Below are 57671 nucleotides of genomic sequence, written 5' to 3' on the forward strand. Positions count from 1 at the left end.
CAGGCCAACAACCCCGGATCACTCCTGCACTGGACCCGCAAAATGATCGAGATCCGGCAACGCCACCCCGTCTTCGGCGTCGGCTCCTACGTCGAACTGTCCGCCTCCAACCCATCCGTCCTCGCCTTCACCCGCGAGATCACGGAGGAGGAGAGCCCGTGGGGCGAAATGGACACGATCCTGTGCGTCAGCAACCTGTCGCGCTTCCCGCAGCCGGTCGAGCTCGACATGAGGCGCTTCGAGGGGTACTCCCCCGTCGAGTGCATGGGCGGCGTCCAGTTCCCCGCCATCGGCGAGCTGCCGTACCTGATGACGCTTCCCGCGCACGGGTTCTTCTGGTTCCAGCTGATTCCCCCGGACGACGGCGACACCGTCCCGGCCGCGATCCCGGGCACGGCCACCGGCGCGGCCGGGGATCCGGTCCCGGGCGCGGGCACGGGAAGGACCGTCTGACCGTGCTGCCACCTGAACCGGCCCTCACGCGCGACCTCGCGGAGTGGCTGCCACGCCAGCGGTGGTTCGGCGGCAAGGACGGTCCCATCGACGAGGTGTCCATCGGCACCGCCACCGAACTGCGCACCGGCGACCCCGCCCTGCACCACCTCGTCCTCGACGTCGCGCAGAACGGCGTCACCGACCACTACCAACTGCTCCTCGGCGTCCGCCGCCACCTGCCCGACCGGCTCCTGCACGTCGAGATCGGCGGGACGTCAGGCGGCCCGGACGGCCGTGAGGCGCACCTGTACGACGCCGCCCACGACCCGGACCTGACCCGGATCCTGCTGGACGGCCTGGCCGCCGAGGCGTCCGTCGGCCCGCTGCGCTTCCGGCACACCGCCGGCGCCGGCATCCGGACGGACCTGACGAGCCTGCCCATCACCGCCGAGCAGAGCAACACCTCGCTGCTGTTCGGCGACGCCTACATCTGCAAGCTGTTCCGGCGGCTCAGCACCGGCGTCAACCTCGACCTGGAGGTCAACCTCGCGCTGACCCGGGGCGGCTGCACGCACGTCCCCGCCGTCCTCGGGTGGATCGAGCTGGAGCCGGGACGGGGCGCACGGGCGGGCGGGAACGGGGAACCTGTCACGCTCGCCCTGCTGTCGGACTACCTGCACACCGGCGCGGACGGCTGGAGCCTGGCGATCGCGAGCGTCCGGGACTGGTTCGCGCACACGCCGCCGGCGGGCGACGACGAATGGGCGGAGCTGGACGCGAGCGCCGCCGGCGGCGACTTCGCGGCCGAGGCGGAACGGCTGGGGGCCGCGACCGCCGAGGTGCACCGGGCGCTCGCGGAGGCGTTCGGCGTGACGACGCTCCCGGCCGCGAAGGTGCACGCGATGGCGGCGCGGATGAACGCCGAGCTGACCGGCACCTGCCGCACCGTGCCCGGCCTGGCCCCGCACGCGAAGGCGCTCACGGGGGCGTTCCTCGACCTGGCCGCGCAGGCGGAGCCGCTGCCCGTCCAGCGCGTCCACGGCGACTACCACCTCGGCCAGGTCCTGCGCACCGAGAGCGGCTGGACGCTCCTGGACTTCGAGGGCGAGCCCGCGCGGACGCAGCACGAGCGCCGGGCCCTCGCGCACCCGCTGCGCGACGTCGCCGGGATGCTGCGCTCCTTCGAGTACGCGGCCCGTTTCCTCATCGCCAAGTCCGGCACCGTGCCGCCCGAGGCGGGGGGCCGCCTGGAGACGCGTGCGCACGCCTGGGCGGCGCGCAACAGGGCCGCGTTCTGCCGCGGCTACGCGGCCGGCGGCGGCGCCGACCCGGCGGCGCATTCGGTGCTCATCCGCGCCTTCGAATTCGAGAAGGCGATCTACGAGGTGCGGTACGAGGCACAGAACCGGCCGGCCTGGCTTCCGGTTCCGCTCACCTCGCTGGCCCATCTGGCCACATGATCAAAGACACCAAAGAGCGCCACTAATTCCGCGTCATGATCATGTAAAATCGGCGGGCTCTCCCAATTCCGGCACGATCAACGGGGTACCCGGACTCTCGGCGGGGTGCTGATCACCCGGCCTCGCGGAAATCTCGCGGCACATCCGGCAATGGAACGGGGAGCAGAGGAATGTCCGTCGCACGCCATCCACTCACACGCCGCACAATCACACGCGGCACACTCACACGGGGAATACGGGGAGACGACGCCGGGAGCGGGGCAATCGGCGGCCACACCGGCCGCGACCGGGCGGGCGCCCGAAAACAGGGAATGCTCCGGGCCGCCGTCACCGTGACGGCGACCGGGCTCGCGCTGGCGGTCCCGCTGAGTTCCCAGGCCTGGGCGAACCTCAATCCCGCCGTGCTGAAGAGCATGCATCTGGACTCCGCCACGCTGAAGAAGGTCAAGGCGTACGACAAGTACCGGACGCGTGAGGCGGACCAGCGCGACAGCGCGAAGAAGGCCATCAAGTTCGCCCGCAAGCAGATCGGCAAGCCCTACCGGTGGGGCGCGGAGGGACCGGGCGGCTACGACTGCTCCGGGCTCGCGATGGCCGCGTGGCGCAAGGCGGGCGTCAAGCTTCCCCGCGTCACCCACGCGCAGTACCGGAAGGTCGATCGGAAGGTGAAGCTGAAGGACCTCAAGCCCGGGGACCTCATCTTCTTCCGGGGCCGCCGACATGTCGGAATATATGTGGGTGACGGTAAGTATCTCCATGCGCCGCGCACCGGGGAGAAGGTGCGGATCGACAAGCTCACCAAACGGCGCAGGAAACAGTTCGCCGGAGCGGTCCGGCCCGGCGCGCCGGAGTACAAGAAGTGGTCGCCGTCGGTGAAGGAGCTCGTCGAGAAGATCGACCGGATGAGCACACAGAAGAGAGCGGACCAGAAACCGCCTGATAAGCAGCGGACCCCCCAGATTCCGCCACCTACCGACACACTTCCCAAGAACGACGCCAAGCAGGATGCACCCGCCAACCCCCCGATGAACGCCCCCGGACACACCCCGGCGGAAGAGGCGGTGCCACCCGGCCCCGCCCCGAAGCCGGACGATTCCGCGGTCCAGGGACCGCGAAGCGACGCACCGTCGGACAAGACGAAGCCCGAACCGCGGCCGAGGTACGTGACCGGACAGCCCGCGGCATCGCAGCAGCAGGGGCCGTTCCGGAACCGCTCGGAGTTCCGCCCATGGGCCAAGTACGTGGGCTCCGGCCCGTTCAGCGACCTGACCGCACCCGGTCACACCGCGGACTGACGCGGTCAGACCGCGAACAGACCCGGGCCGACGCGGACCGCCGATGAGACCGTCCGCCGGCGGGACCGCTGAACGAGGGCGTTGAGCCCGGCGGGCACGTCCGGGAGCGGCTGGGGCCGTTCCCGGACGTGCCTGTTTCACGGCGTCGGCACGGCGGCGCCCCGCGCGCGATGATCCCGGGGCCGGCGATGATGCCGGAGTTACGCGTCCGGGCGGAGATGGCCGTCCACGAGCCCGTCGAAGCTCAGCCGGACCAGCGTCTCCCCCAGGGACGACATTTCGCGCAACGTCTCCGTCAGGCAGGCCAGTTCCTGGAACGCGCGGCCATAGGCGCGCTGGCGTTCGAGCGACAGCCGGGGGATGCGGGTGCGGCGCAGGTCCATGCGGCTCGATCCGGCGCCGGCGCGGGTGTGCGCGAAGGTCAGGAAACCGGCGAGGAACCGCGCGTCGAGGCGTCCGGCGTCCGGGCGGTAGAGGGTGAGGTAGGGGCCGAGCGCGGCGCCGGGCTCGGTGATCACCCGGGCGGAGCCGGCGGCGGTGGAGACGACGTCGCCGGGTTCGAGCATGATGAGGCCCGGACCGGCGGCCGACGCCCCGGACGGGCCCGTCCCGGCGCTCACGTCGTCCACGGTGAGGACGGGCACGTCGCCGCCGGACGGCAGCCGCGCGGGCGCGTGGCTGATTGCGACGACCCCGGCCTTGGCCAGTTCCGACAGCGTCGTGAACGGCAGCGGACGCCGATCCGGCAGCAGTTGCAGCGCGGGCGGGGCGGGCGCGGCGGCGGCCAGCCGGTCCAGCGCGTCGGTGAAGCGGCGGCCGAACGCTTCGCCGCTCTGCCGTGGACGGTGCCGGGACGGGCTGACGTCGACCTCGTCGTCGAGCAGGTCGATGACCGGCACGGAGAACTCGCCGTCCGGATGCCGTTCCCATTCGTGCTCGGCCCGCGCGAGGTCGCCCTCGGCGTCCAGCAGCAGGACGGCGGCGGGCGGCCGCTCGCCGGGCTTCGGGCGGTGCAGGAGCCACAGGTCGGGGCCGCCGGGCGCCAGCGTCACCACGGCGCGCAGCGCGCCCGACCGCAGCAGGTTGCCGCGGACGCGGCGGCCGGGGCGGCGGCTCGCCGCCGCCGACGGCATCAGCACGGCGGCGCATCCGCCCGGCCGCACGTGGGCGAGGCAGTGCTGGGCCCAGGCCAGCTCGGACTCGCCGCGCGGCGGCAGCCCGTGCTCCCAGCGCGGATCGCCGGCGAGGTCCTCGTGGCCCCAGGCGCGATCGCCGAACGGCGGGTTGCAGACGACGGCGTCGGCGACCTCGCCGGGAAAGCCGTCGCGCCGCAGGGAGTCGCCGGGGACGATCTCGGCGGGCGTCCCGGCCAGCAGCAGCCGGACCGCGGTGATCCGGGCGGCGGAGGCGTTGCTGTCCTGGCCGAGCGCGACCCGCGCACCGGGGACCGCCAGTAGCAGCGTGCCGAGCCCGCACGCCGGGTCGAGGACGACGTCGCCGTCCCGGCAGGCGAGGCGCGTCATCAGGCGCGCCACATCCCCGCGCGTGACGACGAGCCGCCGCGAGTGGGCCTGGACGTAGCGCTGGACCAGCAGGTCGAACGCGGCGGCGTGGCCGTGCTCGGCGGCGAGGTCGGCGAGCAGGCGAGGCAGGTCGGGGTCGTCGGGTTCGATGGCGGGCGGCGGCGTCCCGGGCGTCAGCGGTGTCCCGGGCGTCCCGGGGGCGTCGCCGCGGAGTTCGAGGAGGCGCAGGCCGGCCCAGCCGACGAGGTCGGCGAGCTGGAAGTCGTCGCCGGACGCGCGGAGCCGCTGCCAGAGCCGGTCGGCCGACGACACCTCGAACGGCTTGCCGTTGCGGCTCAGCCAGCCCTCGACGTCGGCGAGCGAGAACAGCGGGCTGGTCGCCGTGCCGCCGACCGGGCGCGGGAAGTCGTCGTGGCGGCGCCGCCAGTTGCTGACCGTCGCGCGCCCCACGCCCGCCAGCCGGGCGATGTCGCCGGCGGTCACACCCGGATCGGCGCTCATGCCGTCACCATACTTGATCTTTGCAACATCGATCGGCTCGAAGAATGACTGTGAACTGAGTCAATTTACCAGTTGATGACCGGGTCGGCCGTGCACCGCAGCCCGGGCCGCGGACGACGCGGTCAGGGTCATGGACGGGGTCGCGGTCGCGGTCAGGGTCACGGGCGCGGTCACGGGCGGCGGAGCCGGCGGCCCAGCCGGGCGAGCAGTCCGGGGTCCTCGGCCGCGCCGAGCGTCAGCGGCTCCTGCCGAGGGGCGATCGAGGGTGCGATGACGTCCGCGACGACGCAGGTGATGTTGTCCTGCCCGCCGGCCTCGTTGGCGAGTTCGATGAGGCGCGCGACGGCGTCGGCCGGGCTCGCCGCTCGCGCCATCGTCTCGCGTATCTCCTCCGGCGCGACGAACCCGGAGAGCCCGTCGGAGCACAGCAGGTAGCGGTCGCCGGGCCTGGCGTTCTGCTGGAACACGTCGGGCTCGGCGCTGCTCCCGGTCTGCAGCGCCTTGATCAGCGCCGATCCCCGCGGATGACGCGCGGCCTCCTCCTTGGTGAGCTGCCCGCCGTCCACGAGCGACTGGACCATCGTGTGGTCGCGGGTCAACTGGATCAGGTCCCCGGCGCGCAGGACGTAGGCGCGGGAGTCGCCTATGTGCGCCACCGCGAAGCGGACGCCGTCCCAGGCCATCGCGGTCAGGGTCGTGCCCATCCCGGCCAGTTCGGGGTCCTCCCGAACCAGGTCGTCCAGCCGGTCGGCGATCTCGGCGACACCGGCGGCGAGTCCGGCCGCCGGGTCGTCGGTGAGCGGCAGGCCGACGATGACCTCGATCGCGGTCCGGCTCGCGACGTCGCCGTGCGGATGGCCGCCCATCCCGTCGGCGACCGCGAGCAGCCGCGGACCGGCGAACGCCGAGTCCTCGTTCACCTTCCGCCGCTGGCCGACATCCGTCCCGGCGGCGAATCGAAGTGCATGGTGAGCCATGCATCCTATTGAACCACGTTAAAACTCAATTCACAAGCATCCGAATCAGGGATTCGGCTCGCGTCGGCGCCTTGCCGCACCTCCGACGGATCGTGCTAGGTTCAGTAATGAAAACCGTTTTCATTCCCCCGGGAGTTCTTCCATGACCTCTGTTCAGCGTGCCCGTGGTCAGCGTGCCCATGGTCAGCGTGCCCGTGGTGGGCGTGCCCGCCTGCTCGGTGCGGGCGGCGTGCTCGCCGCCTCGGCACTGGCGGCCGCCGCCTGCGGCTCGTCCTCCGACGCCGGTGCGGTGACCTCGGGCGGCGACACCGTCTCCGTCGTGGCCTCGACGAACGTCTACGGCGACATCGCGCGGCAGATCGGCGGCGACAAGGTGGAGGTGACGTCGTTCATCAGCGACCCCGCGCAGGACCCGCACTCCTTCGAGGCCGGGACGCGCACCCGCCTCGCCGTGTCCAAGGCCGCGGTGGTGATCGAGAACGGGGGCGGCTATGACGACTTCGTGGGCACGCTGCTGAAGGGCTCCGGGTCCAAGGCCGAGGTGCTCAACGCCGTCCGGATCTCCGGCAAGACCGCGCCGGAGGGCGAGGAACTCAACGAGCACGTCTGGTACGACCTGCCGTCCGCCGCGCTGCTGGCAGACCGGCTCTCCGCCGCTCTCGCCAAGGCCGACCCCGGCGACGCGGGAACGTACTCGGCGAACGCCGCCGCGTTCAAGACCAGGCTGAAGGCCCTCGAAGGGAAGGTGGCGGCGCTCAAGACCGCGCACTCCGGCGACGGCGTCGCGATCACCGAGCCCGTCCCCGTCTACCTCCTGGAGGCCGCCGGGCTGCGGAACCGGACGCCCGGCGCGTTCAGCGAGGCGATCGAGGAGGGCGGCGACGTGCCGCCGAGGGCGCTCCAGGAGACGCTCGCGCTGCTGAAGGAGAAGAAGGTCGAGGCGCTGGTCTTCAACGCGCAGACCAGCGGACCGCAGACCGAGCGGCTCAAGAAGGCCGCGGAGGACGCCGGCGTGCCCGTCGTGCCGGTCACCGAGACCCTCCCGGAGGGCCAGGACTACATCACCTGGATGGACGGCACCATCGCCGCCCTCCAGAAGGCGCTGTCGTGATCTCATTGCGCGACGCCGCCCTGGCGTACGGGGACCGGACGCTGTGGCGCGGACTCGATCTCGACGTCGCGGCCGGCGAGTTCCTGGTCGTGCTCGGTCCGAACGGGTCCGGGAAGACCAGCCTGCTGAAGGTGCTGCTCGGGCTGCGGCGTCTCACCGCCGGGACGGTCACGGTGAACGGACGGCCGCCACGGCGCGGGAGCGACCTCATCGGGTACGTCCCGCAGACCAAGTCCGTCGCACCGCACACCCCGCTGCGCGCCCGTGACCTGGTGCGGCTCGGGATCGACGGGCACCGGTGGGGACCGCGGCGGCCGCGCCCGGAGACGCGCCGCCGCGTCGAGACCGTCCTGCGCGACGTCGGCGCCGCGCCGTTCGCCGACGTCCCGCTCGACCTGCTGTCGGGCGGCGAGCTGCAGCGCGTGCGGGTCGCGCAGGCCCTCGCGGCAGACCCCAGCATCCTGCTGTGCGACGAGCCGCTGCTGTCGCTGGACGTCGAGCACCAGCGGATCGTCGCCGACCTCGCCGGACGGCGGTGCCGCGAGCACGGCACCGCCGTCGTGTTCGTCACGCACGAGGCCGAGCCGGTCCTCCCGCTGGCGGACCGCGTGCTCGACTTCGGCGGCGTGCGGGGCGGTGCGGAGGTCGGGGCCGCATGAGCTGGCACGAGGTCTGGGGTGAGATCTTCAACTTCGAGGACTACGGCGCGCTGCTCGGCCTGGTCCGCAACTCGCTGATCGCCGGGGCGGTGCTCGGCCTGGTGGGCGGGCTCGCCGGGACGTTCGTCGTCATGCGCGACCTCGCGTTCGCCGTGCACGGCATCGCCGAGCTGTCGTTCGCGGGCGCCGCCGCGGCGCTGCTGATCGGGGCGAGCGTCGCGGGCGGATCGATCGCGGGCGCCCTGGCGGCCGCCGCGCTCATCGGCGTGCTCGGGTCCCGGGCGCGCGACCGCGGGTCGGTCATCGGGGTGCTGATGCCGTTCGGGCTCGGGCTCGGCGTGCTGTTCCTGTCGCTCTACAAGGGCCGGTCGGCCAACAAGTTCGGCCTGCTCACCGGGCAGATCGTCGCGATCGACACGCCGCGGCTGTCGTGGCTGCTGGTGACGTCGGCGATCGTGCTGGCGTGCCTCGCGGTCATGTGGCGTCCGCTGTCGTTCGCGAGCCTCGACCCGGACGCGGCGGCGGCGCGGGGCGTGCCGGTGCGGGCGCTGTCACCGGTCTTCATGCTGGTGCTCGGCCTCGCGGTCGCCGTGTCGGTGCAGATCGTCGGGGCGCTGCTGGTGCTCGCGCTGCTGTGCACGCCGGCCGCGGCGGCCGTGCGGGTCACCGCGTCGCCGGTCCTCGTCCCGGTGCTGAGCACCGTCTTCGCGACCGTGTCGGTGGTGGGCGGCATCCTGCTGTCGCTCGGGTCGAGCATCCCGATCAGCCCGTACGTCACGACGATCTCGTTCGCGCTGTACGGGGTGTGCCGCGCGGCCGGGGCCGTCCGGTCGCGGCGCGGCTGGACGGCCCGGCGCGGCGCGTCACGACCGGGCACCGTCGCCGCTTGAACACCGCGCTCTTCTCACACCGCGCTCTCCCAACACCGTCACAACATGATCTCTTGGTGCCCGCCCGGAGTTCCCGGCCGGGCGGGCCCGGCGTGCCGGTCGGCGTTCCGGACATGCCGGACCCGTGTTCGTCAGGACGTTGCGATTCGCTTACCCGCGCGTGGGCATCGCCGCGGGACGCGAGGGCATCAACAGGGCTCTCGGGATTTTCGGGGCGATTGGGGGACGCGATGTGGGATTTCGCGGGCCGTGACACCGCTATCGACATGGGCAGCGCGACCGTGCGGATGCATCTCAAGGACCGCGGGGTCGTCTGCCGGGAACCGTCGCTGCTCGCCCGCTGCCGGCGCACCGGACGCATCCTCGCGCTCGGCGGCCCGGCGCAGGAGATGGCGGGACGCAACCCGGACGTGACGCTCGTCCGGCCGGTCCGCGGCGGTGCGCCGACCGAGACCGACGCGGCCGAGTACATGATGCGGGCGCTGGTCCGCCGCCACCACAAGCGCCACTACACGGCCCGCCCCCGGCTGGTCGTGACGGTGCCGAGCGGGCTGAGCTCCGTCCACTACCGGGCGCTGCGGTTCTCCGCCTACCAGGCCGGCGCGCGGCGCCTCACGCTCGTGCCGACGCCGATCGCCGCCGCCATCGGGATGGGCATGACCTCGACCCTGCGGTCGGAGATCACCGTCGTCGCCGACATCGGCGCGGACGTCACCGACGTCGGCGTCATCGCGTTCGGCGGCCTCGTCACGTCCCACACCGCGCCCATCGGCGGGTCGGCCCTGGACCGCGCGATCGTCGACCTCGTCCGGCGCGAGCACCAGGTGTCGCTGTCGCGGTCCGCCGCGGAGGCCGCGAAGCTGGAGGTCGGGGCGGTGCCGCCGCTCGGGCGGCGGCCGGTGCGGCAGACCGTGGTGCACGGACGCGACATCCTGACGGGCATGCCCCGGGAACTCGTCCTCACCACCGTGGACGTCGGCCGGGCGATCGCCGGCCCGGTCGCCGAGATCGTCGACGCCATCGGCGCCGGCGTCACCGGCTGCTCCCCCGAGATCTCCGGCGAGCTGCTCAGCGTCGGCGTCACCCTCACCGGGGGGTCCGCCCAGCTGCCCGGCCTGGAGCGGCTGATCCGCGACCGGACGGGGCTGGCCGCGCGGATCGGGGACGCGACCGGCGACGCGGCCGTCCTCGGCGCCGGCGAGGTGCTGCGCGCGGCCCGCTCGGCGGAGCCGCCCGCCCGCGACAGCTCACCGAACCCGCATCTGATGACAACCCTGCCCGAGTTCGAGTACTGACCGTTCAACACCGGCCCGTTCGAATCCCGGCCCGTCGGTCGTTTCCACGGCGCGGGACGCGGCGGCACGTCACGATGGACGCATGTCCTTCGAAGGGATGCCGGGGCACGACCTGATCAACGTCGTCAGGGACCTGGAACCCGTGGCGGCCGTCCGCGACCAGGAGGCCGCCGAGCGGCGGCGGGCCTACCCCGAGATCGTCGGCGTCGGCCCGCCGGAGTTCGGCTGCGCCGAGCAGGCCGGCGGCGCGTGGCGGATCCTGTCGCTCGGCGCTCTGGAACCCTACGAGGCCCGCATCGACCTGTCGGTGCACCTCCGCGACATCGCCGGCGACCATGAGCCGGCGGTCCGCGAGGACATGCTGCGCCTCGCGGACGCGCTCGAACAGGGAGCCCTCGAACAGGGCGGGCTCGAACGGGCGGCACGTGAACGGGCGGACCGCAACGAGTGCGCCGCCGGGCCGCTGCGGTTCCGGATCGTCCGCGTGCTGGGCTTCGCCCGCTTCGGCGACGACGGGCCCGAGCCCGCCCGCGTCACCGACGGCGAGGACGGGCCGCTGCGCGAGTTCGCCATCGACCCCGCGGCCCCCGTCGGCCCGGCCGACGCGGCGCTCAGGCTGGAGCTGCTCGGCCTGGTGCCGGCCGAGGGCACCGTCCCGGACGAGTTGCGCCGCGAGGCCCTCAGCGCGGTCAAGGCGCATCCCGGCGTCGTGCTGCTGCCCCCGGAGTTCACCGTCCTGGAGGACCGCGACGGGCAGTGGCGGCCGGTCACCGGCGGGATCGGCCCGCAGGACGCCCGCGACTCCCTCGCGCACTACTTCCGCGTGCTGCTGCCGAAGGCCGGGCCGGAGGACTGCGGGCCACCGCCGAGCCCCGGTGAGCTCGCCGAGTACGCGGAGGCCGCCGACCGCATCGACGCGGACGGCGGCGTCGAGTTCGTGGCGTGCGGGCGGCGCTTCCGGATCGTCCACGTCATCCGGATGATCCGGGTCGGGCCGGACGGTCCCGAACCGGCGCGTCCCTCCGACGACGACCCCTGACCGCGCGGCGCCCGCGGGCCCGGCGCGACGGCAACCCGGCGCAGCCGCGAATAGAACTCGGCGCAGCCGCAGATGGAACTCGGCGCAGCCGCAGATGGAACTCGGCGCAGCCGCAATAGGATGCCGTCACATGAGCGACGCACCCGACCGCGATGGTCCCGGAACACCGCGCCTGGAAGAGGTCTCGGACGGGGTGTTCGCCTACGTCCAGCCGGACGGCACCTGGTGGATCAACAACACCGGCTTCCTCGTCGGCGAGCGCGGCGTGACCAGCGTGGACTCCTGTTCGACCGAGCGCAGGACCCGTGCCTACCTGGAGTCGATCCGGTCGGTCACCGACCGGCCCGTCCGGACGCTGGTCAACACCCACCACCACGGCGACCACACGTTCGGGAACTACCTGTTCTCCGGCGCGACGGTCGTCGGCCATGAGCAGACGCGCGAGAACGCGCTCTCCTGGGGCAAGCCCTTCGACGAGCCGATCTGGACGAAGGTGGACTGGGGCGACGTCGAGCTGGAGCCGCCGTTCCTCACCTACACCGAAGGCGTGACCCTGTGGGTGGACGAGCTGCGGTGCGAGGTGCGGCACGTCGGGACGCCCGCGCACACCACCAACGACTCGATCGTGTGGATCCCGGAGCGGCGGGTGCTGTTCTGCGGCGACCTGCTGTTCAACGGCGGCACGCCGTTCCTGCTGCAGGGGTCGGTCTCCGGCGCCGTCAAGGTGCTGGAGGAGGTCATCGCGCCGCTGGGCGCGGAGACGATCGTGCCGGGGCACGGCCCGGTGGGCGGTCCGGAGCTGATCGACCGCGTGGTCGGCTATGCCCGGTTCGTACAGGCGACGGCCGCTGCGGCGAAACCGGCCGGGCTGACGCCGCTGGAGGCGGCCCGCGAGGCCGACCTCGGCCCGTTCGCCGAGCTGACCGACGCCGAGCGGCTCGTCGGCAACCTGCACCGCGCCTACGCGGAGCTGGACGGGCTCGAACCCGGCGGGCAGATCGACGTGGTCGCCGCCATCGGCGACATGGTCGCCTTCAACGGCGGCCGCCCCCTGACCTGCCGGGCCTGACCGCCCGCCCCGCGACGCGCGCCGGCGCGTGCGCCTCAACCGGCGGCGTGCATGTCCTTTTCGACGGCTTCGGCGGCCTTGCGGGCGGCGATCAGGACCGGGTCCCAGGCGGGTGAGAACGGCGGCGCGTAGCCGAGGTCGAGGCCGGTCATCTCCTCGGCCGTCATCCGGTTCCACAGCGCGATGGCCAGGCCGTCGACGCGTTTGCCGGCGTTCTCCTCGCCGACGATCTGCGCGCCGAGGACCCGGCCGGAGCGGCGCTCCACGATCATCTTCGTCTTCATCCAGGTGGCGCCCGGGTGGTAGCCGGCCCGGGTGGTGGAGTCCACGACCACGCTGAGCGTCTCGAACCCCGCGGCGGCCGCCTCGCGTTCGTTCAGGCCCGTCCGCGCGACCTCCACCTGGCAGATCTTGGAGATGGCGGTGCCGACGACGCCGGGGAACGTGGCGTAGCCGCCGCCGAGGTTGATGCCCGCGACGCGTCCCTGCTTGTTGGCGTGCGTGCCGAGCGAGATCGCGACCGGCCCGCCGGAGACCAGGTGGCGGGTCTCGACGCAGTCCCCGGCCGCCCAGACCCGTTCGGTGCGGGTGCGCATCCGGCGGTCGGTGACGATGCCGCCGGTCGGGCCGGTCTCGATCCCGGCGGCGCGGGCGAGGCCGGAGCCCGGCCGCACGCCGAGCCCGAGGACGACCAGGTCGGCGGGCAGGGTGCGGTTCGCGGTGCGGACGGCCGTGACGTGCCCGTCCGGGGAGGTGTCGAAGCCCTCGACCGGCTCCCCGAGATGCAGCTTCACGCCGATGCCGCGCATCGCGTCCGCGATGACCGCGCCCATGTCCTCGTCGAGGGTCCGCATCGGCTGGTCGGCGAGGTCCACGAGGGTCACCTCCAGGCCCCGCATCACCATCGCCTCGGCCATCTCCAGGCCGATGTAGCCGCCGCCCACCACGACAGCGCGGCGCGCCCCCTCCTGTTCGACGGCGCGCCGGATGGCGATCCCGTCACCGAGGATCTGGACGCCGTGCACGCCCTCCGCGTCCGCGCCGGGCAGGTCCGGCCGCACCGGGACGGCTCCGGTCGCGACCATGAGGTCGTCGTAGGACTCCCAGCGCTCGCCGCCGCCCTCCGCGTCGCGGACGCGGACGCGGCCGCCGTCCACGTCGATCTCGACGGCCTCGGTGCGCAGCCGCACGTCGATGTCGCGGTCGCGGAACTGGCCGGGCGTGCGGGCGATGAGCTTGTCGAGCTCCTCGACCACGCCGCCCACGAAGTACGGAATGCCGCACGCCGAATACGACACGTGGTCCCCGCGCTCTACGACGAGGATGTCCAGGTCGTCCGCCGCGCGCCGCCTGCGGGCCTGGGACGCTGCGCTCATCCCCGCCGCGTCGCCCCCGATCACGAGCAGCCGTTCACGTGCGGCCATGCCGGTCTCCTTGTGCAAAGTCGTGGTGCCTGTGTCGTGTGTTCAGATTCCGTACACGCGGCGGGCGTTGCCCGACGCGATCAGCCCGGCGACGCGCCCGGCGTCGCGGGCCGTCCAGGCGCCGTCGTCCACTCCCCCGGCGAGGAGGCCCGCCAGGCCGCGCCGGAACAGCAGCGCCCCCAGGTGGTAAAGCTCGGCGAGCCCGAACGCATCCGACGAGTAAAGCACCTTCCCGAACGGTGCCAGCTCAAGCAGCTCGGCGATCAGCGCGGGTGCCCGGTGCCCGAGGTTGTGGGTGGCCAGGCCCGCGTCGGCGTACACGTTCGGGAGCACCTGCGCGAGGTAGCCCGCGTGCCGGTGGAACGGGTAGTTGTGCAGCAGCATCGCGGGGACGGGGTCCATGGCGCGCAGCAGCTCGATGAGCAGCAGCGGGTCGCCGCGGCGCAGGTCGGCGTCCACGTCCCCGTAACCGACGTGGAACTGCACCGGCAGCCCGGCGTCGACCGCGCACCAGACGAGGAACCGGTGCAGGACCTCGTCGCACACGCGGGGCCGCTCCCGCCCCATGAGCCGGCCGGCCGCGGCCGTCACCTGCGCGGCGGAGGGCCGCTCACCCGACAGCTCCAGCCCGTGGCGGTACGCGGCGATGGACTTGGCGCCGACGGCGCCCCGTGCGGTGATTCGGGAGCGCACCTCGTCCGCGAACCGCGCCGCGTCGACGCCGTCTCCCGCGACCTGCTCGGCGACGGTCTCCAGCCGGACGATCTCGTGGGCCCTCGCCCCGGCGAGACGTCCCAGGTCCGGTGGATCGAGCATCGCCCGCGGCGTGTACCCGGTGTCCACGCACAGGGCGTCCAGCCCGGCCGCCTCCAGGAACCGCCGGTTGACCTCGGCGGCGCCCAGTTCGGCGCGGCGGGCGAGGTAGGCGTCCGGCTCCGCGTGGGCCTCCAGGTCCAGGACGGGCGGGCACCAGCGCCGCAGCGCGAACCCGACCTGCGTGTCGAACATGCTCACGCCCGGCGGGCCCGGCGTCTCCGCCTCCGTGAGCATCTCCTCGAACTCCGCGCGGCCGAGATCGCGGCCGAGGACGCCGTGGCAGTGGTGGTCGACCAGCGGCAGCGACTCCAGGTACTCCAGCACCGCGCCCCGCCTCCTCCCTGAAACAGACCTCCGATCTTCCTACGATGCCCTTACGTACATCGCGCACATTCACCGGCACCGCATTCACCGCACAGCGTTCACCGAAACTCCGACCGGGAGCCAGCACCGTGGAACAGATCCCCGAACCCGTCACCGCCGGGACCGTGCTCAACGCGCGCACACGCGCGCGGCTCGGCGCCCGCGCCGCCGAGACGGCGCGATGGCTGACCGGGCAGGGCGTCGTCGCCGTCGCGCTGACGTGGGTGGACGTCAGCGGGATCACGCGCACCAAGACGGTCCCGGTGGAACGGCTGGAGCACGCCGCGGCGTGGGGCGTCGGGATGTCCCCGGTGTTCGACGTCTTCCTGCTGGACGACTCGATCGTGTCCGGGCGGCACGTCGGCGGCCCGGTCGGGGACCTGCGGCTCCACCCGGACCTGGACCGCCTCGTCCCGATGGCGGCGCTGCCGGGCTGGGCGCACGCGCCGGCGCACCGGTACGCGCAGGACGGAACCGTCCATCCGCTGGACACGCGCGCCCTGCTGCGCCGCGAAACGGACCGGCTCGCGGGGCACGGCTGGTCGGTGAAGGCGGCGTTCGAGATCGAGTGGGCGGTGTCAAAGGGTGACGGGGCGATGGGTGACGGGGAGGGCTTCTCCCCCGCCTGCCGCGGGCCCGCGTACGGGATGACGCGGGTCACCGAGCTGGCCGGCTACCTGCGGGACGTCCTGACGGCGCTGAAGGAGAGCGGCGTCACGGTCGTCCAGCTGCATCCGGAGTACGCGGCCGGGCAGTACGAGGTGTCGGTGGCCGTCGAGGACCCGCTCGGCGCGGCCGACACCGCCGTCCTGGTGAAGGAGACGATCAGGGCGGTGTCGATGGAGCACGGCATGGCCGCCTCGTTCTCCCCGAAGGTCGAGGCGGACTCGGTCGGCAACGGCGCCCACGTCCACCTCAGCCTGTGGCGGGCGAACGCGGACGGTCCGGTGAACGCGATGTCGGGCGGTGACGGCCCGTGCGGGATGACGGCGGGCGGGGAGGCGTTCGCCGCGGGGATCCTGCACCGGCTGCCCGCGCTGCTGGCGGTCGGGGCGCCGACGGTGGCCAGCTACCTGCGGCTGGTCCCGTCGCACTGGGCGGGCGCGTTCGCCTGCTGGGGGCTGGAGAACCGGGAGGCGGCGCTGCGGTTCGTCACCGGCGCCGACGGCGAGCAGGCGACCGCGGCGAACCTGGAGGTCAAATGCGTGGACGCCGCCGCCAACCCGTACCTGCTGCTGGCGGCGCTGCTGGCTGCCGGGCGGGACGGGCTCGACGCCGACCGCAGGCTGCCGGAGCCGGTCGGCGTCGACCCGGCCGGTCTAGCGGAGGACGAGCGCGCCGCCCGCTCCATCGGCCCGCTGCCGGCGTCGCTGGCCGAGTCGCTCGCGGCGTTCGAGGCCGACACCGTCCTGCGGGACGCGCTCGGCGAGGCCGTCACCGACACCGTGTCGGCCGTCCGGCGCGGCGAGATCGAACTGCTGGACGGCGCGACCCCGCAGCAGGTGGCCGCCGTCACCCGCTGGCGCCACTAGGGCCGGTCCGGTGCGGGGACGTCACCGCGCCGGGCGGCCACGACCGCGCCGGACTCGAACCGCTGCACGCGCACCTGCACCCCGCCGCAGGCGCAGCGGGTGTAGCTCACCACGCCCTCCGACGTCAGATGGCGCGAGAGCACCTCGTACACCTGCGACTCGGGCCAGCCACAGCGTGGACATTCCTCCACCGCGCATCCCCAGGGAAGTGTGAGCGTCAAGATGTAAGGGTTATAACTAAGATGATGTTTACAGCATGACATGTCAGCGGAGGCCATGGCAATGCGGATGATGCGGATGATGCGGACAGGGCACTGCGGATGACCGGGTACAAGAGCCACGGCGTGGCCGCCGCGGCGGCACTGGTGAACGCCGTCACCGGCGCGGACGGCGACGACTCCCCGGACGGGCTGCGCCGGATCCTGCGCGAGAACGAGTTCTTCTGGCGCGAGTTCGAGGACGCCGACGCCGCCGACTTCCGGCGCTGGGGCCGGATCCTGCGGCCGTTCTTCGAGGCCGCCCGCGTCGAGGACGCGATGGCGCTGCTGAACGGGCTCATGCTGGAGATCCCCATGCACCCGCATCTCGCCGACCACAAGCCGCACGGCCTGCACATGCACTACGCGCCGCCCTCGTCCCGGCTCCCGGACCGCTTCCGCGCGACCACGCTGATGAACCTCGCCGAGCTGATCGTCGACCACGGCCTCGGCCGGACGGGCGTCTGCGCGGCGGACGGCTGCGACCGCGTGTACGCCGACACGTCCCGGGCGGGGCGGCGCCGCTTCTGTTCCGAGGCGTGCGCGAACCGCACGAACGTCGCCGCCTTCCGCGCCCGCCGCCGCACCTGAGCCGGCGCGGACCCATCCGGATCCGGGTTTTGCCGCGATATTGCCCGAGCGCGGGAAGGACCCCGGGATGGCACCTGCGTTCTTCCGCCGCCGCGACCGTCCAGGCCGGGCCGGCCGGCGCGACCGGGCCGGCCGGTCGCCGCTGCACGTGGCGACGGAGGTGCAGTCCGCCGTCTTCCGCATCGCCCGGCTGACGATCACCGCCACCGTGTCCTTCGTGCTGGCCCTGGCGATCCTGCCGCCGGGCGGCCCGAAGCCGCTGCTGTCGCCGCTGACCGCGCTGCTGGTCGTCCAGTTCTCCGTCTACCAGACGATCAGGGCGAGCATCCTGCGGGTCGCGGCGGTCACCTCCGGGGTGCTGGTCGCGGTGCTGGCGTCGAGCACCATCGGTTTCTCCTGGTGGACGCTCGGGCTGACCATCCTCGCCGCGCTCGTCATCGGGCACGTGCTGCGGCTGCGCGAGCACGTGCTGGAGGCGCCGATCAGCGCGATGCTGATCTTCGCGCTGGGGGCGGCCAGCGAGGCCGGCGCCACCACCCGCGTCCTGGAGACGCTGATCGGCGCGGCCACCGGGCTGGCGGCGACGCTGCTGGCGCCGTCGGTGCGCGTCCGCCCCGCCGAGGAGGCCGTCCAGGACGTCACCGAGAAGCTGCGGCGGCTGATCGAGGAGATCGCCGACGGGCTGCGGGGCGAACCCGCCGAGGACGAGGCGGCCCGCTGGCAGGACGCGGCCGAGCAGCTCGCCCGCGAGATCGGCCGCACCGACCGGGAGCTCAGCGCGGCGGAGGAGAGCGTCGCGCTCAACCCGCGGACGCGGGCGCGGCGGCTCATCGACGCCGGGGTCGCGCTGCGCAACGCCATGGAGACGATCGAGCACTTCACCCTCTCGCTGCGCGGCCTGACCCGGTCGCTGGCCGACGACGAGCGGTTCGGCGAGCACGGGCGGCTGCTGACCGACCCGGCGGTCCGCCGCGAACTCGGCGACGCCCTGGCCGGGATCGCCGCGAGCGTCGCCGCCTACGGCCGGCTCGCCCGCTCCGACCTGGCCCGCGACGCCCGGCCGTTCCTGGCCGAGCACGATCTCGAAACGCGGGTCGACGTCGCCCGCGAGCGCCGCGCCCGGCTCGCCCGCAGGCTGCACGAGCGGGCCGCGTCCGGGGACCTGTGGCCGCTGTACGGCGAGGTGTCCATGGACGTCGACCGCCTCGTCGAGCACCTGCGGGTCGAGCACCGGGCCCGCGCCCGGGAGCACTGGCGGCGGCACCGCGGCCCGTCCCGGCATCTGCCCCCGCGGCCCGTCCGCGTCGTCCAGCAGGCCGGTCACCAGCTGCGCAGGGCCGCCGAGTCGGCCGTCGCCGCGGCCGAGCGGAGCGCCAGGGAGTCCGACGACCCCGACCAGCCGCCCTGACCGCGCGGCTCAGCGGAAGGTCGGCTCCAGGACGTCGATGCCGCGGTTGTTGTCGGCGACGTAGACGTACCTGCCGTGCCAGTACGGCTGCCAGGACGAGGCGTCGGCCGGACGGTAGTAGGCGACCTGCCTCGGGTTCGTGGGGTCGCGGACGTCCAGGAACCGGGTGCCCTGCGCGTAGAACGACTGCACGACCACGCCGTCGCGGACGTCGAAGTAGTGGGCCGAGCAGTCCGTGCTCTCAGGGTCGCTGCCCTCCTTGCCCGCGACGCCCCATGTGCCGATGGTGCGCAGGCGGAACGGGTCGTCCGGCGTGGACCGCCAGCCCTCACCGTCGTAGGAGCCCTTCAGCGACGCGATGACGAGCAGGCCGTCGTTGGCGCAGCCCTCGCTGAACGTCTCCTCGGTGACGTACAGCAGCTTGCCGTTGCCCCACCTGCGCGGGTCGGCGGCCTGGTTCCGCGTGCGGCCGACCGCGCGGTAGCTGTTGTGCATGAACGCGGAGTTGGTGGTGGCCTCGTCCAGGCCGCCGCCCGCGTAGGGGACGGGGTCGTAGGCGGTGGCCCTGCGCCACCTCTTCTCCACCGGGTCGTAGTGCCGGCCCCTGGTGTGGTAGCCGCGCACGCCGCCGCGTCCGGACGCCCACGCGATCCCGCTGGAGTCGACCTGGATGTCGTGGGTGTAGTCGGTCTTGCCGTCGTTGCGGCCCGTGTCGATCGGCTTCTCGAAGACCTTCGGCTCGGCGGGGTCGCGGACGTCGGTGACCCAGACGGGCCGTCCGCCCCAGTCCTCCGGCATCCAGTCCGCCTTGGCGGGACCGCCCGTCCACAGATACCTGCAGTCGTTCACGCAGGTGGTGGTGTGGCCGGCGGGGACCTTCACGTAGGTGATCTGCCGCAGGCTCTCCGGCTTGGAGGCGTCCACGACGTAGATGCCCGACTCGCCGGTCCGGGTGTCGCCGCCGAACGCGCGCGGGTCCCGGGACAGGTAGATGATCTTGCGTTCGGGGTCGAAGTCGGTGTCCTCGGTCTCCCACATGCCCGGCATGCTGAGCTGCCCGACGAGCTTGGGGACGCGGGGGTCGGCGGTGACGTCGAAGGCCTTCAGCCCGTACGTGCCGGTCGCGTACATGATCGTGCGCTTGTGCCGGCCGTGGCCGTAGTCCATGAACATCAGCGAGATCGTGCCCTCGACGCCGGACACCCCGCCGACGCGGCGCACGCCCTTGATCGCCTCGGACTTCGCGGCGGCCGCGTCCGCCCGGTGGTAGTGCCCGGCGTGGCGGGCGCCGGTGCCCTCGCCTTCGGCGGCGGTGATCTGCTTGTCGTTGCCCTGGGGATCTCCGGGCGGGCACGCCCAGGCGGTCCCGGCCATCAGCGCCAGGGACGCCGCGACCGCGCCGCCGCCCTGGAGCAGGCGCTTGGCGGTGTCGCCGGCGGGAGTACGAGTGGTGCCGACGGCGGAATGAGATGTGCGGGGGAGCATCACGCCTCCACGGGAGGGGATTTCGCAAGCGCCAGTGTGAACGGCGCCGCACGCTTGATCAACAGCCGGTCGGGTCACGAAATGGACTCAGGACCGTAAGGACTGGTCGGACCTGTCGCGCTGCCGTACGCTCCTCGGCGTCCGCCCCCTCCGGCTCCCAGGAGAGGCCGATGAAGAGCTCCACGCGCACCGCGGCCCTGGTCACCGGGGCCGTCGTGGTGCTGCTGGCCCCGGTCGCGGCCCTGAAGGCGTGGAGCGAACCGGCCGACCCGCGGATCTCGGTCGGCGCGCCCGCCCCCGCGACGCTGCTGCCCGGCGACGTCCGCGACACCGCCGGCCGGATGATCGCGAACGCGGTGTGGACGGGCCTGGTCTCCTACGACCCGCGCACCGGCGCTCCCGCGAACGCCGCCGCCGCGTCGATCACCAGCCCGGACCGGCGGGTCTGGACGATCAGGCTGCGTCCCGGCGCGACGTTCCAGGACGGCTCGCGCGTCACGTCCCGCTCCTTCGCCGGCGCCTGGACGGCCGTCGTGCGCGAAGGCTGGGCCGGGGCGCGGCTGCTCACCGAGGTCGCGCACGTCAAGGGCGCCCGGCGCGGCGCGGACGAGGTACCCGGCATCGAGGTCGAGGACGAGCTGACCTTCGAGGTGACGCTCGACCGTCCGCTGAACGGCTTTCCCGCCCTGCTCGGCGACCCCGCGTTCTTCCCGGTCCCCGAGAGCGTCCTGGAGTCGCGGGACTGGGCGTCCTACGGGCGGAAACCGGTGGGCAACGGCCCGTTCCGCGTCGCGTCCCGGAACGCGCGGGAGATCGTCCTCGAGCGCCGCTCCGGGGACGGCCGTCCGGTGGTCGTCAAGGCGATGCCGGACGCGCTCGCGCAGTACCGCGCCGCGGCGGCCGGTGAGCTGGACGTCGCCACGCGGGTGCCGCCCGCCCGCCACGAGTCGATGGAGGCCGAGTTCGGCGACCGCCACCTCACCGTCCCCGGGCGGGAGGTGACCCACCTGGCGTTCCCCGGCTGGGAGGAGCGCCTCGCCTCCCCCACCCTCCGGCACGCGCTGTCGATGGCGATCGACCGTTCCGCGGTGACGGAGGGGCCGCTCGGTCACCAGTACTCCCCCGCCGACGCGCTGGTCGCGCCCGGCATCCGGCCCGGCAGCCGCGAGGGCCAGTGCCGCCACTGCGTCCACGACACCAAGGCCGCCGTCGCCGCGCTCGCCGACGCGGGCGGGCTGACCGGGCCGCTGAACCTCTGGTACGAGGCGGACCGGGGCGACGACGCCTGGGTGAAGGCCGTCGCCGCACAGCTCCGCGGGGAGCTCAAGCTCGACGCGCGGCCCCATCCGGTCACCGGCCTCCGCAAGGCCCTGGACGACCGGGAGGTGGACGGGCCGTTCGTCGTCCACACGACCGCCGCCTACCCCGCCCCCGTCGCCGCCCTCGCCCCGCTGCTGGAGGCCGGGACCGGCTTCGACGGCGAGGACGCCCGCGGGCTCGTCGCGGAGGCGGAGGGCGCCGGGGACCCCGGCGAAGGCGTGATCCCGGCGCGGCTCGCGGAGAGCGACATGCTGCGCGCCATGCCGCTCATGCCGCTGTGGTCCCATCATGATCATTTGGTCTGGTCGGAGCGGGTGCGGGGCGTCACCGCGGACGCCTTCACCGGCCTCCGCCTCGACGCCTTGAACGTCGAGGACTGACCCGGCGCGGGGGCCCCAACTTTCGGTGGAACCTTCGAGATCTCTATGCTTCGGACATGCAACAGGACGAGGATTCCGGCCGGGTGACCCTGGCCCAGGTGGCCGATCAGGCCGGTGTCTCCGTTTCGACCGTCTCGAAAGTTTTGAACGGGCGCGAGGACGTGGCGCGCAAGACCCGCCTGCGGGTCGAGCGGCTGCTGGAGCACCACGGCTACCAGCGGGGCGTGCGGTCGGCCCCCGACGCCCCGCTCATCGAGATCGTCCTGCACGAGATCGAGAGCCTGTGGACGATGGAGCTGATCCGCGGGGTGGAGAGCGTCGCCAAGGCCAACGACGCGAGCGTGGTGCTGACCGAGAGCGGCACCCGGCACTCCCCCGGCCCCGAGTGGATCAGCGGGGTGCTGCGCCGCCGCCCCCTCGGCGTCGTGCTGCTGTTCTCCAGCCTCGCGCCGGAGTACAAGAAGCGGCTGCGGTCCCGCTCGATCCCGTTCGTCATCATCGACCCGGCCGGGGACCCCGAGCCGGACGTCCCCTCGGTCGGGTCGGCCAACTGGTCCGGCGGCCTGGCGGCTACCCGGCATCTCATCGACCAGGGCCACCGACGCATCGCGATCATCACCGGGCCCGAGGACATGCTGTGCTCCATCGCGCGGCTGGACGGGTTCCGCTCGGCGATGAGCATGGCGGGACTGGACGTCGATCCGTCCCTGGTCGCCTACGGCGACTTCCACGTGCAGGGCGGGTTCGAGCGGGCGATGGAACAGCTCGGGCGGCCCGACCGGCCGACGGCGATCTTCGCCGGGAGCGACCTTCAGGCGCTCGGGGTGCTGGAGGCAGCGCGCGTGCACGGGCTGCGCGTCCCGGACGATCTGTCGGTGGTGGGGTACGACGACGTCGCGGTCGCCCCGTGGGCCAGCCCCGCCCTGACGACCGTCCACCAGCCGCTGCGGCAGATGGCGGAGTCCGCCACCCAGATCCTTCTCGGCATCCGGGCCGGAGAGGCCGTCGCCACCCGCCTGGAGCTGTCCACCAGCCTCGTGGTCCGCAAGAGCACCGCCCCGCCGCCCGTCACGGAGTGAGGCCCCGGCGACGGCGACGGCGACCGCCTTCCCGCGGCCGGGGCCTGGCCGCGGGAAGGCGTGCCTGCGGGGGGCGGGCGGTTCGGGTCTTGCGCGGGTCAGGTCATGCGGTCCGGCAGGAGACCGACGGCCAGTTCCAGTTGCCGTGGTGCATGATCGTGAAGCCGAAGGAGTTGCCGGCGCCGTTCGGCCTCATCGTCATCACGTTCCCGCTGGAGTCCCAGGTGGGCGACCCGTTCCAGGTCGCGATGATCTCCTGCGGGTACTGCACGGTCACGGTGACGATCCAGTCGTTCGTCCCGGAGACGCCGACCGACAGGTTGAACCGGTCGCTCCACTGCTGCCCCGGCGAGATCTGCGCGGTGCAGGAGCCGCCGCCGGGCGGGGGCGGGTCGTCGTCGCCGCCACCGCCGCCGGTCGGGGCCACGGCCCGGCCGGTGGCCGCGGAGATCATTCCGGCGCACAGGTTGCGGCTCGCGAGGTTCGCCGCGATCTGCGGGACGGCCGCGATCGTCGTGGAGTAGCCGTCGTGCATGAGGATGACCTGGCCGTTCTGGAGGGAGCCGGCCCGCTGCACGATCTGGGCGGTGGACGCGCCGTTCCAGTCCTGGGAGTCGACGTCCCACAGGACCTCGGTCAGGCCGAGCTGCTGCTCGACGGCCCGCACCGTGGAGTTCGTCTCCCCGTACGGGGGCCGGAACAGCCGGGGCGCCGTCCCGGTGATCTGCTGGAGGGTCTGCTGCGTCCGCTGCAGCTCCGACAAGACCTGTGACTGCGGCATCTGCGTCAGATGCGGGTGGGACCAGCTGTGGTTGGCGATCCACATGCCCGCGCTCTTCTGCGCGTTGACCAGCGACGGATTGTTCTGGGCGTTCTGCCCGGTGTTGAACATCGTGGCCCGCAGGCCGTTCTGCTGCAGCGCGGACAGCAGGGCCGCCGTCTGGCCCGTGGGGCCGTCGTCGAAGGTCAGGCCCACATAGCCCGCGCTGCAGTCGGCGGCGGCAGCGGGCTGATGGCCGGTCTGGAGCGCCGTGGCGGACGCCGTGGCGCCGGTGGCGGCCGCGCCGACCGTGAGTCCGGCCATGAGCGCGGCGGCGAGGGCGAGGCGGCGGAGGGTGCGTGCGGGTCTGCCGCGCAGGGGAGCGTGTTCGGTCATCTGTGTTCCTCCAGCGGAACGGACAGGACGGGGCGGGGCCGTCCTCTGGCCGGACCTCATTGTGAGAACGCCGCCGAAAGGTGTCAATACTTCGAAAGGCACTTTCGAATTCCAAGACCGGTACTTCTGGTTGGACAGATTGATGACGTGCAGAAATCGTGTCGAAATGTTTCGAGATCGTGAAAAGTCGATGTGATCCGCTGGAAGCGATCGAGGTTGAATAAATAGACCGGTCGTCCTAGTCTCGGGTCCATGGCACCCAGGGGCGAGACGAGAGAGCGGGTCCTGCGGACGGCGGCGGACCTCTTCCAGCGGCAGGGCTACCACGGCACCGGCCTCAACCAGGTCCTCGCGGACAGCGGGGCGCCGAGAGGCTCGCTGTACTTCCACTTCCCGGAGGGCAAGGAGCAGCTCGCGTCCGAGTCGGTGGCGCTGTCCGGGCGGACGGTGAGCGGCGCGCTCGCCGAGGCCGTCCTCGCCGCGCCCGACGCCCGCGCCGGACTCGCCGCCCTCGGGGAGCACTTCGCGCGCAGCCTCCTGGACTCGGACTTCGGCAAGGGCTGCCCGGTCGCGACCGTGGCGCTCGAGACGGCCGCCGAGAGCGAGACCATCCGGGCCGCCTGCGAGGCCGCCTACGACGAGTGGCAGAGCGGCATCGCGGTCGCGCTGCGCGGATGGGGCGTCCCCGGGGAGCGGGCCGAGCCGCTGGCCGCGCTGGTCCTGTCGTCCCTGCAAGGCGCCGTCATGCTCGCCCGCGTGCGGCGCGACGTGTCCGTCATCCACCAGGTCACACGGCAGCTCAGCGAGCTGGCCCGGCCGGAATAGCCGAGGAGACCCCATGCGCGTTCATCATCTCGACTGCGCCCCCATGCTGGAGATCGAGCCCGCCGAAGGGCCGGGGAGCGCGCTGAGCCCGGCGCGGGCCGCCGGGCACGTCCTGCTGATCGAGACGGACACGGCGGGGCTCGTCCTCGTGGACGCAGGGATCGGCCTGGAGGACATCGAGCACCCGTCCGAACGGCTTCTGGACGACTGGGTCGCGATGGCGGGGCCCACGCTCGATCCGTCGGCGACCGCCGTCCGGCAGGTCGAGGCCCTCGGGTACTCCCCCGCCGACGTCCGGCACATCGCGCCGACCCACCTGCACCGCGACCACGCCGGCGGGCTGAGCGACTTCCCGGACGCGGCGGTGCACCTGTTCGAGGCGGAGCGGGCGGACGGCGGCAAGACCCCGGCGCAGCTCGCCCACGGACCGAAATGGGTCGTCTACGAGGACGGGCGGGGCGACACCTGGCAGGGGTTCGGCGGCGTCCGGTCCCTAGAGGGCGTGCCCGAGGACATCCTGCTTGTCCCGCTTGGCGGTCACACCCCCGGGCACGCGGGCGTCGCGGTGCGGGACGGGGATCGCTGGCTGCTGCACGCGGGCGACGCGTACATGTACCACGGCGAGGTCGACCGCCCCGAGCCGGTCACGCATCCGCTGATGGAGCTCGTCCAGGCCGCCGGCGAGGTGGACCGGGATCTACGGCTCGCGAACGTCGACCGGCTGCGGGCGCTGGCGCTCGGCGGGGAGGTCGAGGTGTTCTGCGCCCACGACCCCTGGGAGCTGCGGCGTTACCGCTGAGATAGGCGATGCGCCAGGGCGGTGTGGCGGCGGCCCGCACCGGCCGTCCGCACGGCCGCGGCGAGGGCCCGGCGCGACCCGACGAGGACGACGAGCTTCTTCGCGCGGGTGATCCCGGTGTACAGGAGGTTGCGGCGCAGCATCATCCACGCGCCGGTCGTGAGCGGGATGACGACGGCCGGGTACTCGCTGCCCTGCGACCGGTGGATCGTGATCGAGTAGGCGTGGGCGAGCTCGTCCAACTCGTCGAAGGCGTAGTCGATGCTCTCGTCCTCGTCGGTCACGACGGTGAGGGACTGCTCTTCGAGGGAGACGGACGCGACGACGCCGACCGTGCCGTTGAAGACGCCCGCCTCGCCCTTGTCGTAGTTGTTGCGCAGCTGGGTGACCTTGTCGCCCACGCGGAAGACGCGTCCGCCGTAGCGGCGTTCGGGACGCGCGTCGTCGTGCGGCGTCAGGGCCTCCTGCAAGAGCGTGTTCAGGGACCCGGCGCCCGCGGCGCCCCGGTGCATGGGCGCGAGGACCTGGACGTCGCGGCGCGGGTCGAGGCCGAACTTGCGGGGGATGCGGTTGGCGACGACGTCCACGGTCATCTCGGCCGCCTCGTCCTGCTCCTCGCACGGGAACAGGAAGAAGTCGGGGTAGCCGCGGGTGTGGGGATGGTCGCCGGAGTTGACGCGGTGCGCGTTGACGACGATGCCGGACTGCTGCGCCTGCCGGAAGATCTTCGTGAGCCGGACGCGCGGGATCACCTCCGCGGCGAGCAGGTCGGCCAGCACCTCGCCCGCGCCGACGGACGGGAGCTGGTCGACGTCCCCGACGAGCAGCAGGTGCGCGCCGCGCGGGATCGCCTTCACGAGCTTGTTCGCGAGGATCAGGTCGACCATCGAGCTCTCGTCCACCACGACCAGGTCGGCGTCCAGGGGATTGTCCTGGTCGAACTTGGGGTCCCCTCCGGGCTGGAGCTGGAGGAGGCGGTGGACGGTCGCGGCCTCGTGCCCGGTCAGCTCGGCGAGGCGCTTGGCGGCCCGCCCGGTCGGCGCCACGAGCACGATCTTCGCGTGCTTCGCGGCGGCCAGTTCCACCACCGAGCGGACGGTGAAGCTCTTGCCGCAGCCGGGGCCGCCGGTCAGCACCGACACCTTCGACGTCAGCGCGAGCCTGACCGCCTCCTCCTGCTCGGAGGCGAGGGCCTGGCCGGTGCGCCGCTTCAGCCACGGCAGCGCCTTGTCCCAGTCGACGCCGTCGAACGCCTTCAGCCGGTCGGCGGGCGCGTCCAGCAGGTCCAGCAGGCCGCGGGCGAGTGACCGCTCGGCCCGGTGGAACGGCACCAGGTACACGGCGGGGATCGTCGCGGCGTCCTCCCCCGGCCCCGGGATCGGCTCCCGGACGACGCCCTCGTCGCGGGCCAGCTCGTCCAGCGCCGGGACGATCAGCTCCCGCTCCACGCCGAGGATCTTCTCGGCCGCCGTGACGAGGTTCGGCTCCGGCAGGAAGCAGTGGCCGTCGTCGGCGGCCTCCGACAGCGTGTACTGGAGCCCCGCCTTGATCCGCTCGGGGCTGTCGTGGGGGATGCCGACGGCCTGCGCGATCGTGTCGGCCGTCTTGAACCCGATGCCCCACACGTCCGACGCGAGCCGGTACGGCTCCCGGCGGACGGTGTCGACGGACTTGTCGCCGTACTTCTTGTAGATGCGGACGGCCAGGGACGTGGAGACGCCGACGCCCTGCAGGAAGACCATCACCTCCTTGATGGCCTTCTGCTCCTCCCACGCCTCCCCGATGCGCTTGGTGCGCTTGGGGCCGAGGCCCTGGACCTCCACGAGGCGTTCGGGTTCCTCCTCGATGATCCGGAGGATGTCGGTGCCGAAATGCCCGACCATCCGGTCGGCCATCACCGGCCCGATCCCCTTGATCATGCCGGAGCCGAGGTAGCGGCGGATGCCCTGCACGGTCGCCGGCAGGACGGTCGTGTAGGAGTCGACCTCGAACTGCTTCCCGTACTTGGGATGCGACCGCCACCGTCCGACCAGGCGCAGGCTCTCCCCCACCTGCGCGCCGAGCAGGGCGCCCACGACGGTGAGCAGATCGCTGCCGCTCTTGGCGGTCGCCACCCGCGCCACGGTGTAGCCGGTGTCCTCGTTCGCGTAGGTGATCCGTTCCAGGACGGCCTCAAGTTCCGCAGGTCGCGGCGGCGTGGCGTGGGGCGAAGGGGAGGTCGGCACGACCATCATGATGGCCGATCCGGGGGTCGCTCTGGCCGGAACCGGCACACGTGCTGGATCTTCCGTTGATCAAGACGTACGTTCCGGGCGCACCCCGTCCAGCACCCACCAGAAGACGTACTGGAAGGTACCGCCGTGTTCAGCTCCCGAACACAGGCACTGGCGCCGCTGTGCGCCGCTGCCGTCTCGCTCACCCTCATCATGGCCGCGGCTCCCGCCACCGCGGCGTCCCCGAACGCCGGTCCGATCCCGGGCTTCACCGACGAGAACGCCGAATGGCAGCGCAAGTACGAGAAGCTGTTCAGCGCCGTCCCGTCCGCGCAGGCGGCCCGTGCCCTGGACGCCGAACTGGCGCGCGAACCGGGGCTCGCGACGACGACCGGTGACTGGCATCGCGTCCGCCGCATCGTCGCGCACTTCAGGTCGTACGGGCTCGAACCCGAGATCAAGACCTACTACGCCTACCTGTCCATGCCGGAGCGCGTGAAGGTCGAGATGACCGCGCCGCGCCACCGGACGCTGCCGGTCAAGGAGAAGAAGCGGCCCTGGCAGAAGCACTACGACGAGGTCATCCCGGGGCACAACGGGATGTCGCCGTCCGGGGACGTCCGGGGCGAGGTCGTGTACGCCAACTACGGGCGGCCCGAGGACTTCGCGCTGCTGGCGAAGCACGGCGTCTCGGTCAAGGGAAAGATCGTCCTCGCACGGTACGGGGCGGTGTTCCGCGGCGTGAAGCCCCGGGAGGCGGCCAAGCGGGGCGCGAAGGGCGTGCTCCTGTACTCCGACCCCGCCGACGACGGATTCACCAAGGGCGAGGTGTACCCGGACGGGCCGTGGCGCGCCCCGGACGGCATCCAGCGCGGCAGCGTCGCCCAGATCCAGCTCGCCGCCGGGGACCCGCAGACGCCCGGCTGGCCGTCGGTGAAGGGCGCGCACCGCATCCCGCCGTCGCAGGCCCCGATGCTGAAGGGGCTCATCCCGACGACGCCGATCTCCTATGGCGCGGCCGAGCCGCTGCTGCGGGCGCTGAAGGGCCCGCAAGTGCCGGACGAGTGGCAGGGCGGCCTGCCGTTCGACTACCGGTTCGGGCCGGGCGGGACGAAGGTCCACCTCGACCTGAAGAACGAGTTCGAGGTCCGTCCGCTGTGGAACGTCACGGTGCGCATCCCCGGAAGCCTCCACCCCGAGCAGGAGGTCATCCTCGGCGCACACCACGATTCCTGGGCGTACGGCAGCAGCGACAACCTCTCCGGCACGGAGAACGTGCTCCAGGTGGGCCGCGCTCTGGGGAAACTCCTCAAGAAGGGGTGGCGTCCTAAGCGCACCATCGTCCTGGCCACCTGGGACGGCGAGGAGTACGGCCTGTTCGGCTCCACCGAGTACGCCGAGCATCGGGCCCGGCAGCTCCGCAACGCCGTCGCGTACGTGAACATGGACGGCGCGGGAGGCTCGCAGTTCGGTGCCACGACGACGCCCGCGCTGGACAGGTCCGTCATCGACGCGACCAGGGAAGTGGAGTGGCCCGGCACCGACGGGACGCTGTACGAGGCGTGGAAGGCGCAGAACGACGGGAAGACGCCGATCGGCCGCATCGGCGGCGGCTCGGACTTCCAGGCGTTCTTCCAGCGGTACGGGGTGCCCGCGATGGACGTGGGCTCGTCCTCGCCGGGGAACGCCGGGAACTACCACTGCGCGTGCGACGACTTCTACTGGATGTCGCGCTTCGGCGACCCGGGCTGGGAGTACCACGCGGCCATGTCGCGGTTGGCCGGCATCGCGACGCTGCGGTTGGCGAACGCCGACGTCATCGCGCTCGGCTACCGTCCGTACGCGGAGGAGACCGTCCAGTACCTCAACGACTTCGTCCAGGAGCAGCGTGAGCGGCTGGGGCGCGTCGTCGTGGACGTCTCACGCGACATCGAGCAGGCCGCGGCGTGGCAGCGCGCCGCGAAGGCTCTGCAAACCCGCGCGGACGAGGCACTGCGCGAGGGCGACGAGGCCGCGTTCCGCCGCCTGAACGATAAGATCATGAAGACCGAGCGGGATCTGCTGACGCGGGCGGGCCTGCCGGGCCGTCCCTGGTACCGGCATCAGATCTACGCCCCCGGAATCGACACCGGCTACGCCACGCAGCGGCTGCCCGCACTCAACGGCGCCCTGTTCGTCGACGGGGACGTCCGCACCGCCAAGGCGTACGAGGCCCGGCTGTACCGCAGCCTGCGCGCCGCGACGCGCACCCTCGCCGCCCGAGGAGAGTCATGAAGCGAGCCATCGCCCAGGAGGACTTCGGCACTCTGGAGGACGGCACAACGGTCGACCGCTACAGCCTCACCAGCGGAAACGGCGTGCGCGTCCGGATCCTCACCTACGGCGGGATCGTGCAGACCGTCGAGACGCCGGACCGGCACGGCCGCGACGCCGACATCGTCCTCGGCTTCCCGGCGCTCCAGGACTACGTCGACCTAAACGAGCCCTACTTCGGCGCCATCGTCGGCCGTTACGCCAACCGCATCGCCAAGGGCGAGTTCACGCTGGACGGCGAGACGTACCGGCTGGCCGCGAACAACGGTGAGAACAGCCTGCACGGCGGCCCCGGCGGCTTCCACACGAAGGTCTGGGAGGCCCGCCCCATCGAGGCTGACGACAGCGTCGGCCTGCGTCTGGCGTACACCAGCCCCGACGGCGAGGAGAACTTCCCCGGCACGCTCGCGACCACCGTCACCTACACGCTCACGAGCGGCAACGAACTCCGGATCGACTACCACGCGACCACCGACCGGCCCACCATCGTCAACCTGACCAACCACGCGTACTTCAACCTCGCCGGCGAGGGCACGGGCGACGTCTACGACCACCGGCTGACGCTCAACGCGTCCCGCTACACGCCGGTGGACGCCGCCCTGATCCCGTCCGGTGAGCCGGCGTCCGTGGAGGGCACGCCGTTCGACTTCACGAGCCCGGACGGCATCGGCGAGCGGATCCGCGCGAACCACCCGCAGCTGCTCATCGCGCAGGGGTACGACCACAACTTCGTCATCGACCAGCCCCACCCGGGTCTGCTCACCGAGGTCGCCCGGGTCACCGAGCCGCGCACGGGACGCGTCCTGGAGGTCAGCACGACCGAGCCGGGCGTGCAGTTCTACACCGGCAACTTCCTCGACGGCTCCCTCGCCGGGACGGGAGGCCGCGTCTACCGGCAGGGCGACGGGTTCGCGCTGGAGACCCAGCACTTCCCCGACTCCCCCAACCGGCCGGACTTCCCGTCCACCGTCCTGCGTCCCGGCGAATCGTTCGACTCCACGACCGTCTACGCCTTCTCGGCCCGCTGAGCGGGCGTCTCGCCGGCTGAGACCTCCAGCACGCCCGTCTCGGTGGCCAGCGCGGTCACGAGGCGGGCGGGCGTGACGTCGAACGCGGGATTGAACGCGCCCGCCCCGGCGGGGGCGGTTCGCGCGCCGTCCCAGGTCAGGATCTCCTCGGGGGGACGCTCCTCGATGGGGATGCCGCCGCCGTCGGCGACGGACAGGTCGACGGTGCTCCACGGCGCGGCGACGACCAGCGGGATGCCCGCCGCCTCGCAGGCCAGCGCCACGCCGACCGAGCCGATCTTGTTGGCGGCGTCGCCGTTGGCGGCGACGCGGTCCGCCCCGATGACCGCCGCGTCCACGAGGCCGCGCAGGATCGTGCTCGCCGCCGCGGCGTCCGCCTGGACGACATAGGGGATCCCCTCCCGGTCCAGTTCCCACGCGGTGAGGCGGGCACCCTGGAGCAGCGGGCGGGTCTCGTCCACGTAGACGGTCTCGATGCGGCCTCTCGCGGACAGTGCCCGGACGACGCCGAGGGCCGTCCCCCACCCGGCCGTGGCGAGGGCGCCGGCGTTGCAGTGGGTGAGGACGCGCAGGGGCCGGTCTCCGACGGCGCCGAGGATCCAGTCCGCGCCGAACGCGCCGATGGCCCGGTTGCCGCGCACGTCCTCGTCCAGCAGCGCCTGGGCCTCGGCCGCGACCGCGTCGGCGCCCTTGGCGACTAACGGCAGCACGCGGTCGACGCCGGCGGCCAGGTTCACCGCGGTCGGCCGGGCCTCCCGGATGTGGGCGATCGCCGCGTCGCGCAGGGTGTCGTCCCAGCGCTCCCGCGCCGCCTGGCGCACGGCGATGGCGACGCCGAACGCGCCCGCCACGCCCAGCGCGGGGGCGCCGCGCACGACCAGCCGCCGGATCGCGTCCACGAGCGTGTCGACATCGCGGGCCACGACGTACTCCACCCGGGCGGGCAGGACGGTCTGGTCCAGCAGCCGCAGTCCGTCGCCCGTCCACGTGATGGCGCGCACGTCGCTCGTCATACCGTCCATGATGCCCGCAAAATCCCGCTAAGCCCCACGCCACCGGACTTTCAGGGCCCGGCGTCACACTCCGTGACCTGCGACAACTTGACACGGGTCGAACTTGTGTTCGAAATTGTGCGGAGGGGGCGAGAGGAGGGCGACCGTGCCGGAGGCGGCGCTGCGGGACCTGGTGCTGGACACGGCGCCCGGTGATACGACGCTGCGCGACACGGTACCCGTGCTGCCGGCGCTGCACCCCGTGCTCCCCGGCGGGCTGCGGCCGGGCTCGGTCGTCGGTCTAGACGGGCTCGGCGCCGCGTCCCTCGGCCTCGCGCTCGCCGCGGGCGTCTCGGTTCACGGCGGCGAGGACGGCACGGGCGGCTGGTGCGGCGTCGTCGGGCTCCCCGGCTTCGGCGTGGCGGCCGCCGCCGGGATGGGCGCCGCCCCCGAACGCCTCCTCCTCGTCGACGAGCCCGGCGACCGCTGGCCCGACGTGGTCGCCGCGCTCTGCGAAGCCGTGGACCTGGTCCTGCTGTGCCCGCCCGAACGCCCCGGCGCCGCCGCCGTCCGCCGGCTGTCGGCGCTGGCCCGCAAGCACGGCTGCGTCCTCACCCTGACCGGCGCGTTCGCCCGCAACTGGCCGGGCACCCGGCTCCGGCTCCGCCTGGACGACGTCGCCTGGGACGGCCTGGCCGACGGCCACGGCCGCCTCACCGGCCGCCGCGTCCAGATCGTCGCCGAGGGCCGCGACGCCCCCGGCCCCGGCCGCCGCGCCCGCGTCTGGCTGCCCGCCCCCGACGGCACGGTCAAGCCGGTGGAGACCGCGCGTCCGCCGCTGGAACTCGTCCCGGAGCCCCCGGCGGACGGGCCCGTGGCCGACGGGGGCCCCGTCCATCGCAGGCCGTCCGGTGCCCTGCCGCATGCGGGCGTCCCGGTCGAGGAGGGGATCGCGTGACGCGGGTCCTGGTCGTGTGGTGCCCGGACTGGCCGGTCACGGCGGTGGGCGTGGACGCCTCCACCGCCGGGGCCGTGGTGGTGCAGGGGCAGGTGGCCGCCTGCACGGCGGCGGCGCGGGCCGAAGGGGTGCGGCGGGGGCAGCGGCTCCGGGACGCGCAGCGGCGCTGCCCGCGGCTGGTGGTGCGGGACCGCGACGTCGACGCGGAGGGACGGCTTTTCGAGACCGCCGTGGAGGCGATCGCGGAGCTGACGCCGCGCGTCGAGGTGGTGCGGCCGGGGCTGTGCGCGCTGCCCGCGCGCGGCCCGGCGCGGTTCTACGGGGGCGAGGAGGCGCTGCGCGTCCTCGTGCAGGACACCGTCGTCGAGGCCGGATACGACTGCGGGTCGGGGGTCGCGGACGGGCTGTTCGCGGCGGAGCTGGCCGCGCGGGCCGGGGAGGGCGGCCTGGTGGTGCCGGAGGGCGGCGCGGCGGCGTTCCTCGCGCCCTACCCGCTGCCGGTGCTGGACCGGCCGGAGCTGGCCGACCTCCTGCGGCGCCTCGGCGTCAAGACGCTGGGGGACTTCGCCGCACTGCCGTCCGGCCACGTCGCCGCGCGCTTCGGGACGGACGGGGCGCTCGCGCACCGGCTGGCCAGGGGCGAGGAACCGCGCCCGCTCGCGCCGGCCAAGGCCGCCGCGGACCTGTCGGTGCGCGCCGCGTTCGACCCGCCCGCCGAGCAGGCCGAGCGGGTCGTGTTCGGGGCGAAGCGGCTCGCCGCCGAGCTGCACGAGGGGCTCGCGGCGGGCGGGCTGGCCTGCGTCCGGCTGGAGGTCGCGGCCGGGTTCGCGGACGGGCACGTGCTGCGGCGGCTCTGGCGGCACGACGGCCTTTCGGCGCTGGCGGTGGCCGAGCGGGTCCGGTGGCAGCTGTCGGCCTGGCAGCCGCAGGGCGCCCAGGCCGACGCCGTCTGGGGCGGGGTCACGTGGCTGGAGCTGGCGCCCGACCAGATCGTCCCGGACGAGGGGCGGCAGGAGGGGCTGTGGGGCCGCACGACCGTCACCGACCGCATCGCCCGCGCCGCCGACCGCATCCAGGCGCTCCTGGGCCACCAGGGGATCAGCCGGCCGGTGCTGGTGGGCGGGCGCGGGCCGGGCGAGCGGGTCGTCCGGGTCCCGGTCGGCGACCTGGCCCCCTCAGGTCTGCCCGAGGGGCCGTGGCCGGGGCGCGTGACGGGGCCCGCGCCGGCGGTCGTCTCGGCGGAGCCGTCCCATGCGGAGCTGGTCGACGCGTCCGGCGACGCGGTGGTGGTGTCGGCACGGTGCGAGGTGTCCGCGCCGCCCGCCGTGCTCACCGTCCGGGGGCGTCCCGCCGCGGTGACCGGGTGGACGGGCCCGTGGCCCGCCGACGAGCGCTGGTGGGACCCGGACCGCTCGCGGCGCAGGGCGCGCTTCCAGGTCGCCACCGACGACGGCGCCGCCTACCTGCTCACCGTCGAGGGCGGCCGGTGGCATGTCGAGGCCGTCTATGACTAGGGGCGGCTGATGGGCTGGCACAACCCGCCGATCCCGTGGCGGGAGTTCGAGGAGCGGCTGTCGTGGCGTCCCTCCGAACGGCGCCCGGACGAGCCGCCGGCGGCTCCCCGCACCCCGCACCGCGCCGTCGCGGACGTGCCGTGGGCGGAGCTGCACTGCCACTCGTCGTTCAGTTTCCTGGACGGGGCGAGCGACCCCGGGTCGCTCGTCGCGGAGGCGGCGCGGCTCGGCGTGGAGACGATGGCGATCACCGACCACGACGGCATGTACGGGGCGGTGCAGTTCGCGCAGGCCGCGCACGACGCCGGCATCGGGACGGTCTTCGGCGCGGAACTGAGCCTCGGCCTGCCGGGGCCGCAGACCGGGGAACCTGACCCGGCCGGACGGCATCTGCTGGTGCTCGCGCGGGGCGCCCCCGGGTACGCGCGGCTCTGCTCGGCGATCACCGCCGCGCAGCTCGCGGGCGGGCGGAAGGGCCGTCCCGTGTACGACCTGGACGCCCTCGCCCCCGACGGGCACTGGGCGGTCCTGACCGGGTGCCGGAAGGGCCCGGTCCCGGCGGCGCTGGAGGCGGGCGGGCCGGACGCGGCGGAGCGGGAGCTGCGGAACCTCGCCGGGATGTTCGGCCGCGAGAACGTGTTCGTCGAGCTGATCGACCACGACCAGCCGGACGACGACCACCGCAACGACGCCCTGTTCGGCCTGGCCGGGCGGGTGGGGGTGGACGTGGTGGCGTCCAACAACGTGCATTTCGCGGCGCCCGGCGCCGATGCGCGGCTGGCGCAGGCGATGGCGGCCGTCCGCGCCCGCCGCAGCCTGGACGACATGGTGGGCTGGCTCCCGGCGGGCGGCACGGCCCACGTCCGGAGCGGCGCGGAGATGGCGAAGAGGCTGGCGCGCTTCCCCGGCGTCCTGGAGAGGACCGTCGCCCTGGCGAAGGAGTGCCGGTTCGACTTCGACGTCGTCGCGCCGCGCCTGCCGGACTGGCCCGTCCCCGACGGGCACACCGAGGCGAGCTGGCTGCGGCAGCTGGTGAAGGAGGGCGCGCTCAAGCGGTACGGGCCGCCGGAGCGGGAACGGATCTCCGGCGCGTACGAGCAGATCGCCAAGGAGCTGGACGTCATCGAGCAGCTCCGCTTCCCCGGCTACTTCCTGATCGTGCACGACATCGTGGAGTTCTGCCGGAGCAGGGGCATCCTGTGCCAGGGACGGGGATCGGCGGCGAACTCGGCGGTCTGCTACGCGCTCGGCATCACCGGTGTCGACGCCGTCCGGCACGGGCTGCTGTTCGAGCGGTTCCTGTCGCCGGGACGGGACGGGCCGCCCGACATCGACCTGGACATCGAACACCGCCGCCGTGAGGAGGCCATCCAGTACGTCTACGGCAAGTACGGGCGCGAATGCACGGCCCAGGTCGCGAACGTCATCAGCTACCGGCCGCGCATGGCCGTCCGCGACGCGGCGCGGGCCCTCGGCTTCTCCCCGGGGCAGCAGGACGCGTGGTCGAAGGGCATCGATCCGCGTGACCCCGTCGGCTCGGAGGCCGACATCCCCGCGCCGGTGATGGAACTGGCGAACCGGATGCTGACGCTCCCCCGGCATCTCGGCATCCACTCCGGCGGCATGGTGATCGCCGACCGGCCCGTCGGGGAGATCTGCCCGATCGAGTGGGCGACGATGCCGAACCGCAGCGTCCTGCAGTGGGACAAGGACGACTGCGCGGCGGCCGGGCTGGTGAAGTTCGACCTGCTCGGCCTCGGCATGCTCGCGGCGCTGCACGACTGCTTCGACCTGGTGGACGAGCATCACGGACGGCGGTACGACCTGCAGTCGGTCCCGGCGGAGGACCCCCTGGTCTACGACATGCTGTGCGACGCCGACACGATCGGGGTGTTCCAGGTGGAGTCGCGGGCGCAGATGGCGACGCTGCCGCGGCTGAGGCCCCGCGAGTTCTACGACCTGGTGGTGGAGGTGGCGCTGATCCGGCCGGGCCCGATCCAGGGCGGGTCCGTCCACCCGTATCTGCGCCGCCGGAAGGGCATGGAGCCCGCGACGTGCCCGCATCCGCTGATGGAGCCCGCCCTGTCGCGGACGCTCGGCGTGCCGCTCTTCCAGGAGCAGATGATGCAGCTCGCCGTGGACTGCGCAGGGTTCACCCCGGCGGAGTCCGACCAGCTCCGGCAGGCGATGGGCGCCAAGCGGGCACCCGAGCGCGTCGAGCGGCTGAAGCGGCGCCTCCTGGACGGCATGGCCGAACGCGGCATCCCCGCCGACATCGCGGAGAGCGTGTACGAGAAGATCCTCGGATTCACCGGGTTCGGGTTTCCGGAGTCGCACTCGCAAAGCTTCGCGCATCTCGTCTACGCGAGCGCCTGGCTGAAACGGCATTTCCCGGCCGCGTTCACCGCCGCCCTGGTGCGCAACCAGCCGATGGGGTTCTACAGCCCGCAGAGCCTTCTGGCCGACGCCCGGCACCACGGCGTCGTGGTAAGGGGCGTGGACATCAACGCCAGCGACGTCCACCCGGTATTGGAGGAACCCATCGAGGTCGGCTCCGACCATCCGCACGCGCCCGCCGAGCCGCAGCCCGCGATCCGGCTGGGCTTCGCCGGCATCCGCAACCTGGGCGACGAGACGGCGGAGGCCATCGCGGCGGGCCGCCCCTACACGAGCATGGAGGACCTCGCCCGGCGGGTGCCGCTGTCGGCGGGCGCGCTGGAGGCGCTCGCCACGGCGGGCGCGTTCGACCGGCTCCGCCTGTCGCGGCGTGAGGCGCTGTGGGCGGCGGGGGCGCTGGCGGGCTCCGGTCCAGGGCAGCTCGAAGGAGTGACGCCCGGCGCGTCCGCACCCGCGCTGCCGGCGATGACGCCGATCGAGGAGACGCTCGCCGACCTGTGGGCCACCGGCGTGTCCCACACCCATCCCGTGGCGCACGTCCGGGAGGCGCTGGACGAGCTGGGCGCCGTGTCGTCCAAGCGGCTCGCCGCGACGCCGGGCGAGACCAACGTCGTCGTCGCCGGGCTCGTCACCCACCGGCAGCGCCCGCCGACCGCCGGCGGCATCGTGTTCATGACGCTGGAGGACGAGACCGGCATCATCAACGTCGTGTGCCCGCCGCAGGTGTTCCAACGGCACCGCGGCCTCGCCGTCGACTCGCAGGCCCTGCTGGTCAGCGGCCGGCTGGAACGCGCCGACGGCGTCGCCAACGTCCGCGCGACCCGGCTGCGGCGCCTCCCGGTCCCCGGCCGCGTCCGAGCCCGGAATTTCCATTGAGTCGCCCTTGGCGTCGGGCCCCGGGGGCCCTCCTTCGGCGGGCCACTCGGCGATCGCTGCATCGCTCCGACTCGCCTTGCGGCTCACTGCGCGATCAGGTTTCTCGCAGGCTCGAAACCTGCCTTCGGACGCGATCGCGATGATTGAGGTCGCCTCGTGGCCGGGGCGGCGGTTGAGGAGGTCGCTAGAACCTTTGCCGGTCCTCTGCCATCGTATGAAGCGTTGGGGCCGCGTGCCGCCGCGTCGGCGGCCGCCAAGACGCGGCTCGTGGGCGAAAGGTGATCTCTATGGGCGGCCCGCGAGCGTCTTCTCTGCGCGAGCTGCGCCCGGAGGACCCCACGCGGATCGGCCGGTACCGGATCGAGGCCAAGATCGGCGAGGGCGGGATGGGCGCGGTGTACCTCGGCCGCGACCCCGACGGGCGTCCCGTCGCGGTGAAGGTCGTGCGGTCCGCGCTGTCCGACGACCGCACGTTCCTCGCCCGCTTCCACGACGAGGCCGCCAACGCGCAGCGCGTCGCGTCGTTCTGCACCGCGCAGGTGCTGGAGCACGGTGAGGACCTCGGCCTCGCCTACATGGTCACCGAGTACATCGAGGGCCCGTCGCTGCTGGAGCACGTCACCGAGAACGGCGCCCTGTCCCCCGGGATGCTGCACGGCGTCGCGGTCGGGGTGGCCGCCGCGCTCGTCGCGATCCACAGCGCCGGACTGGTGCACCGCGACCTCAAGCCGAGCAACGTGCTGCTGTCCATCTCCGGCCCCCGGGTGATCGACTTCGGGATCGCGCGGGCGCTGGACGTGGCGTCCGCGCACACCCGGACGGGCCAGGTCGTCGGCACTCCCGGCTGGATCGCGCCCGAGCAGATCACCACCCAGCAGGTCACCCCCGCCGTGGACGTGTTCGCGTGGGGCTGCCTCGTGGCGTTCGCCGCGAACGGCCGCAACCCGTTCGGGCAGGGCCCGTTCCAGCTCATGGCGGCCCGCGCCGTGCACGCCGAACCCGAGCTCGGGGAGCTTCCGAGGTCGCTGGCCCCGCTCGTCCAGTCCGCGCTGCGCAAGGACCCCGAGCAGCGTCCGGACGCGCGCGACCTGCTGCTCGCCCTCGTCGGCGGCGCGGCCGAGGCCGACGTGACGACCGAACTGGGCGAGGCGTGGGCGTCCCCGCCCCCGCCGGACGATCCCGGCGCCACCTCCCGAGACGTCACCGCCCGGTCCGCCGGCCCGCCGCCCGTCACGGCCGCCGCACCCCCGGCCGCGTCTCCGCCTCCGGCTGCGTCCCCTTCGCCGGCTCCCGCTCCGGTGACGGATCTGGCGCCGGACTGGCCGCTGGAACGGCCCGCCCAAGAACCGAAGACCGAGCCGGCCTACGAACGCAGCACCGCTCCCGCCGCAGAACAGCAGTTCGCAGAACAGCAGTTCGCAGAACAGCAGTTCGCCGCGCCTCCTCCCGTCCTGCCCCCGGTCCCCGGCTGGACGGACGGCCCGGGACGGCGGGGCGGGCGTGGCGGGCTGTCCCGGCGCACCGTGCTCATCGCCTCGGCGATGGTCGGGGTGCTGGTCGCGGGGGTCGTGGCCGGGGGGATCTACTACTTCAACCGGCCGTCCGGCGAGGCGGAGAACAAGGCCGGTCCGGCCGCGTTCCCCTCCGCCCCCATGCTCGTCCGGATCGACAACGAGGCGGGCTGGCCGAAGTCGTGCCACGCCGACATCGGCGTCTACAGGCCCGGCGAACCGGCCGCCACGAAGCTCATCGGCGGGGACCGGTGCGAGATGCTGCCCGAACCGTCCCCGGACCGCAGCCGCATCGCGTTCACCCGGACGGGCGGCGGCGAGTCCGAGGCGTGGGTGATGAACGCCGACGGCAGCGGCGCGCAGAAGGTCACCGACATCGCGGGCGGACGGCTGACCTGGTCACCGGACGGCGAACGCCTGGCGTACATGGGCAAGGCCGGCGACACCCGGCAGATCTTCACGATCACCCTGCAAGGGCACGAGGTCACACAGCTCACCGACGACGACTCGCCCAAGGACGACCCGATGTGGTCGTCCACGAACAAGCTGGTGTTCTGGAGCGAGCAGGACGACGTCCTGCAGCTCTACACCCTCGACCCGGACCGTCCGCGATCCGCCTGGACGAGGCTGACCAAGGACGGCGTGCGCGCGAACGACCCCGAATGGTCCCCCGACGGCTCCAAGATCGCCTACACGCGGGGCCCGGCCGACCGCAGCACGATCTGGGTGATGAACGCCGACGGGTCCGGAGGCCACGCGCTGACGACCGGCGGGCTGCACGACATGGACCCGGCGTGGTCCGCCGACGGCCGCTGGCTCTGCTACGTGCGCGGCGAGCTCAGCGACCCGGTGATCCGCGCCGTCCGGGCGGACGGCACCGGCGACCGGGTGATCACCCCGGCGGGCCGGACGTTCGGTCACCCCACCTGGATGTAGCACGGGCCGCCACCGCCCGGCCGGCCGCCCGCCCCGCGCCGGGACTCAGCCGGTGATCATGTCGAGGCGGCGCAGGATCACGCCTTCGCGCAGCGCCCACGGGCAGACCTCCAGCTCGCTCAGCTCGAACAGGTCCATCGCGGCGTCCGCGACGATCGCCCCGGCGAGCAGCTGCGGGGCGCGCCGCTCGGAGACGCCCGGCAGCCCGGCGCGTTCGGCGGACGGCATCGGCGCGAGCTTCTCGGCCCACTCGGTCAGGTCGGCGCCCGCCAGAGCACGCCGCTGGTACGGCCCCTCGGCGGTGGGCGCGGCGCCGCCGATCCGGGCGAGCTGCTTGAAGGTCTTGGACGTGGCGACCGCGTGGTCGGCCGGACCGTACCGGGAGACGTCCCCGACCCGGCGGGCGATCTCCGCCCGGACGTGCCGCCGCAGCTCACGGACCTCTCCCGGGGGCGGCGGGTCGGCGGTGAACCGGTCGCGGGTGAGCCGGCCCGCGCCGAGCGGCAGCGAGAACGCCGCGTCCGGTTCCTCGTCGATCCCGGACGCGATCTCCAGTGAGCCGCCGCCGATGTCGACCACGAGCAGCCGGCCCGACGACCAGCCGAACCAGCGCCGGGCGGCGAGGAACGTCAGCCGCGCCTCCTCCTCACCCGACATCGACCGTATGTCGATCTCCTTGTCGGCGCGGACCCGCGCGAGGATCTCCTCGCCGTTGACGGCGTCGCGGACGGCGGAGGTCGCGAACGCGACGAGGTCCTCGACGCCTTTGTCCTCGGCGATCTGCAGTGCCTCGTCGACGAAGTCGCGCAGCAGCGTCTCGCCCTCCTCGGACAGGCGGTCCCCGTCGTCGAGGTGGGCGGTGAGCTGCAGGTCCGCCTTGTGGGAGTACGCGGGGAGGGGCCGCGCCCCCTCGTGCGCGTCCACCACCAGCAGGTGCACCGTGTTCGAGCCCACGTCCAGCACGCCGAGTCGCATGAGCAAAAAATATCGGACGGCTTCGCCGCGATTCGGGACGACCAGGCCGAACCCGTCCTGACGAACCCGTTCCCGCACGTGGGGCGGGGGGCGGGGCACGGCACTGTGGCCCTCGCGCACGCACGGGCCGGCCGAACCCGGTCGGCCCCGGTTCGGCCGGCGGGTCAGCCCGCCGGCAGTTCGTCCGCCGTCGGATAGGAGCTCTGCGCCCCCCGCCTGCGCACTGCGGCGGCGCCCACACGGGTGGCGTAGCGGGCGGCGTCCCGCAGCGAGTCGCCGCGGGCGAGCCGGAGGCAGAGCGCGGCGGTGAAGGCGTCGCCCGCGCCGGTCGTGTCGACGGCGTCCGCCTTCGGGGACGGGATGGACGCCGTCCCCTCGCCGTCGGCGACCACGACCCCGTCGGCGCCGAGCGTGACGACGACCGACCGGGGCCCGGACCGGACGAGCGCCGCCGCCATCTCCTCCGGGCCGCCGTCACCGCCCAGCAGATAGGCGGCCTCGTGCTCGTTGACGACGAGGGGGTCGCAGAGGGCGAGCAGTCCGTCCGGGACGGGGGCGGGCGGCGAGAGGTTCAGCACGACCCGCCCGCCCGCACCGGCGGCGGCGCGGGCGGCGGCCTCGACGGCGGGCAGCGGCACCTCCAGCTGGAACGACACGACGGACGCGCCGGCGATCATGTCCGCGGCCGCCGCGATGTCGTCCGGGCCGAGGCGGGCGTTCGCACCGGGCGAGACGATGATGCTGTTGTCGCCGTCCGGCCCGAGCGTGATCAGCGCGACGCCGCTGGGCGCGCCCTCGGTGGTGGTCAGGTGGGCGAGGTCGACGCCGTCCGCGGCGAGGGCGGCGCGCAGCAGCTCGCCGTGCCCGTCGTCGCCGACCCGCCCGACGATGCCGACCCGCCCGCCGAGCCTGGCCGCCGCGACGGCCTGGTTGGCGCCCTTGCCGCCCGGATGGGTGGCGAGGTCGGAACCGAGTACGGTCTCGCCCGGCGCGGGCCTCCGGTCGACGCCGACCACCAGGTCCGCGTTGACCGATCCCACGACGACGACTTCCCAATTACGCGAATGCTGTCCGGTCACGGTGTAACCGACTACACGGGCCGGGCCCTCCGGCGCAACTCGTGGCACTACCGAGTGCGCAGCTCAGCGAGGTCCACCGCCTCCGCCAGCTCCTCCACGGACGGGTAGTAGCCGCGCCCGGCGAGCGCCCCGTTCCTCGTGACCAGAAACGCGCTGTGACCGTCCACACCGGCGAACTCGGCCAGCACCCGGTGCGCACCACCGAGCCGCACCGCCGTGACCCGCAATCCGCCGGGCCCCGTCCAGCTCCCCCGACCATCCTCCATATACAGAACGTTACGGCTAATAACATTCTGTGACTCATCCGGCCCCCGTGCCGCCTCCGTGCCGACACCGGTCCGATGGTCGCGCGGGGTCTTGTACGGTGGTGCGCCGTGAGCGAGGTGCACGAGTCGCGGCTGGCGCGCCGGGTGACCGAGGCCGCCGACGAACTGCTGCGCCGGTCGCGCTCGGTCGCCCCCGTGGACGTCTTCGCCCGCATCGGCTGGATCAACGCCGCCCAGGTCGACCGGTGGCGGCAGGGCAGGATCGAGCATCTGCACGATGCGATGAACGTCCGCCCCGACAAGATCGCGAGCGCGCTGCGGGCCCTGCGCTCCTGGGCGGAGGCGCAGAACCTCGAACCCGCCGAAACCGTCTACACCGCCGCCACCCGTGACCGCCGTCCCCTGCGCTTCACCGCCGGCGGAGGCGAACCCGCCGAACGCGAACACCGCACGCACTGGCTCTCCCCCGGCCTGACGCCCGCGCAGCGCGACCGCGTCACCGCCCGCGACGCCAAGGCCCCCGACCTCGTCGTCCTGCAGGCGGTGGCCGAGTGGACGTGCAGCGGCTGCCACGGCACCGGCGATTTCAAGATCGTCGAGGATGCGGTGCCGCTCTGCATGGCCTGCGCCGACCTCGGCCACCTCGTCTTCCTGCCCGCCGGGAACGCCGCACTCAGCCGCCGCGCCAAGAAGGAGAGCGGGCTGTCGGCCGTCGTCGTCCGGCACAACCGGCGCCGCAAACGCTACGAGCGGCGCGGCGTCCTGGTCGAGGAGTCCGCGCTGGAGCGGGCCGAGGAGCAGTGTCTCGCCGACGAGGACGCGCGCGCCCGCCGCCGCGACCGTGACCGGGAGCGCCGCACCGAACAGGACGCGGAGTTCGTGACCCGGCTGACGGCCGAGATCGTCCGGCTGTTCCCGGGCTGCCCCCCGGACCGCGCCGCGGAGATCTCCCGGCACGCGGGCCTGCGCGGCAGCGGCCGTGTCGGCCGGACCGCCGCGGGCCGCGACCTCGACGAGGACGCCGTCACGCTCGCGGTGGTCGCGTCCGTCCGGCACCTGGACACCGGATACGACGCGATGCTGATGGCGGGGGTGCCCCGGCGCGAGGCGCGCGACCGCATCCGCGGGGACGTGGACGCCGTCCTCACCGCGTGGCGCCAGGCCTGACGCCGCACCGGCCGGCCACCGGGGCGGGTCAGGCGGTCTGGCGGGCGCGCTGATTGCGGGCGACTTCCCGGAAGGCGTCCTTGAACGCGTCGAAGCGCTCTTCGCCCAGCGTCCGCCGGTGGCGTTGCTCGATGTCGGCGAGGATGGCGCGGGCCTTGGCGACCTCGTCGAGGCCGTGCTCGGTGGGGACGATCCGCTTGGCGCGGCGGTCGGCGGGGTCGGGTTCGCGGCGGACGTAGCCGAGCGCGACGAGTTCGTCCACGATCGTGCCGACGATCTGCTTGTGCTGCCCGGAACGGGCCGACAGTTCGGTGGCGCGCACGCCGGCGGGGTCGAGGAACGCAAGGACGGTGCCGTGCCGCGGCCGGACGTCCGGGTGCCCCTGCTCGGCCAGACGCCGGAACAGCTCCTCCTGCAGCGCCCGCATCAACTGGCCCGCCAGCATGCCCAGGTCGGGATCCCCGCGCTCCGCGCTCATGAGTGCCTCCCAGAAAATTTAATCACGAATCTTGACTATCAATGCCCGTGACTATAGCTTACTCCACGAGACGCGATCCACCGCACAGTGAGGGAACCCGGTCATGGCCAACGAGATCGACGCCTACGTCACGACGAAGCTCGACCCCAGGTACACCGAGATCCTCGCCGCGCTGCGGGCGCTCATGGCCGAGGGCGCGCCCGGCGCCGCCGAGTGCCTCACCTACGGCTCACCCGCCTGGCGCGGCAACAAGATCCTCGCCGTCATCAGCCAGAGCAAGACCCATCTCACCTTCGCGTTCGAGCGCGGCGCCGAGTTCGACAACGAACACGGCCTGCTGGAGGGCGTCGGCAAGAAGACCCGCCACGTCAAGATCAAGTCACTGGACGGGATCAACGAGGACGCCCTGCGCGGCTACATCGCCGAGGCCGTCCGCCTGGACCAGGCTTGACCCACGCCCGCGCCCCCGGCACTATTCCGGGGGCGCACGTTCGGCGGGGGGCGCGGCCGTCAGGTCACGTCCGTCGAGTGGGCCAGGTCCTTCTGGGACTCGACGTCCGCCAGCCGGTCGCTCAAGGCCGCGTGCACCCGGCCATAGGCGTCCGACCCCAGCAGCAGGCGGCGCGGCGGGACGTCGAGCGCGGCGGCGTCGATCATCGCGGCCGCGACCTTGGCCTGATCGCCCGGCATCTCGTCCACGGGCACCCTGTCGCCGCGCATGATGCCCGGGTTGGACGCGTACGCGGCGTGGACGGCGGCCCGCCGCACGGCGGAGTAGAACGAGGTCCGCACCATGCCCGGCTCCACCAGGGTGGTGCGGACGCCGAACGGCTCCAGCTCGGGGGCCAGCGCCTCGAAGAAGCCCTCTATGCCCCATTTGGTGGTGTGGTAGAGCGAGAACCCGGGGAAGGCCATGTGGCCGCCCATGCTGGACATCTGCAGGATCCGGCCCCCGCCCTGGGCGCGCAGATGCGGGACGACCGCCCGGACGAGCTGGATCGAGCCGGTCAGGTTGGTGGCGATCAGGTCGTCGATGTGGTCGTCGGTGAGTTCCTCGGCGGCCCCGGCGACCCCGTAGCCGGCGTTGGAGACGACGACGTCGATGCGGCCGAGGTCGGCGAACGCCGCGTCCACGACCTCGCGGAGCCGGGCGGTGTCGGTCACGTCCAGCGATCGCACCCAGAGCCGGTCGCCGTACCCGGCCAGTCCGGCGAGCCGGCCCGGGTCGCGGAGGGTCGCCGCGACGCGGTCGCCGCGGGCGAGCAGCTGCTCGGTCAGCTCGCGGCCGAGACCGCGGGACGTTCCGGTGATGAACCATGTCCTCATGCCTCCATCACACGGGGGCGGGGGCCGGCGAACAACGACGAAACCGCGCACGACCGACAGGCCCGGCCTGTCGACCGAGGTCACCACCGGCGACGGGGTGCGTAGGATCGGTGGGGCCATGGAGCTCCGGCAACTGGAGTATGTGCTGGCCGTCGCGGAGGAACTCCACTTCGGCCGCGCCGCCGCACGCCTGCATGTGACGCAGCAGTCGGTGAGCGAGCAGGTCCGCCGGCTGGAGCGGGAGCTGGGCGGTCCGCTGTTCGCGCGGACCAGCCGGCGGGTGTCCCTCACCACGGCCGGTGAGGCGTTCCTGCCCGAGGCCCGGCGGGTCGTCGACGCCGCCCGGCACGCCCTGGACGTCGGACGCCGCGCCGCCCGCGGGGCGACGGAGATCCGCGTCGGCTACGCGGACGACCTCGGCCCGCGGCTCTTCGGCCTCGCGGTGCCGCGCGTCCCGTCCCTCACGGTGACGCCCCGGCCGATGACGACACCGGAGCAGATCGCGGCCCTGTCCGAGCATCGCCTCGACCTCGGGCTCGGCTGGACGCCGGACGTCGGCGCCGGCCTGTCGAGCCTGCTGGTCGCCCGCGAACCGCTCGTGGTCGCGCTCGCCGAAGGCCATCCCCTGGCGGGCGAGACCGCCCTGGACCCGGCGGACCTGTCGCACCGGCCGCTCGCCGTCGTCCCCCGCGCTGTGAACCCGTTGCTGCACGACCGCATCATCGGGCAGCTCGTGACCTGCGGCGTGACCGTCAACGTCCATCAGGAGATCCCCAGCCTCGACCGGATGCTGCCGCTCGTCCTCGCCGGCTCGGCCCTGGGGATCACCGTTCCGAGCGCGGCGGCGGCGAACGCGGTCGCCGGGGTCGTCTACCGGCACCTGAGCGAACCGAGCCCCTATATCGACTGCAGGCTCATGTGGCGGGCCGGCGACGCGGGCGGGGCGGTCGCGGAGCTCGTCGGGGTCGTCCGCGAGCTCCGCGACTCGGGTGCGTTCCTGCCGCCCGACCTGCCCGGCGGCGCCTGACGCCGTTCAGCGGGTGCGGATCACCGCCTGCCCGTCACGGCCGTCGTTCACCCATCACCCCTGGTCACCGAGATGGGGCCCGAGCCGACCGGGCCGATGGTGAGGAGCCGGCCGGTGGCGTCCCGGCCCGTGGCGCGGGGGGCGCGGGCGTGGGGTCCGCCGACGCGGTGGTCGCGGGGGTCGGCGTCGCCGAGCTCTATGACGAGCCGGGCCGAGGTGTTGGGCGGCACCTCCACGTCCAGCCGGTAGCGCCTCTCCCGGTTCAGCGCGACGGAGACCGGGCCGCGGATCGTGGGGACGCGGCCGGAGAGCCGGGTGAGGCCGCCCGGACGGGGCCGGACCTCGATCTCGGCGGCACCCGGCGCGGTGACCCGCACGCCGAGGATGTGGCGCGGGATCACGTTCGCGGGTGCGGAACCCCAGGCGTGGGAGAACGTCATGTTGGGCTTCAGGGACGGGTCCCACGCCTCGGCGACGATGGTCGCGCCGAGGTCGTCCATCATGTGCAGCCACGAACTGCGGCCGGTGGCCGTCATCAGGCCGATCGCGGCCTTCGCCTGTCCCGTGGAGAAAAGGGCGTCCAGGAGGAACTGCGCGCCATAGACGCTGACCTCCATACCGCCGTCCGCGAGGGTCTTGCCCAGGGCGCGGACGACGGAATCGGGAACCGTGCCGGGTCCGGCTACGCCGAGCGCGACCGGGTAGGCGGTTGCGTGCTGCGCGCTGTGGCCGGTGCCGACGCCGTCGACGAACCGTCCGTTCGAGGCGTCCAGAAGCTTCTCGCGCATTGAGGCGGCGAGCTTGTCGGCCCTTCCACGCCAAGTCTTCGCGTCGCCGGTCTTGCCCAAGACGGCGGCGATGTCGGCCATGGCGGTGAACGCGGCGTACTGGCAGGCGTTCACGACCGTGTTGACCTCGGTGAAGACGTAGCCGTCCCGGTTGGACACCGGCCAGTCGACCAGGTCCTGGGTGGGCGAGTTGGGATTCTTGTGGACGAGCCCATCGTCGCCCAGGTGCGACGTCAGCTGCTTGGCGGCGAGGACGTCGTAGTCGGCTGCGAGTTGCTCGGGATCACCGGTGTGCAGGTAGTCCCGCCAGGCCGACATGACGTTCATCAGCCGGTACTCGGTCGGCCAGGTGGGGTTGCGCGCCAGGAACACATCGGAGGCGCGGGCCAGCGCGAACGACCGCTGCACCCCGTACTCGGACGCCTGGTTGATCAGCGCGTCCCCCTCGTAGGGGCCGCGTTCGCGTGTCGGGGTGTCGATGTAGAGGTCGCCGCGCGTCGCCTCGATCGAGTAGCGGCACAGCTCGTACACGCGGTCGAGGCCGGGGTCGGAACTGGAGAACGAGGCGTCGGAGTCGCGCCAGCCGACGCGCCAGGCCCGTCCCGTCACCGCGTGCGACAGGACGGGTCCGTCATCGCCGGGCGAACCGCCGCCGCAGGTGAGCTGCGCATAGCGGAACCCGCGATAACCCCAGTGCTCGATGGTCTGGTCGCCGTCGCGGAGCGTCCAGATCTCCCGGTAGGTGACGCCTGCGCGCAGCGCGTGCCTGACGGTCCCGTCGCCGTTCAGCTCCTCGCCGAGCCGGACTTCGATACTCTGCCCGGCCTTCCCGCGCACGGAGATCCGCAGGCCGCCCACGATCTCCTTGCCGAGATCCACCAGCCAGGTACCGGACGAGACCTCCCGCACGGACTCGGGCCGGACGTCGTGCAGCCCGACCGGCTCGATCAGCGCCGGCTCCAGCCCGTCGATCGGCGCCTTGACCGCCGCGGACTCCCAGCCGGCGTCGTCGAAGCCGGGACTCGTCCAGCCGGTCGGTTCCTCCCGCATGTCCCAGTACTCCTGGGGGCCGTGGTAGTAGCCGGTGCCGAACGTCCCGCCGTCGCGCAGCAGCCCCGCCTGGCGGCGCGCCTTCCACTTCGCGCCGCTGCGGACGGTGGTGGTCGTCCCATCGGCGTAGGTGACGACGAGCTGGGCGAGGAACCGTTTGTCCTGGGTGGTGAAGGCCAGGGCGGCGAGCGCGTTGCGCCGTCCCGGCATCAGCGAGCCCGTCACGTCGAACGAGTGGTAGCGCGGTGCTCCGGCCCCATGGGGCGCGGACGCGAAACCGGCCACCTCACCGTTCACCCAGATCTTCGCCGGGTACTGGCGGGTCGGCGTCGGCGACTGGGCCGCGACATGGAGCACCGCGGCCACGATCTGCTTGCGCGGCGGAGTGAACTCCGTGCGGAGCAGCGCCCAGTCGTCGTCGGGCGAACCCGCCGACGAAAGGGCCGACTGCCCCTTCCCGAGAGTCAGGGCGCCGTCGGCCACGGTTCCGGCGGAGAAGGTGCCGCGCCCTTCGGTGAAGTCCTCGTCGATGACGACCTCGCCGCCGGGCCCGGTGAAGGTGACGCGGTCCCATGCGTTCGCCTCGGTGGAACCGTTGCGCATCCCGACCGTGCCCGTGCGGTACGTCGCGTCGGTCGTGCCGTCGACCTCCGCGCCGTCGATCGACGTCGTGAACGTGGAGCCGGCCATCTCGACGGTGACGTCGTACCAGCGGTCCGTCTCGATGGGGATGACGAGCCGCTTTTCTTCCAGCACCCGGTACGACCCGTTCACAAAGACGTGCTTCTTCAGCACGCCGGGTGTCCCGGCGCGGAGCTGCCACAGGTAGTTGGCGCCCGTCCCGGACGCCCGGAACCACACGCTCGCCGCGACCGAGGTGATCCGCACCCTGGCCTTGAGGACGCCGTCGCCCGGGCTCGGCGCGGCGGACGTCCAGATCGGCTCGGCCGTCCACGCGCCGACGCCCGTGGCCAGCAGCGCCGGCTGCGACCAGCGGGACGACCGGTGCCCGTCGAACGTCCGGACACGCCACCAGTAGGCCGTCCCGGGCGAGAGCGCCGGCCCCCCGTACGGCACGGCGACGGACGCGCTGGACGCGACGCGGCCGCTGTCCCAGAAGCGCGGGCCGCGCTCGAGCCGGGCGGGGGTCGTGGCGAACTGGACCTGGTGGTGCGTCTGCCTCGTCCCGGGCCCGAGGTCGGCGACCTGCCAGCTCAGCCTGGGTTTGGCCGCCGTGACCCCGAGGCCGTCCGGCAGCAGGGAGGTCAGCAGGCCGGACGGCGTGCGCCGCGCCGCGCCGCCCGAGGGGGCCGCCGACGCGGTGCCGGCGGAGCCGAGGACGACCACGCCGGTCGCCCCGGCCGCCGACGCGCCGAGGAAGCGGCGCCGGCTCATGTCGTTCGGGGTCACGCCGCCCTCCCCTCGAACGTCCAGTCGCCGGAGCCGATCTCGAAGACCGCCCGGCCGTTCTGGACGCCGATCCACGTGGCGTCCTCGGGGGCGCTCGGCCGTGCCGACCCGCCCGGCATGGGGATCTCGACGCGGGCCCTGGTGCCGGGCGGGACGGTGACGTCCAAGCGGAGTCTCCGGCCGGTGCGGCGCCAGGAGGCCGCGGCATGACCGCGCGGCGTCTCGTAGGTGGCGGCGGCGTGGGTGATGTCGCCGACCACCGAGGGCCTGATGAGGAGGGTCTCGAAGGCGATCGAGTCGTCGGTCTGTCCGAGGCCGGCGAGACCGGCGTGGAACCATTCGTCGATCGCGCCGAGCATGAAGTGGTTCTGGGAGTTGCCGGACGTGGGGCCGTCCCAGTTCTCGGTCAGCGATGTGGCGCCGTGGACGACCTGGTAGCCGTAGCTGGGGTTGCCGGTCTGCACGGCGAAGGCGTGGACGACGTCGTCGCGGCCGGCGGCGGACAGGGCGTGGAACACCGACGGCAGTGAGATCTCGCCGACGGTCAGGTGGTAGCCGTTGGTCTTGATGCCGTCCACGAGGTGGGCCAGAACCGCGTCCTTCTTGCCGGCCGGGACGACCCCCATGTCGAGCGCGAGGGCATCGCATGCCTGGCTGCCGGACCCGTAGGTGTCGCCGGTGGCGTACTCGGCGTGGAACGCCGAGCCGATCTCGCCCGCGAGCGCCTCGTACTTCGCGGCGTCGGCATCCTCGCCGATGACCTCGGCGATCCGGGCGAGGGCCGACACGGCGCGGTGGTAGCCGAACGTGGCGGTGACGCCCTTGGGGGTGCTGGTGTCGAAGGCGATCCAGTCGCCGAGGCCGTAGTCGAGGAGATGCCCGTCCGCCTTCCCGGACAGGTAATCGACGTAGCGGACCATGTTCGGGTAGTACGCGCGGAGCGTGGCGACGTCGCCATAGGCGCGGTACATCTGCCAGGGCGCGAACACGATGACGTTGCCCCAGTTGGGGTCGTCCCTGAACCCGCCGGAGAACACCGTGAACTCGGGCGCGATGTCGGGGACGAGGCCGTCCTCGGTCTGGGCCTCGGCGATGTTGCGGACGATCGAGCCGTAGTAGGCGGTGACGTCGTAGTTGCGGGCGACGGCGGGGAACACCAGGTTGGCCTGCTCCAGCCAGCCGAGCTTCTCGCGGTGCGGGCAGTCGGTGAGGACGGAGTACATGTTGCCCTGCACGGCCCGGTCGATGATCTTGTGGATGTCGTTGAGGAGACCGTAGGAGCTGGTGAACGAGCCGGCCTTCTCGTTGGCGGCGCGCAGCACGATGCCGGTGACCGTGTCCTCGTCCGGCGGGGACGGCAGCCCTTCGAGCTGCAGATAGCGGAACCCGTGGTAGCAGAACCGGGGATGCCAGGTCTCGGTGCCGTCGCCGGAGAGGGTGTAGGTGTCCCAGATGGGCGAGCCGGTGGTGTGCTGGCTGACGGTCCCGTCGCCGTTGAGCAGTTCGCCGGGACGCATCGTCACCGTCGTCCCGGCCGGCCCGCGGACGCGCAGCCTCGGCCAGCCGGCGATGTTCGTGCCGAGGTCGACGACGTAGACGCCGTCCCGCGGCTCGGTGATCTTCTTGGTGCGGAACTCGTCCACGGGCTCGATCGGCGGCGACGTGCGGGCCGCGAGGCTCGCGGCCGGTGACGCGACGGTCATCGCGTCCGCCCACTCCCCCGGGGTCCGGCGGGCGTCGTGGTCCTCGCCGCCATACCAGCTGGAGAACGTGGTGGCGCCGAGCGCCGTCCGCCACGATGTGTCGGACGCGATGACGTCCCGGGAGCCGTCGGTGTAGGTGATCTCGAGCTGGCCCAGGAACGCCGGCTTGCCGTCGGAGCGGGTGAGCTTCTGGTAGCGGCCGGGGGTCGGCGGCACATGTGCCATGCCGGGGCCGAGTTCTACCTGGACGATGTTGTCACCGCGGTGGAGCAGCTTCGTCACGTCGTAGGTCGAATAGACGAGCCGCTTGCCGAAGGTGGAGTACGGCGGCTCCAGTACGGCGTCGCTGACCGGCCTTCCGTTGACCGTGATGTCCAGGACGCCGAGGGCCGTGGCGTACAGGCGTGCCGTGCGGACGCGCTTGCCGAGCCCGAACTCCCGCTTGAAGACGGGCAGCGCCTCGGGCGAGCGGTGCAGCGGCGGCGGCGCCTCCCGCCCCTCGACCGTGGCGGCCGTCTCGAACGCCTCGCCGTCGACGGACGTCTGGACGGTGAAGTCTTCGGGGAAGTTGGCCGTCTTCTCGTCGTCGGTCGTCACGTCCGTGCGCGGATAGAGCAGGATCCGGTCGAACCGCTGTTCCTCGCCCAGGTCGATCTGGATCCAGATCGGCTCGGTGAGGTCCTGTTCCCTGCGCTCCATGCTCGTGTAGCCGAAGGGTGCGGCGTCGGTGGTGAGCGAGCCGTCGGTGACGGCCTTCGGCTCCCACTGGCCCGGGACGGTGTAGCTCTCCGACGCGGTCACCGGTGCCCTGAGTGCCAGGTCGCTCCCGGACGGCCCGTCCAGGACCCGGATCTCGGCGAGCTGGAGCCGCGACACCTTGTACGGCCAGCCCTCCTTGATCGGGAGACCGAGCCGGGTCACGTTCAGCCGGACGTACCGGGCGGAACGGGCGGTGAACGCGACCGTCGCCGGGGTCGGCTCCGGGTCGGCCGACCACGTCTCGTTCCCGATCCACCGGGCCCTCCAGTCGGCCGCGGCGAGCAGCCCCGTCTCGAAGTGGGACGGCTCGCTCCAACGGGACGGGCGTCCCCGCTCGTCCCACACCCTGACCTGCCACGACGCCCGCTCGCGGGACTTCAGGGCGCGGCCCGCGTAGACGGCCGAGACCGCCGTTCCGGCGACCTTGCCGGAATCCCACAGGTCGGGGTGTGCCAGGCGGCGGTCCGTGCTCGCGACCCGCACCTGGTAGGCGGTCTGGACGGCGTTGCGCGGTCCCGCGGCGTAGCGCCAGCTGAGCGTCGGCTTCGTGTTGTCGATGCCGAGCGGGGACCGCAGGTGGTCCACCCGCGGATCCGCAGGACGCAGGGTCCGCGCTTTCGCGGGTTGCCTGGGGGCGGCGTGCGCGGGCGGGGCGGTGGCGCCGCTCGCGGTGACCGCCGCCGTGGCGACACCGCCGGCCTGCACGAACCGTCTCCTGGACAGTTCACTCATTTCGGGCTCCTCAAGGGGTGGGGCGAACCGAGGGTGACGTGACCGGAGCCGGACGGCGGGGACGTCCGGCGGCGCGGGGGGCCCGATCTCTGGACCGGGCCCCCGCGCGGACGGGTCAGCCTGTGGTGAAGCGGCTCGTGGGGAAGTGGCTCGTGGTGAAGCGGTACGAGCCGGAGCCGACTTCGAAGACGGCGGCGCCGTCCTGCATGCGCAGGAACTTCGCGCCCTCCTGGGTGACGTCGCCGGCGTCGGCGGCCGGCACCCAGACCTCGGCGGTGGTGTTGACGGGGACGGAGACGTGGAGGGTGAACGTGTCGCCGTCCAGCGACCAGCGAGTGCGGACCGGCCCGTAGACCGAGTCGTAGACGGCGTCCGCGCGGCGGACGTCACCGCCCGGCCTGGGCCGGATCACCGTCCGGCGGTAGCCGGGCTCACCGGCGCTGATGCCGGCGATGTGCTGGTACATCCACTCGCCCACGGCCCCGTAGGCGTAGTGGTTGAAGGAGTTCATCGCCGGGTCCTCGAAGCCGCCGTCCGGCTTGATGGAGTCCCAGTGCTCCCACATCGTGGTCGCGCCCTTGCCGATCTGGTACCCCCAGGACGGGTACGTCTTCTGCTGCAGCAGCCGGTAGGCGACATCGGTGTGCCCGGTCTGCGTGAGCACCGGCAGCAGTTCGGGCGTCCCGAGGAACCCGGTGGACAGGTGCCAGTCGCGGGCCTCGATCAGCTCGACGAGGCGGTCGGCGGCCGGCTTGCGCGCGTCCTCGGGCAGCACGCCGAAGGACAGGGCCAGCGCGTAGGCGGTCTGGGTGTCGCCCTTGACGCGGGCGCCGCCCTCGGTGACGTAGGCCGCGTTGAACGCGGCGCGCACCCGTCCGGCCAGGTCGGCGTAGCGCTCGGCGTCCGCCTCCTCGCCCAGCGCCCGGGCGGTCTCGGCCACCAGGGCGGCCGAGTGGGCGAAGTAGGCGGTGCCGATGACGTCCTTGGGCGTCTCGGCGTCGACGTTCAGCCAGTCGCCGTACCCGGACGCCGGGCGCAGCAGCCCGTCGCTGTGCTCCTCCAGGTAGCCGATCCACTTCCGCATGGCCGCGTAGTTGTCCTCCAGGACCTGCCGGTCGCCGTACGCCTGATACAGGTTCCACGGGACGGTGACGCCCGCGTCGCCCCAGCCGGCCGAGCCGCCGCCCAGGAAGCCGACCTTCGGCGCGACGTCCGGGAACGCCCCGTCGGCCGCCTGCGCGTCGCGCATGTCCCGCATCCACTTGGTCAGGAAGCGGGCGGACTGCATGTTGTAGGTGGCGGTGCGTCCGAAGACGTTGATGTCACCGGACCAGCCCATGCGCTCGTCGCGTGCCGGGGTGTCGGTCGGGATGCTCAGGAAGTTGCCGCGCTGCCCCCACGTGATGTTGCGGTGAAGCCGGTTGAGCATCTCCACGTCGGTCTTGAACGACATGGTGAACGGCTCGGCGGTGTGCATGACCCGTCCGGTGACGGCGTCGAGGTCGGGCGTGCCGGGGTAGCCGGTCACCTCCACGTACCGGAAGCCGTGGAAGGTGAAGCGGGGGGTGTAGGTCTCGGTACCGCCGCCCTTGAGGGTGTAGGTGTCGGTGGCCTTGGCGGTACGGAGGTTGGCGGTGTAGAGGGTGCCGTCGTCGTTGAGCACCTCGCCGTGCCGCAGCGTCACCTTCCGCCCCGCCTCGCCGGACACGCGCAGCCGCACCGTGCCCACCATGTTCTGGCCGAGGTCGAAGATGTGCACGCCCGGCTCCGGGCTGGTGATCTTCACGGGGTCGATCTCCTGCTCGACCCGGGTGGGAGCGGCCGCCTGGGCGACCGGGAGCGGATCGGCCTTCTCGTTCAGCAGGACCGGCTTCCAGCCCGGCGCCTCGAAGCCGGGGCGGCTCCAGCCGGGGGTCTGCTCGCGGGCGTCGTACTTCTCGCCCATCAGCAGGTCGGAGGTCTGGACCGGCCCGACGGCGCTGCGCCAGGTCGGGTCGGTGGCGATCCTCTGGGACGTGCCGTCGGTGTAGTCGATCTGGAGGTGGGCGCGGAACCACGGGCGGTCGCCGTACTGGCCGGGCCCGAAGATGGCGACGTGCCCGGCGTACCAGCCCGGCGCGAGGGTGGCGCCGATCGCGTTGCCGCCGCTGCGCAGCAGCCTGGTGACGTCGTAGGTCTGGTACTGGACGCGCTTGGCGTAGTCGGTCCAGCCGGGGGTCAGCTCGTCGCCCCCGACGCGGCGGCCGTTGATCTCGGCGGAGTACACGCCGAGCGCGGTCGAGTACAGGCGTGCCCGCGCGACCTTCTTGCCGACGGTGAAGTCCTTGCGGAGCTGCGAGGTGAGCCCGTCGGGCCCGGACGACACCGTCTCGAAGCTGAACCGGCGGTCGCCGGCGACGGGTTCGCCGTCCTTGTACGCCTGCCCGTGCTCGTAGCCGTCCTCGGTGTGGCCCCACCAGCCGATCGGCCCGGACGGCTCGGACTGCTCGACGTAGTACGTCCCGGCGGGAGCGGGAGAGTCGAGGGTGAGGGTGGCCTCGGCGTTGTCGGAATGATCCTCGACGCGGCGCCGCACGAGGACCTCCCCGCCGGGGCCCTCCTCGCGGAGGGTCAGCGTCACGTCCGAGCCGGAGGCATGCCACGTCGGCATCGGGATCGACACCGCCGTCACCGGCTTGTCGGAGGTGAACGTCTGCCCCTGCGTGCCCTCCTTGAGCTGCGAGGGGTCGTTCTGGCCGGTGAAGGAGGTGGGCAGCGGGAGCGGCGCGTCGTGCCCGATCCATTTCCCGGCGAGGTTCCCGCCGTCCATCAGGCCGGTCTCCCACCAGGTCGCCTTGCTCCAGTCGGAGGCGCGGCCGTTCCCGTCCCACACCCGGACGGACCAGTGGTAGCGGGTGCGGGGCTTGAGCTCCGGCCCGGCGTAGGGGACGAGAACGGACCGGTCAGAGGTGACCTTGCCGCTGTCCCACACGTCGGGCGACCCGAGCCGCCCCGGCGAGGACGCCACCCGCACCTCGTAAGCGGACTGGACCTGCCCGCGCCTGGACGATCCGAGCCGCCAGGTCAGCCGCGGGCGGGCGGCGTCGAGGCCGAGGGGGCGCTCGCCGTATTCGGTGCGGGTCTCCACGACCCGCACGGCGCCGCCGGGCGCGGCCGCCGCGGGTACGGCGGCGCCTCCGGCGGCGATGAGGAGGACCGATGTCGGAAGGATGAGAAGTCGGGACGGTGTTCGCCGCATGGCTTCCTCCGATTTTCGGGCGCGCCGGACCGGGCCCGCGGCCCTGTGGGGCGGGGCGCGGCCCGACGTCACCTCAGAAGTGGATCCCCCGATCCTGTGCGGTGTGCGTCAGGGCCTCACCTCGATGAGCTCGATCTCCAGGAGGTCGGCGACGGCCTTCAGGTCGGCGATCCGGTGGCCGGTGCCGAGGGCCCAGTGGTGGGCGACGCCGGTGGCGCTCCACGCGTCGGTCCACTCGCCCGGGTCGCAGCCGAAGTCGACGCGGGAGGTGGTGTTGCCGATCTGCAGCAGGGGGCCGTCGACGGTCTCGCCCTCGGACGCGGCGAACGCGAACCGGCCGTCGCGGCGCTGGATGATGCCGAACGCGGTGACGGGGCCGTGCTTGACGTCGAACTCGACGGACACGCCGTAGCCGCGTTTGCCGTGGTAGACGCCGAGGCCGCGCAACAGCGGACGGCGGGCGCCGATCGCCAGGTGGGCGGGCCCGTCGTGGCCCATCTCGACGTGGCCGCGGTGGAAGTCCAGGGCCTGCAGCTCGGTGAAGGAGCCGCCCGCGCCGAGCCGGTCGGCGATCAGCATGGCGAGGGACGTGCGCAGTTCGTACTCGCCGGCCGCCGGGATCCCGCGCGCGGTGAGCAGCGACGCGCCGAGGATCATCCCGGCGCCGAGCCGCTCGTGGATCTCGCCGTCCAGCCCCCGGTGGTAATAGGCGAGGCTGTCCAGCTCGAAGTCGCCGGCGAGCCGGTCGAGGCCGGCGGAGACGCGGGCCGCCCACGTCAGGTCGTCGTCGTTGACGGACGGGTCCAGCTCGAAGATCTTCTGCGCCTCGGCCTTCTTGGCGGCGGTCTCGGCGTCGGTCACCTTCTCCACCCGGACGCGCAGGTCGTCGAACTCCAGGACCTCCACGTGCCCGCCGAAGTTGGCGCTGACGAGCGTCAGGTCGGTGGAGACGTCCAGCATGCCCGGGTAGAGGTGGCCCATCAGGCCGTGCCGGCCGCGGCGCAGCGCGGCTCGGACGCCGGCGGCGCGGACCCAGCGGCCGATCTTCGTCCAGGCCCGTTCGTCCTCCAGGTAACCGGAGACCGAGCGGAACGGGACGCCGCACCGCTGGAACGCGTTCGCCATCTCGGGCAGCGGGCAGGCGCCGCAGTAGGCGAGCCACTGCCCGGTGTCGAAGGCGGCGTGGTCCATCGACTCGGTCGGCTGCAGGTTGATCAGCAGGACCGGGGCGTCCGCCCGCTGCGCG

Annotated in this window: 43 protein-coding genes (1 of these 43 running past the window's edge); 25 read left to right on the forward strand and 18 right to left on the reverse strand. The window is 73.1% G+C overall.

The window, feature by feature from the left end:
* The 3 genes from AB0C35_RS31885 to AB0C35_RS31895 form a co-directional block, all read left to right on the forward strand.
* On the forward strand, positions 1-453 hold a 453-nt coding region (locus AB0C35_RS31885; protein ID WP_358464037.1), incomplete at its 5' end, for an alpha-glucosidase C-terminal domain-containing protein.
* 2 nt (positions 454-455) lie between these two features.
* A complete protein-coding gene (locus tag AB0C35_RS31890; protein ID WP_358464040.1) occupies positions 456-1895 on the forward strand; it encodes an aminoglycoside phosphotransferase in 1440 nt (479 codons plus the stop codon).
* Between the two features lie 311 nt (positions 1896-2206).
* The gene (locus AB0C35_RS31895; protein ID WP_358464043.1) at positions 2207-3190 is read left to right on the forward strand and encodes an NlpC/P60 family protein; all 984 of its coding nucleotides are present in this window, start codon (positions 2207-2209) and stop codon (positions 3188-3190) included.
* 200 nt (positions 3191-3390) lie between these two features.
* Here the strand turns inward: AB0C35_RS31895 and AB0C35_RS31900 are convergent, their stop codons facing one another.
* Together AB0C35_RS31900 and AB0C35_RS31905 are read right to left on the reverse strand one after the other, a co-directional pair.
* The gene (locus AB0C35_RS31900) at positions 3391-5214 is read right to left on the reverse strand and encodes an N-6 DNA methylase (RefSeq protein WP_358464046.1); all 1824 of its coding nucleotides are present in this window, start codon (positions 5212-5214) and stop codon (positions 3391-3393) included.
* A 170-nt stretch (positions 5215-5384) separates the two neighbouring features.
* Positions 5385-6191 carry a PP2C family serine/threonine-protein phosphatase gene (locus AB0C35_RS31905; protein WP_358464049.1) on the reverse strand — a complete coding sequence of 269 codons (807 nt, stop codon included), beginning with the start codon at positions 6189-6191 and terminating at the stop codon, positions 5385-5387.
* A 142-nt stretch (positions 6192-6333) separates the two neighbouring features.
* On the opposite strand from AB0C35_RS31905, the gene AB0C35_RS31910 reads away from it, so the two are divergent.
* The 6 genes from AB0C35_RS31910 to AB0C35_RS31935 all read left to right on the forward strand — a co-directional run bounded on the left by AB0C35_RS31910 (position 6334) and on the right by AB0C35_RS31935 (position 12254).
* Positions 6334-7302 carry a zinc ABC transporter substrate-binding protein gene (locus tag AB0C35_RS31910; RefSeq protein WP_358464052.1) on the forward strand — a complete coding sequence of 323 codons (969 nt, stop codon included), beginning with the start codon at positions 6334-6336 and terminating at the stop codon, positions 7300-7302.
* A complete protein-coding gene (locus AB0C35_RS31915; RefSeq protein WP_358464055.1) occupies positions 7299-7961 on the forward strand; it encodes an ATP-binding cassette domain-containing protein in 663 nt (220 codons plus the stop codon). Before AB0C35_RS31910 ends, AB0C35_RS31915 begins: the two co-directional genes overlap by 4 nt.
* Positions 7958-8851 (forward strand): metal ABC transporter permease, encoded by an 894-nt coding sequence (locus tag AB0C35_RS31920; RefSeq protein WP_358464058.1) that lies wholly within the window; start codon positions 7958-7960, stop codon positions 8849-8851. Before AB0C35_RS31915 ends, AB0C35_RS31920 begins: the two co-directional genes overlap by 4 nt.
* Before the next feature lie 230 nt (positions 8852-9081).
* Complete coding sequence (locus tag AB0C35_RS31925) at positions 9082-10146, forward strand: rod shape-determining protein (RefSeq protein WP_358464061.1); 1065 nt, start codon at positions 9082-9084, stop codon at positions 10144-10146.
* 82 nt (positions 10147-10228) lie between these two features.
* Complete coding sequence (locus AB0C35_RS31930; protein WP_358464063.1) at positions 10229-11185, forward strand: DUF5954 family protein; 957 nt, start codon at positions 10229-10231, stop codon at positions 11183-11185.
* A 130-nt stretch (positions 11186-11315) separates the two neighbouring features.
* Positions 11316-12254, forward strand: a complete 939-nt coding sequence (locus AB0C35_RS31935; protein WP_358464066.1) for an MBL fold metallo-hydrolase — start codon at positions 11316-11318, stop codon at positions 12252-12254.
* A 35-nt stretch (positions 12255-12289) separates the two neighbouring features.
* Here AB0C35_RS31935 and AB0C35_RS31940 read toward each other — a convergent pair whose 3' ends face one another.
* Together AB0C35_RS31940 and AB0C35_RS31945 are read right to left on the reverse strand one after the other, a co-directional pair.
* Positions 12290-13678 (reverse strand): FAD-dependent oxidoreductase, encoded by a 1389-nt coding sequence (locus AB0C35_RS31940; protein ID WP_358464069.1) that lies wholly within the window; start codon positions 13676-13678, stop codon positions 12290-12292.
* Positions 13679-13720: 42 nt separating this feature from the next.
* Entirely contained in the window at positions 13721-14818 is a 1098-nt protein-coding gene (locus tag AB0C35_RS31945) for an amidohydrolase family protein (protein WP_358464072.1), read from the reverse strand.
* Positions 14819-14946: 128 nt separating this feature from the next.
* Between AB0C35_RS31945 and AB0C35_RS31950 the strand changes: the two genes are divergently transcribed.
* Positions 14947-16389, forward strand: coding sequence for a glutamine synthetase family protein (locus AB0C35_RS31950; protein WP_358464075.1), 1443 nt, complete (start codon positions 14947-14949; stop codon positions 16387-16389).
* Here AB0C35_RS31950 and AB0C35_RS31955 read toward each other — a convergent pair.
* The gene (locus AB0C35_RS31955; protein ID WP_358464078.1) at positions 16386-16610 is read right to left on the reverse strand and encodes a hypothetical protein; all 225 of its coding nucleotides are present in this window, start codon (positions 16608-16610) and stop codon (positions 16386-16388) included. The genes AB0C35_RS31950 and AB0C35_RS31955 overlap by 4 nt on opposite strands.
* Positions 16611-16709: 99 nt before the next feature.
* Between AB0C35_RS31955 and AB0C35_RS31960 the strand changes: the two genes are divergently transcribed.
* The gene (locus tag AB0C35_RS31960; RefSeq protein WP_358464081.1) at positions 16710-17237 is read left to right on the forward strand and encodes a CGNR zinc finger domain-containing protein; all 528 of its coding nucleotides are present in this window, start codon (positions 16710-16712) and stop codon (positions 17235-17237) included.
* Between the two features lie 67 nt (positions 17238-17304).
* Positions 17305-18645 carry an aromatic acid exporter family protein gene (locus AB0C35_RS31965; protein WP_358464084.1) on the forward strand — a complete coding sequence of 447 codons (1341 nt, stop codon included), beginning with the start codon at positions 17305-17307 and terminating at the stop codon, positions 18643-18645.
* A gap of 9 nt (positions 18646-18654) precedes the next feature.
* Here the strand turns inward: AB0C35_RS31965 and AB0C35_RS31970 are convergent, their stop codons facing one another.
* Positions 18655-20130, reverse strand: coding sequence for a hypothetical protein (locus AB0C35_RS31970; protein ID WP_358464087.1), 1476 nt, complete (start codon positions 20128-20130; stop codon positions 18655-18657).
* Positions 20131-20300: 170 nt separating this feature from the next.
* Here AB0C35_RS31970 and AB0C35_RS31975 point away from each other — a divergent pair, with 170 nt between their 5' ends.
* Both AB0C35_RS31975 and AB0C35_RS31980 read left to right on the forward strand, forming a co-directional pair.
* Complete coding sequence (locus AB0C35_RS31975; RefSeq protein WP_358464090.1) at positions 20301-21830, forward strand: ABC transporter substrate-binding protein; 1530 nt, start codon at positions 20301-20303, stop codon at positions 21828-21830.
* Between the two features lie 56 nt (positions 21831-21886).
* The gene (locus AB0C35_RS31980) at positions 21887-22909 is read left to right on the forward strand and encodes a LacI family DNA-binding transcriptional regulator (RefSeq protein WP_358464093.1); all 1023 of its coding nucleotides are present in this window, start codon (positions 21887-21889) and stop codon (positions 22907-22909) included.
* A gap of 103 nt (positions 22910-23012) precedes the next feature.
* Here the strand turns inward: AB0C35_RS31980 and AB0C35_RS31985 are convergent, their stop codons facing one another.
* A complete protein-coding gene (locus AB0C35_RS31985; RefSeq protein ID WP_358464096.1) occupies positions 23013-24065 on the reverse strand; it encodes a polysaccharide deacetylase family protein in 1053 nt (350 codons plus the stop codon).
* Positions 24066-24317: 252 nt separating this feature from the next.
* On the opposite strand from AB0C35_RS31985, the gene AB0C35_RS31990 reads away from it, so the two are divergent.
* Both AB0C35_RS31990 and AB0C35_RS31995 read left to right on the forward strand, forming a co-directional pair.
* Positions 24318-24890 carry a TetR/AcrR family transcriptional regulator gene (locus AB0C35_RS31990; RefSeq protein ID WP_358464099.1) on the forward strand — a complete coding sequence of 191 codons (573 nt, stop codon included), beginning with the start codon at positions 24318-24320 and terminating at the stop codon, positions 24888-24890.
* A 13-nt stretch (positions 24891-24903) separates the two neighbouring features.
* Positions 24904-25689, forward strand: coding sequence for an MBL fold metallo-hydrolase (locus AB0C35_RS31995; RefSeq protein ID WP_358464102.1), 786 nt, complete (start codon positions 24904-24906; stop codon positions 25687-25689).
* On the opposite strand, the gene AB0C35_RS32000 is transcribed toward AB0C35_RS31995, so the two are convergent.
* On the reverse strand, positions 25680-27920 hold the full coding sequence (locus AB0C35_RS32000; RefSeq protein ID WP_358464313.1) for an ATP-dependent RecD-like DNA helicase: 2241 nt from the start codon (positions 27918-27920) through the stop codon (positions 25680-25682). The genes AB0C35_RS31995 and AB0C35_RS32000 overlap by 10 nt on opposite strands.
* A 129-nt stretch (positions 27921-28049) precedes the next feature.
* On the opposite strand from AB0C35_RS32000, the gene AB0C35_RS32005 reads away from it, so the two are divergent.
* A complete protein-coding gene (locus AB0C35_RS32005) occupies positions 28050-30176 on the forward strand; it encodes a M28 family peptidase (protein ID WP_358464105.1) in 2127 nt (708 codons plus the stop codon).
* The gene (locus AB0C35_RS32010; RefSeq protein WP_358464107.1) at positions 30173-31243 is read left to right on the forward strand and encodes an aldose epimerase family protein; all 1071 of its coding nucleotides are present in this window, start codon (positions 30173-30175) and stop codon (positions 31241-31243) included. The genes AB0C35_RS32005 and AB0C35_RS32010 overlap by 4 nt, the downstream gene beginning before the upstream one ends.
* Here the strand turns inward: AB0C35_RS32010 and mtnA are convergent.
* The gene (gene mtnA, locus AB0C35_RS32015) at positions 31222-32256 is read right to left on the reverse strand and encodes an S-methyl-5-thioribose-1-phosphate isomerase (protein WP_358464110.1); all 1035 of its coding nucleotides are present in this window, start codon (positions 32254-32256) and stop codon (positions 31222-31224) included. The genes AB0C35_RS32010 and mtnA overlap by 22 nt on opposite strands.
* Before the next feature lie 145 nt (positions 32257-32401).
* Between mtnA and AB0C35_RS32020 the strand changes: the two genes are divergently transcribed.
* From AB0C35_RS32020 to AB0C35_RS32035, 4 genes are all read left to right on the forward strand, one after another.
* Entirely contained in the window at positions 32402-33193 is a 792-nt protein-coding gene (locus AB0C35_RS32020) for a hypothetical protein (protein ID WP_358464113.1), read from the forward strand.
* Positions 33190-34707, forward strand: a complete 1518-nt coding sequence (locus AB0C35_RS32025) for a DNA polymerase Y family protein (RefSeq protein WP_358464116.1) — start codon at positions 33190-33192, stop codon at positions 34705-34707. Before AB0C35_RS32020 ends, AB0C35_RS32025 begins: the two co-directional genes overlap by 4 nt.
* Positions 34708-34716: 9 nt before the next feature.
* On the forward strand, positions 34717-37980 hold the full coding sequence (locus tag AB0C35_RS32030; protein ID WP_358464119.1) for an error-prone DNA polymerase: 3264 nt from the start codon (positions 34717-34719) through the stop codon (positions 37978-37980).
* A gap of 287 nt (positions 37981-38267) precedes the next feature.
* Positions 38268-40427, forward strand: coding sequence for a protein kinase (locus AB0C35_RS32035; RefSeq protein ID WP_358464122.1), 2160 nt, complete (start codon positions 38268-38270; stop codon positions 40425-40427).
* A 45-nt stretch (positions 40428-40472) separates the two neighbouring features.
* Here AB0C35_RS32035 and AB0C35_RS32040 read toward each other — a convergent pair whose 3' ends face one another.
* The 3 genes from AB0C35_RS32040 to AB0C35_RS32050 all read right to left on the reverse strand — a co-directional run bounded on the left by AB0C35_RS32040 (position 40473) and on the right by AB0C35_RS32050 (position 42747).
* Positions 40473-41402 (reverse strand): Ppx/GppA phosphatase family protein, encoded by a 930-nt coding sequence (locus tag AB0C35_RS32040; protein ID WP_358464125.1) that lies wholly within the window; start codon positions 41400-41402, stop codon positions 40473-40475.
* A 164-nt stretch (positions 41403-41566) separates the two neighbouring features.
* Positions 41567-42442: a ribokinase gene (locus AB0C35_RS32045; protein ID WP_358464128.1), complete on the reverse strand. Its 876-nt coding sequence runs from the start codon at positions 42440-42442 to the stop codon at positions 41567-41569.
* Positions 42443-42528: 86 nt separating this feature from the next.
* The gene (locus AB0C35_RS32050; protein WP_358464131.1) at positions 42529-42747 is read right to left on the reverse strand and encodes a hypothetical protein; all 219 of its coding nucleotides are present in this window, start codon (positions 42745-42747) and stop codon (positions 42529-42531) included.
* A 108-nt stretch (positions 42748-42855) separates the two neighbouring features.
* Between AB0C35_RS32050 and AB0C35_RS32055 the strand changes: the two genes are divergently transcribed.
* Entirely contained in the window at positions 42856-43914 is a 1059-nt protein-coding gene (locus tag AB0C35_RS32055; RefSeq protein WP_358464134.1) for a DUF2293 domain-containing protein, read from the forward strand.
* A 28-nt stretch (positions 43915-43942) separates the two neighbouring features.
* On the opposite strand, the gene AB0C35_RS32060 is transcribed toward AB0C35_RS32055, so the two are convergent.
* Positions 43943-44392 (reverse strand): MarR family transcriptional regulator, encoded by a 450-nt coding sequence (locus AB0C35_RS32060; RefSeq protein ID WP_358464137.1) that lies wholly within the window; start codon positions 44390-44392, stop codon positions 43943-43945.
* A gap of 103 nt (positions 44393-44495) precedes the next feature.
* Between AB0C35_RS32060 and AB0C35_RS32065 the strand changes: the two genes are divergently transcribed.
* Complete coding sequence (locus AB0C35_RS32065) at positions 44496-44843, forward strand: DUF1801 domain-containing protein (RefSeq protein WP_358464140.1); 348 nt, start codon at positions 44496-44498, stop codon at positions 44841-44843.
* Positions 44844-44902: 59 nt separating this feature from the next.
* On the opposite strand, the gene AB0C35_RS32070 is transcribed toward AB0C35_RS32065, so the two are convergent.
* On the reverse strand, positions 44903-45718 hold the full coding sequence (locus AB0C35_RS32070; RefSeq protein ID WP_358464143.1) for an SDR family oxidoreductase: 816 nt from the start codon (positions 45716-45718) through the stop codon (positions 44903-44905).
* A 118-nt stretch (positions 45719-45836) separates the two neighbouring features.
* Here AB0C35_RS32070 and AB0C35_RS32075 point away from each other — a divergent pair, with 118 nt between their 5' ends.
* A complete protein-coding gene (locus AB0C35_RS32075) occupies positions 45837-46745 on the forward strand; it encodes a LysR substrate-binding domain-containing protein (RefSeq protein ID WP_358464146.1) in 909 nt (302 codons plus the stop codon).
* Positions 46746-46792: 47 nt separating this feature from the next.
* Here the strand turns inward: AB0C35_RS32075 and AB0C35_RS32080 are convergent, their stop codons facing one another.
* From AB0C35_RS32080 to AB0C35_RS32095, 4 genes are all read right to left on the reverse strand, one after another.
* Positions 46793-49993 (reverse strand): family 78 glycoside hydrolase catalytic domain, encoded by a 3201-nt coding sequence (locus tag AB0C35_RS32080; RefSeq protein ID WP_358464149.1) that lies wholly within the window; start codon positions 49991-49993, stop codon positions 46793-46795.
* Positions 49990-53187 (reverse strand): family 78 glycoside hydrolase catalytic domain, encoded by a 3198-nt coding sequence (locus tag AB0C35_RS32085; protein WP_358464151.1) that lies wholly within the window; start codon positions 53185-53187, stop codon positions 49990-49992. Before AB0C35_RS32085 ends, AB0C35_RS32080 begins: the two co-directional genes overlap by 4 nt.
* 115 nt (positions 53188-53302) lie before the next feature.
* Positions 53303-56425, reverse strand: coding sequence for a glycoside hydrolase family 78 protein (locus tag AB0C35_RS32090; RefSeq protein ID WP_358464154.1), 3123 nt, complete (start codon positions 56423-56425; stop codon positions 53303-53305).
* Positions 56426-56533: 108 nt separating this feature from the next.
* Positions 56534-57671, reverse strand: partial view of an L-fucose/L-arabinose isomerase family protein gene (locus AB0C35_RS32095; RefSeq protein WP_358464157.1) — the 3' portion only. Its footprint extends 293 nt past the window's final position; 1138 of the gene's 1431 nt are visible here — the last part of the coding sequence; the start codon falls outside the window, past its right edge — the gene reads right to left on this strand; its stop codon occupies positions 56534-56536.

It is taken from the genome of Spirillospora sp. NPDC048819 (assembly GCF_040650055.1).
Lineage (GTDB): Bacteria > Actinomycetota > Actinomycetes > Streptosporangiales > Streptosporangiaceae > Spirillospora.

Bases quoted from the DNA above. Each gene is read 5' to 3' on its own strand.
- AB0C35_RS31980 (WP_358464093.1), top strand. From the start codon at position 21,887: ATGCAACAGGACGAGGATTCCGGCCGGGTGACCCTGGCCCAGGTGGCC.
- AB0C35_RS32010 (WP_358464107.1), top strand. From the start codon at position 30,173: ATGAAGCGAGCCATCGCCCAGGAGGACTTCGGCACTCTGGAGGACGGC.
- AB0C35_RS32000 (WP_358464313.1), bottom strand. From the start codon at position 27,920: ATGGTCGTGCCGACCTCCCCTTCGCCCCACGCCACGCCGCCGCGACCT.
- AB0C35_RS31985 (WP_358464096.1), bottom strand. From the start codon at position 24,065: ATGACCGAACACGCTCCCCTGCGCGGCAGACCCGCACGCACCCTCCGC.
- mtnA (WP_358464110.1), bottom strand. From the start codon at position 32,256: ATGACGAGCGACGTGCGCGCCATCACGTGGACGGGCGACGGACTGCGG.
- AB0C35_RS31935 (WP_358464066.1), top strand. From the start codon at position 11,316: ATGAGCGACGCACCCGACCGCGATGGTCCCGGAACACCGCGCCTGGAA.
- AB0C35_RS32090 (WP_358464154.1), bottom strand. From the start codon at position 56,425: ATGCGGCGAACACCGTCCCGACTTCTCATCCTTCCGACATCGGTCCTC.
- AB0C35_RS32085 (WP_358464151.1), bottom strand. From the start codon at position 53,187: ATGAGTGAACTGTCCAGGAGACGGTTCGTGCAGGCCGGCGGTGTCGCC.
- AB0C35_RS31965 (WP_358464084.1), top strand. From the start codon at position 17,305: ATGGCACCTGCGTTCTTCCGCCGCCGCGACCGTCCAGGCCGGGCCGGC.
- AB0C35_RS31970 (WP_358464087.1), bottom strand. From the start codon at position 20,130: ATGCTCCCCCGCACATCTCATTCCGCCGTCGGCACCACTCGTACTCCC.
- AB0C35_RS32070 (WP_358464143.1), bottom strand. From the start codon at position 45,718: ATGAGGACATGGTTCATCACCGGAACGTCCCGCGGTCTCGGCCGCGAG.
- AB0C35_RS31910 (WP_358464052.1), top strand. From the start codon at position 6,334: ATGACCTCTGTTCAGCGTGCCCGTGGTCAGCGTGCCCATGGTCAGCGT.
- AB0C35_RS31895 (WP_358464043.1), top strand. From the start codon at position 2,207: ATGCTCCGGGCCGCCGTCACCGTGACGGCGACCGGGCTCGCGCTGGCG.
- AB0C35_RS31925 (WP_358464061.1), top strand. From the start codon at position 9,082: ATGTGGGATTTCGCGGGCCGTGACACCGCTATCGACATGGGCAGCGCG.
- AB0C35_RS32075 (WP_358464146.1), top strand. From the start codon at position 45,837: ATGGAGCTCCGGCAACTGGAGTATGTGCTGGCCGTCGCGGAGGAACTC.
- AB0C35_RS32035 (WP_358464122.1), top strand. From the start codon at position 38,268: ATGGGCGGCCCGCGAGCGTCTTCTCTGCGCGAGCTGCGCCCGGAGGAC.
- AB0C35_RS32050 (WP_358464131.1), bottom strand. From the start codon at position 42,747: ATGGAGGATGGTCGGGGGAGCTGGACGGGGCCCGGCGGATTGCGGGTC.
- AB0C35_RS32060 (WP_358464137.1), bottom strand. From the start codon at position 44,392: ATGAGCGCGGAGCGCGGGGATCCCGACCTGGGCATGCTGGCGGGCCAG.
- AB0C35_RS31960 (WP_358464081.1), top strand. From the start codon at position 16,710: ATGACCGGGTACAAGAGCCACGGCGTGGCCGCCGCGGCGGCACTGGTG.
- AB0C35_RS31930 (WP_358464063.1), top strand. From the start codon at position 10,229: ATGTCCTTCGAAGGGATGCCGGGGCACGACCTGATCAACGTCGTCAGG.
- AB0C35_RS31975 (WP_358464090.1), top strand. From the start codon at position 20,301: ATGAAGAGCTCCACGCGCACCGCGGCCCTGGTCACCGGGGCCGTCGTG.
- AB0C35_RS31940 (WP_358464069.1), bottom strand. From the start codon at position 13,678: ATGGCCGCACGTGAACGGCTGCTCGTGATCGGGGGCGACGCGGCGGGG.
- AB0C35_RS31900 (WP_358464046.1), bottom strand. From the start codon at position 5,214: ATGAGCGCCGATCCGGGTGTGACCGCCGGCGACATCGCCCGGCTGGCG.
- AB0C35_RS31995 (WP_358464102.1), top strand. From the start codon at position 24,904: ATGCGCGTTCATCATCTCGACTGCGCCCCCATGCTGGAGATCGAGCCC.
- AB0C35_RS32065 (WP_358464140.1), top strand. From the start codon at position 44,496: ATGGCCAACGAGATCGACGCCTACGTCACGACGAAGCTCGACCCCAGG.
- AB0C35_RS32040 (WP_358464125.1), bottom strand. From the start codon at position 41,402: ATGCGACTCGGCGTGCTGGACGTGGGCTCGAACACGGTGCACCTGCTG.
- AB0C35_RS31905 (WP_358464049.1), bottom strand. From the start codon at position 6,191: ATGGCTCACCATGCACTTCGATTCGCCGCCGGGACGGATGTCGGCCAG.
- AB0C35_RS32030 (WP_358464119.1), top strand. From the start codon at position 34,717: ATGGGCTGGCACAACCCGCCGATCCCGTGGCGGGAGTTCGAGGAGCGG.
- AB0C35_RS31920 (WP_358464058.1), top strand. From the start codon at position 7,958: ATGAGCTGGCACGAGGTCTGGGGTGAGATCTTCAACTTCGAGGACTAC.
- AB0C35_RS31990 (WP_358464099.1), top strand. From the start codon at position 24,318: ATGGCACCCAGGGGCGAGACGAGAGAGCGGGTCCTGCGGACGGCGGCG.